Genomic DNA, 56,696 nt, shown 5'->3' with positions numbered 1-56,696 from the left:
CATCGCATTCGATTTAAGGCAGATGCAAAACTGCATGCTGCTGATATTTTCTGCAATCTAACCATCCGGTACTTACTGAGATTTTCAGTTACACAGTGATGCTCTTGGCCGCCGCTTTGGACCGCGCCAGTTTCGCAGGAAAACCACGCTCTCCTTCACCTGCCTATGAACGGGCTAGGGTCGTTCCGTATCCGAAGAGGGCGGGTGACCTTCGGTCCTACTGGCTCCTATCTTCGCGCGGCGATGGGTTGCGGTCTTCGTATGGCGCGAGCGATCCAACTCGTCCGCTACCATCTTGCCGGGGCGTGGGATCACGACCGCGTCATGGACCATCTCCAGCTTACGGAGACCCTCGATCAGTTTCGGGTGCTCTTCTGTGCGGAAGGAATCGTCCCAAACGAACGGGATCAGCACGCGCCACTTCGGATCCACGCGGTAGAGCGCCGCGTCCGCCGCGATCTCCTCGACCACCTTGGCGAACGAAACGCCGGGACGGACGAACTTCACCTCTATGACGAGGCCGAGGCTCGGCACCGTCAGGTCCATCCGGGGGTTCTTGTGCCCGACCGGGGGCGTGTACTCCTCCGCGTTGAGGTCGGGGAAGAGCGGAGCCAGGATCGCCCAGAGCATGTTCTGAACGTGGTACTCGTTCTCGATCTCCCAACGGACAAGCCGGGACTTAGTCGTGCGGGGCCGCTCCTCCCAGGTCCAGAGCCTCAACGTCCGCTCGACGCCCTGCAGCACCCGCAGGACGTCCTCCGGTTCGAGGCGCCCGAGGCGGGCCGGCATGTTGGTCTCGCACAGGGCGTCGAACGCACGTAGGACGAGCGCCGCGTGCGCATGGCCGCCCATAGCGGGCTCGTAGCGCAACGCGTTGCTCCACGCGGGCCGGCGGCAATCCGGGTCAACCGGGACGACGCCGAGGTCGGCGAGCGCGACCCTTGCCTCCGGCAGCATCGCCGCGAGGTCTCGCCGGGCCGGCGCTTCGAGGATGTGCGCCGTCGCGGTCATCAGGGAACGGTTGAAGTCCGAGAGCCCCGCGGCCGAGGCGCCTCGCACGACCAGCACGCCGAGCCACTCGGCATCCCGGAGGTCGAGCAGGCGGCGCACGCCCAGCGCGAGGCCGAGGGCGGACAGGCCGTCGGCCTCAAGGGTCGGCGGCATATGCGGCCTGAACCAGCTCCGACTGCCGAGCCACGCGACGCCTTCGCGGAACGTATCGGAATACACCTCGCCAAGGCGTGGATCGGCCGCGGCGTAGCCGAGAATCGCCACGTGGCCGGCGGATCGCGCGCCGGGCGACCCCAAAGCCTTCGCGGCGCCCTCGGCGAGTTCCAACATCGGATCCGCGATCCCCAGGACCCAGGCCCGGAAGGCCTGGGCGAGGGGGGATGCGTCGGCTCCGCGGGCGGCGGAGGCGAGGCCGGCTCGGATGTCGGCGATACCAGGTCCGTCGCTCAGAGGAACCACGGCTTCCTCATGACGCGGCCACCTTCGGCAGCATCCGTGTCCCAGCCTGGTGTCCGCTCCAGGCCCGACAGCTGCTTGGCGATCTCGTCGGCGTAGACGAGCGGGATGGGCAGGCCGGACGGCCCGAACGTGCGCCAGGAATGGAACGCGAAATCCGATGCCTGGCGCACGAGGACCGGCATGTCCCGATAGGTCGAGCTGTCGTGGAGGCGGAGGAGCACCGGGCCGGGCAGGCCGTGGGAGGCCGACTTCACCTCCCTGCGTCCCGTCAGCGTGAGGAGCCACTCCGCCTCGCTCAACCGCAGCGCCTGCCCCCGCTCTGGGGCGAACGCTCCCTTGCCGTCGGGCCACGCGCGGTCGAACATCGTGAACGGATGATCCTCGACGACGTGCAGGAATGCGAAGCTCACGTTCGTCGTGCCGATCCCGGCGACAGCCCTCTCGACGGCCTGGACCGTCTCCCGGCTGAGCTGCGTGAACGCGTGGAAGACGAGCCTGACCGCATCGCCGGGACGCCACGCCTCCTCCCGGCCGATGCGCTTGATGGCGTCGACGATGCTGTCGCTTAACGCGGCCGGGTAGGCCTCAAACGGCACGGCCGCGGTCCGGGCGTCAAGGAAGTAGTGGCCTTGGCTGGAGAAGACTGTCGCGATGCCGACGAACCGCTCGCCGGCCCCGCGACGACCCTCCCTGACCGTGTGCGACCCGAGCCCAACGACGAGTTCGTGATCGGTCGGCGACCGCGCGACCAGCAGCCAGGGGGCTCCGCCGAGCTTCGCGTAGGTCGCCAGGCTCATGTTGGCCAGCGCGTTTGCGTAGCCGAACGCATCGAGGCCCAGCATCTCGGTCGAGAGCGCCTGGACCGGCACGTCCCGCTTGAGGAACGTCGCCTTGCTCATCCAGTACGGGCTATCGGCGTGCGGCCGGTCTTGCCAGGCCCGCTCCACCTGCACCATGGCGAGGTCCCAAGGCTCGTCGCGCGACGCCGCGTCCCTGAGGGCGGACCGCGCGGCATCGGCATAGGCCGGGCCGCCACGGCCGGCGGCCTCGAAGTAACGGATCTCGGGCTCGTCAAGCTTGAACCGGCCGAGCAGCCCGCTGCCGTGGGGAACGAGGCCCGCGTCGCTCGCGATGTCGGGCCTGCCGTGCAGGAAATCCCGCATGGCCGCGGCGACCTCTTCGCGACGGCCGGCCTCGTGAACGACCGCGATGCGCGGCCGCTTCGTCTCGAACGTCTGCCGGTCGAACGGTCCGGTACGGTCCAGGCTCTGCTGTTTCCAGCTGTTCAAAGTCTCTGGCGAATGGACCGGGTCGAACGAAAGCTTCGGCCTCCAAACGGCCTCGGCGGCCGGGAACGCGTCCGCGTCGGCGGCCTGGTCGATCAGCCCTCCCAGGCGGAGCGGGACGCCATCGGCCAAGTCCATCGACCGGTTTCCGAGTTGGTTGAGCACCCCGTGAACGATCTCGATGGTCCGCCGGCCGCCATGCCATTCCGCCTCGGCCTTCTGGACCGCCTTGAAAGCCCGCTCGGAGTTCCCCTGCGTGATCACCTCGACCACCTTGTTGAAGTTGGCCCGCGTGGGTTCGAGGAAAACGTCCCCGCTCGACACCACGGAGGGGCCCGCCCCGTGATCGTCCAGCGTCAGCGTGTCCTGCCCGACCTCGACGACTCGGCCGGCGTAGGCGAGCCGCCGCGATACCTTCGGGTCGGGATCCTCGCGCCAGGACGAGACCGCGGCGCCGGTCAGCGGCACGCCGAGTTCGAGGAGCGTCCTGCACGATGCGTCGATGATCGTGCGCAGCCGCTTTGAGCACGTCAGGACGACGTAGGCGTCGCCCCGGGGCGGCCGCAGGATGCGCGTGTCGAACTCCAGGACCAACCGCTTCTTCAGCCAGTCGGGCAGGCCGATGTCCTCCGCGAGGACATTCTCTCGCTTGCCGGCGACGGTCGGCGGCCTCCTGCGGATCAGGAGGTCGGCCTCCGGGGAGGCCGCGAGCAGCCGGAAGACCGCCTCGCGGGTCAGCGCCGACACGAGCCGCAGGTGCTCAGCCGCGGGTAGTCCCATCCTGTCCGTCGGGAGGTTCGCCCCGGGGGTGAGGGGCACCACGGCCATGTCCATCTCGCCGTGCCGCGTCGCGAACACGTCGTTCTCCGGCCGGTCGAGATAGGCGTGGAGCAGCGAGCGGTCGAATTGGACCACCGAAGCCGGGATCGTTCCCGGAGGCGTGAGGACGCGGATCGCGTTCAGGGCGAGCTGCGGACGGACCCTTTCGCCGGGACGGAAAACCATGTCGCACTATACGCGGTAGCCGCGTCGAGACGAGCCGCATCCGTACTGCCACGCGGCCGTCCACACCCTATGCCGTCGAAATCGCTGAGCGAACAAGGTCGAAGGATCTTTTACGTCGACCTTTGGCTCGTTGAGCGGGCGTCGGAAGAACTCGCAATTCTGCCCTGGCGGGTCCCGGTCAAGCCCGACTTATTGCTTGAAAAGGCGACCGAGTCGTCGGTTGGCCGGGACGTGCCGAACCGTTGGCCCCGCCCAGTCCCGTCCCAACCGTGGCCGCGCCGATGGGGCGGAAGGGCTGCGGTACCGCTCCCGGTCGTCACCCATCTGAGGGCGTCGAAAGACGGCGGACCAGGCGACGGCACCGGCATCGCCGCGACGATCCGTCCGGCGCGTTTCGGGGCGCCTCGGTCAGCTCATCCGCCGTTTCCGGCGAGGACGAGCGCGTCGTGAGGCTGGACCTTCCAGACATGTTCCCCGTCGCCGACAACGCCGCGCAGGGTCTCGTCGAGGACATCGACCTCAGGGATGCGGTTGACCAACACGATGGTCGACGACCGACCCGGGGCACCGTCCTGGCCGACGACGCGCGCCATCGCCTCCCGCACGGATTGTCGCCGATGCCACCGGGCCGACTGGTCCCTGGGCGGACGCAGGTCGATCGGCGCGTGCATGTAAAGGCACGACAGATCGTCGAACAGGCGGAAGACCGACGGCCTGCTCAGCCCGGGAAGGTCGAAGTACGGGTAGAGCCGGGCGTCGACCACAAGCGCGTGCCGGCTCATGGTAACCGCGCGCGTGAACGTCACGCCGTGGACGTCGGCCATGGGCAGGCACGAGATCCGGCGAACGGGACGATGGTCGAAGAGCGAGAGCTGCCGCACCGGCGCGGACGGCCCGGGAAAACCCTCGGTTTCCCAGGACGTTGTCTCGACGAGGCGGAGGAGTGTTTTGCTCACGCTTGCAGCGCTCCCAGGCCCGATTCGAGATCCAGATAATGTACCCGCAGCGCTTCTGAGTGACCACCCCAAACCGGCTCGCCGACCCGGTAATCCCCGGTCAGCTTGTCCTTGTAGTCGCGGTCCTTCAGGAACGCGCGGGCATACATCCTCGGTGCGACCCCGACGAACGGGTGGAACAGGACCTTGGCGTTGGCTGCGGGGGCCGGGACACCGGGCCGCGCTGGGCCGACAGCTCCCGAACCCTGTACGCCCGAGGGCGGTTCCCAGCCGTCCACACCCGTCGTAATGGCGTCGCAATGAAGGCTGATCGCCCGGCTCTTCGGGTAGGGCTCGATGTACTGGACCTCGTCGATACCGGCGGCGACGATATGCCGGGCGCAGTAATGGCAGGGGAACGTGCTGACATAGAGCCGGCACCCCCTCGGCGAGGTGCCGGTCCGGGCGGCGGTCAGGATCGCGTCCATCTCCGCGTGGACCGCCCGGCTGAACTCGATCAGGCCGCCGATCTTGGTGCGCCGAAGCTCGGCCAACGCCTGGCTCTTCTCCCGACCCTCGGCCAGGGCGGGGTACTTGTCGATGAGTTCGCCGATGATCTCGTTCTGCTCGCGGTTGCTGCTGCAGAACTTGTCGGGCCGGAACGCGCAGCGATGGTCGGAGGCCTCCCCGTCGAGGTCGGTCCCGTAAAGCCCTCCGCCCGCCCTGGGCACGTCGTTGGTGCCGGTCGCGACGATGTTGCCCTTGGCGTCCACGAGCGCCGCGCCGACCTGCCGCGACAGGCACGCGCTCCTCAGCTGGGCCGAATGGGCCTGATGCATCGCCGTCTCGGCGACGTTCGGTCGGATGACGTCCGACGCCGTGACGATCCGCACCAGCCGGCGCAACGGCTCGTTCATTCCCGTGTTCTTCGGGTCGTCGCCGGCGTCCTTCGAATTGTCGACGAAGAAATCCGCCTCGTGGAAGGTGTCGACGACATGCTGGCCGTGGCTTTCAGGCGCATCGCCGTCGCGATCCATGAAGGCCGTGACGGCGCGGCGCGTCTCCTGCCGGCCCCTGTCGTTGAAGTCGAACAGCTCACGGGTCAGCCGGCCGTGGCGGGCATCGTCGTCGCAAACGACGCCAACGAGCGTGAAGGCGTCCTGGTAGATCCTGCGGAGAAGGTGCGCTTCCGCCGGGTGCCGCAAGGAGTCGATGATATAGGCACGGGGCTTGCCGTCGATCTCGCCCTCCGGCCTGCCGCTCGCCTCGGCGCGGAGGGCACGGATGCGCGCGACGACGGCGCGTGCGACCGCGGCGTTGTCGCCGAATGCGAACCGCATCGCGTCGCCCAGGTCCTGCATGTGAACCACGCCGGCGAGCGTCTTGCGACCGCCGGCCGGACCGAGGTCGCGGCCGTTGTTCCTGGCCCAAGCCTTGATCTCAGCGCTCGCCTTAACGATGCGGACCTCGTATCCGCCGTCTCCGACCGACTGCGTTTCGAGGAATTCCTTGATGATCTGGGCGGCCCGGCCTGCCCCGGAACCTCCCGGTCCGACGACCGCGATGAAGAGTTCGTTCGCGCGGAAGCTCCGGAGAAGGCTCTGGCTCGTCTCGCCCGGGCGCGGGCCGGCCGCGGTTGGCAAACGTTCGGTCGTCGCTGCATCGGCCATCGGGGATCGACCCTTGAAATGCCGTGATCACGGTCACGCCGCGGGGATGACACGGCGGCCTCGGCCTGTGAAGTGTCCATCTCAGGTTGTCTCTCGCGACAGGGCGGCACGTGCCACCGGAACCCCGGTGGGGTATCGACGACGAGATGGCGGCATGGACCGACACCCGGCATAATCCGCCGCATCGTTTAGGACGGATCGAACGCGTGAACCGAGACCTGGTCGCCAACCTCATCCGGCACTGGCGGGAGGATCCCGGGGCCTCCTACCGGACATGGTTCCTCTGGGAGGAGCGCATCAAGAACTTCCGTTCGATCCGGCGCGGCCTGCAAGCCGTCGTCGACGAGATCAGGGCCGACACGTTCGGAAATGCCTACCGAGGCTCTTCCCTTGAGACCGTCGTTCACTCGGTCGCGGAGCAGAGGCAGGTGTTCAAGGGAGCTGACCATGCCTTCCTCTGGAAACCCAAGCTTCGCATCCCCGACATCTACGAGGACCGGGCCAACCAGGTCGCGTTCGGGCGCTTCCTCGACGCCTGCCTGTGCTGCAATGCCGAGGCGCAGGTGCTCGCCGCGGTCCATGCGCTCGACCAAGCGCGGATCAAAGGTCTGGGACCGGCCGCTGCGAACCTCCTTTACTTCCTGCACCCGACCTGGGTGCCGCCGTTCAACACCGCCATCGTCAAGGGGTACAACGCGCTCACGGGCGCGAAGGTGAAGCTCGGGCGTTGGGACGAGTACCTCGCGATGCGGCGCGGCATCGTGGAGCTTAACGAGACGCATCGGGCGCTGCTGTCCAACGATTTCGGAGCCGTCGCGGGATTCCTGTTCGACGTCGGATCGGGTCGCTATCCGTTGCCGGACCGGGATGAGGACGGAGCCTTGGCGCGCTGGCGGGAGGATCTCGACCGCGTCCGCGCGGAAGCGGCGGAGACGGCGTCGCGGTCGGTCCAGGCGGGGCGCGACGCCGACCACACGCACACCGAGGTCCAGGGCTGGCTGCGCGACCTCGGGCTCGCGCTGGGATACGACGTCTGGATCGCCTCGAACGACGGCAACCGGGCCTACGCGTCAGGGCGGTTGTCCGACGGCTGCCTGGACCGCCTGCCGTCGAGCCTCGCCGCGAAGGGGTCAACGGAGACGGTGCGCCTGATTGACGTGCTCTGGATCGGCAAGGGGACCGCGGATGTGGCGGCCGCGTTCGAGGTGGAGCACACGACCAGCATCTACTCGGGCATCGTGCGCATGCTCGACCTGGCGCTCGGCGTCGAGGGCGCGACGGCCCGCAACTTCTTCCTAGTCGCGCCGGACGACCGGGAGGGCGACGTCCGCGCCCAGTTCGCGCGGCCGGCGTTCTCCCGCGTCGCGGAGCTGGACCTGCGCTATCTTCCCTACAGCGAGCTTCGTGGCCATCGCGAGGCCATCGCCCGCTTCGGCAGCGGCCTGAAGGGCGTCCTTGCCATCGCCAAGCCGATCTCGCGGGCGACGTGAGGGATCGAGACCGGCCGGCGGCACACGTGCCATCGGTCGCGGCGTAGGGCGAATCCTCCCGAGCGCAGATGCCGGCTCGACGCAAGTCACGGCACCGTCACGTCCGTCCGCCCGCGACACGAAGGAAGGGATGCGGTGCGCGCAGATGGGGCCAACCTCGGGACGCAACAGGCCGGGCGGGGATGAGCCACGTCGCGCCGACGCGGCGCTCCACGCGGCCGAAGGCAGTGTTGCCCCGCGATCACATCGAGCGCGGAACGCTCCGGCGGCGCGACAGCCGGCTTGATCCTCCCACGTGGGAAGGCGGCAGCCTCACGGCAACCTGACATGTCGCCCGGCCCCGCGCCGTGGCCCATCTGAGAGACCGCAGGTGGCGTCGATTCCGAAGAACAATCCCTCTCCGACCCGTCGGAGGTTCGTCTCCGGCCTTGGCGCCTGCGCCGCCGTGGGCCTCGCGGCGCACGACCGCTCCGCCTTCGCCCTGGCGAGCCCGGGCGAGCCCACGGTGCCGCGGGCGGCCACGTACGACCTCACCCTGGCCCGCGGCACGGTCGACAAGACCGGCACGCCGACCTGGGCAAACACCATCAACGGCGGCGTTCCCGGACCGGTGCTGCGCTGGCGCGAAGGCGACGTCGTCACCATCAACGTCCGCAACGAACTGCCCGAGATGACGGGCATGCACTGGCACGGCATCATCCTGCCCAATGACATGGACGGCGTACCCGGTCTGGAATTCCCGGGCATACAGCCGGGCGAGACCTTTACCTACCGCTTTCCGGTGCTTCAGAGCGGCACCTACTGGTACCACAGCCACATGGGCTACCAGGAGCAGAAGGGGGTCTACGGTGCTCTGATCATCGAGCCGCGCGGCCGTGACCTGGTCCAGGCAGACCGAGATTACGTCGTGCTCCTCAGCGACTGGACCGACGAGGATCCCGAGCGCATCCAGAACAAGCTCAAGTACCAGGCCGACTACTACAACTTCGGCAAGCGCACAGTGCGGACGTTCTTCGCAGACGCCGAGCGCAGCGGGCTCGCCGACACGATCAAGGAACGCTGGCACGAGTCCGAGTCGCGCATGGACCCCTCCGGCCTGGAGGCGCCGTCCGGCGAGACCTACACCTACCTGATGAACGGGCAGCCGCCCGGGGCCAACTGGACGGCGCTGTTCCGGCCCGGGGAGCGGGTCCGGCTGCGCATCATCAACGCCTCTGCGGCGACCTACTACGACGTGCGCATCCCCGGCCTGACCATGAGCGTGGTCAACGTCCACGGCAACGACGTCGTCCCGGTGCCGGTCGACCAGTTCCGCATCGGCGTGGCCGAGACGTACGACGTGATCGTGCGTCCGCGCGAGGCGCGAGCCTACACCATCATCGCGCAGGACCTCGGCCGCTCGGGATACGCCCGCGGCACGCTCGCGCCTCGGCCGGGGATGGAGGCGGAGATCCCGCCCTTCGACCCTCGGCCGCTGCGGACCATGACCGACATGGGCATGCAGGGCATGATGGGCCGCGACCAGATCGGCGCGTCCCACCCCGACGGCTCACGCATCGGCGGCATACTCGGCGAGCACGCCCGCGAAATCGTCCCAGACGAGCGTCGCCTCGCGGGCCACCAACCCATGGCGAAGCTGCCGCCTGGCGTCGAACTCGACGAGACCGGCGTCGAGGTCCAGATGAAGCCGAAGATGCTTTCCGACCGCACTCGCATCCCGGGCGACGGCCTGAACCAGCTGAACCGCCGCGTCCTGACCTACGCCGACCTGCGCTCGATCAACCCCGCCGTGGACGACCGCCCGCCGACGCGCGAGATCGTGCTCCGGCTCAGCGGCAACATGCAGCGGATGATCTGGGGATTCGACGGCAAGAAGTTCACCGAGGTCGGCCCCATCGATGTGACCGTAGGCGAGAGGTTCCGGCTCGTGATGGTCAACGAGACGATGATGAGCCACCCGATCCACCTGCACGGCATGTGGATGGAGTTGGAGAACGGTCACGGCCGGCACCGACCCTACCTCCATACCGTCAGCGTCGCCCCTGCCGAGAAGCTGTCGATGCTGGTAACGCCGGTCGCAACCGGGCAATGGCCGCTGCACTGCCACATCCTGTACCATTTCGAGGCCGGCATGTTCCGCACCCTCCGCGTCCTGCCGAGGGGGGCCTGATGCGCGCGCCGGCAACCCTCGTCCTCGCCCTGTCAGTCCTCACCCTCGCGCCCTCGGCCGCGCTCGCCCAGAGTGTCACGGGCCTCCTCAACGGCGGCACCCGCCTCGGACCCGACACGCTCCAGGGGGCGGCGCCCTACGGCAACCCGATCCTCGACGACCGGGTCTACGCCCACGCCTTCCTCGACCAGTTCGAGGGCCGCCTCGGAAGCGAGAGCTACTTCCGCTACGACGGTCAGGCCTGGATCGGCGACGACTACAACAAGCTGTGGCTGAAGTCGGAAGGTCGCTACAACGCCGACAACCGCGGCCGCTTCTCCGACGGCGATCATGAGGCCCTCTACGCCCGGCCGATCTCGACCTACTTCGACATGCAGGTGGGCGTGCGCTCGGACATCGACAGCCTGCGAAACCGGACCTGGGCGGCCTTCGGCATCCAGGGCCTCGCCATCGGTTTCTGGAACCTCGAACTGACCGGCTACGCCAGCGACAACGGGCGCTTCGCCTTCCGGGGCAACGCCTCGTACGACCTCTACCTGACGCAGCGCCTCATCCTGCAGCCGCAGATCGAGATGAACGCCTACTCGAAGGCCGACCGCGGCCGGGAGCTCGGTTCGGGTGTCTCGGACATCGATATGGGGCTGCGCCTGCGCTACGAATTCACCCGCGAAATCGCGCCGTACGTGGGCCTTTCCTACCAGCAGTTCCTGGGCGGTACGGCGGACTACCGACGCCGGTCCGGCGAGGGCAGCGGGGACCTGCGGGCGCTGGCTGGACTCCGCCTCTGGTACTGAACCGCATCCCGACAGCCAGACGCACCGTACGCCGTCGCAATGCGGTGTGCTGGGTGGCCGTCCGATGCCGCGATGCCTTCCCTCGCCGAACCGTGGAAATCGACCGTGCCGCACGCCTCCCGCCCGATCCTTGCCGCGCTGTCGCTCCTGGCCGGCCTTTGTCCCGCACAAGCGCAGGTCGTCACGGAGCCGGGGATGAAGGGCTTCGGGATCAGGGCCGTGGAAGGGAGGACGCTTCCCGAGATGCTTGGCCGCTGCGCCGACGCCGACAGAGGCGAGGCCTCCCTCGCGCCGGGCGAGACCCCGGCCCTGCTGGCCGCACGATGCGATCAACTCCGGCGTTCGCTTCGCACCCAGCCGGGTAACACGGCGCAGCGGCGCTGACCCGCGGTCTTCCGACACGGTCGTTCGTTGGGTGAGTGAGGCCGGCGTGCCGCGGTCCCGGATCGACCTATTGCCCGGACCGAGCCCGTCATTTCGTCGGGCTGGCCCCGATGCGCGTCGACGGGGCTGGAGCAGACCCGCTGCCCGGCCGCCTAGGCTCGCGGGCGAGGGCATCGATCAGCGGGCATTCCGGCCCGTCGTCGCCGGGGCAGGTCTCTGCGAGATCCCGCAAGGAGGCCGCGGCGCCCGCGAGCGCGGCGGCGCGTCGTTCCATGTCGGTCGCGCGCCGGATGGCCAGGTCCTTCACCCCGGCGCTGGCACGCGCCTCGTCGTGCCACAGGCGCAGCAGCATGGCGGTGTCTGCGACCGAGAAGCCGAGGAGGCGGGCCCGGTGCACGAACCGCAGCGTCCGCACCTCGTCCTCGGTGTAGACCCGATGGCCGGACAACGACCGGGTCGGCGCCGGGATCAGGCCGGCGCGCTCGTAGTAGCGGATCATCTTGGGCGAGATCCCGCAGGCGCGTGCCGCCTCCCCGATCCTCATCGCCCGGCCTCCCGTTCCGTCGAAGCGCCCAGAAGCGCCCGGACGAGCCCGGACGCCGCGACCGACCGGGCCCCGCGAACGCCCCGCTCCGGCGAACGCCGGGAAAACCCGAGGCGCGGTCGCATCGCGGGCGGCCGCAGGTCCCATGGCGTCGCCGCGGCCGGATGAACCGATGGTGGACTCCCCGGCGCCATACACCCGTCCGTCATCGCGCGCGGATGCGGCCGCACCGGAACCTCGTCCGGCGCGCGGCCCGGGAGGGTGGAACGGGCGTGTCCGCGATGGGGGAAACGCATGGCATTAGCGCGCATCGGCTAGGCCGCCTCCCGCGTCGACACCGACCTCGCGATGGCCGGCCGAACGCTGGCCGGAAGCTCGACGGCGCGCATGACCTCCGCGAAGCGCGCCGCGGCGTCCGACCAATCCTGGGCGAAATCGAACAGCTCCCGGAGGGCGGGCGCGATCTCCTTGTAGGCCGCGAGCGCCGCCACGAGGGCGCCGAGGGAGAGGCGGCCTTGCACGACGAGATACCCGCCGATCAGGAAGAAGAAGAACGGCGTGAGGTTGGAAGTGTAGTTGTACAGGCTCTTGATGCCGCCCTTCATGTCGTTGATGGCGATCCGGATCCGCTCAAGCTCCTCGACGTGGGCCATCCGCCGCCGCAGCGACGAGGCTGGCGCATCGCGCCCCGCCACGGACGGGGCGAAGCCCGGCGGCTCGGCGGCCTCGGGCGTGGTGACGAACGCGCCGAGCGCGCGCGTGGCGAGGACCCGTTGCCGCACCTTCGCGTTCAGGCGCCCCTGGAGGCGCGGCAAGACCGTGAGTTGCACCGGCAGCATGATCAGCGCGGCGAAGCCCAGGGCTACGTCCTGCATCAGGAGGAAGGCGACGCTCGTGACCAGCACACCCCCCTGCACGATAGGGACCGCGACGAGGCTGCCGCCGAAGTAGCCGATGGGCTCGACCTCCTGGACGGCCACGGCGGCGAGCGTCGTGCGGCGTTCAGCCGAGCGCTCCGTGCGTACGCGCCGCAGGACGGCTAGGCGCAGGCGGCGCACGACGCGCTCGTTGACGCGTCCGCGGACCCGGTTCGCCGCGTACTTCAGGAGCCCGTTCCCGGTGAGGACGGCGAGGTAGCCGGCGCACAGGGCGAACAGGAGTTCCGTGCGGCCGAGCGGGAGGCCCAGGAGCGTCATTCCTGGATGCCCGTCGCCCCGCGCATCGGCGAGGGCATGGTTGACGATGTGCTTGGGTATCTCAAGGGTTAGCCAGGCCGCGGGCAGCGTCGCGAGAGACAGGAAGACCAAACGGACCTGGATGCCGAAAGTGGCACCCAGGACGTACGTCTCCAGGCGCCGGCCCAAACGGAGCCCGAAGCCGCGACGTCGACGGCCGCGGGACGCACCGGCCCGCAGGGCATCGGCGGGTCCGGAGGCAACCGCCGATTGCCGTTGACGGCGCAGCATGGCGCGGCCGACGAGCCACACGGTCCAAGCCGGCGCAACGACGAAGACGAGCAAGGCATCGGCGACGATCCACCAGTGGCCGTGCGGGTAGTCGAGGCCGGTGAGCCTGTGGGCGAGGTTGTGCAGGGCTTCGATTGCCGTCACGGGGCAGCTCGTTCCGTATTTCCGGTAGGAGAGGGCGCGCGTCGTTGGCCTCCGCTCGCGATGGTCTCAGCCGTCATCCGGCGACCCCGCCTTTCGTGCGCCCCCGTTCGAGGGGATGCCGTCCCCGGCGCCGGCGCCATCGTCCCTCGGCGTGGCGCCCCCTCCGCGACGCACGGGCCCCGCGTTCGGATCGAATCGGACGGTGCGGAAGGTACCGAAGGCGAACTGGCGTCTGGTCCGGATCGAAAAGGGTGTGAAGCCCGCCCGTCGAACCGCCTTGAGGGAGGCCGCGTTGTCGGCGTCGACGAAGGCCACCAAGCGTCGCTTGCCCAAAGCCTGGGCGCGTTCGGCGATCAGGTGCACGGCGGCCGCCATGACGCCCAGGCCGCGGAAGGATGCCGGCGTGAAGGCGTTCTCCAGCATGGCCTCATTGGCGGCCAGGACCGGCAGGGCGCCGGTCCGCCGGATTGCGTCGCCGTAACCCGGGCCGGTGAGCCACTGTATGTGGCAGGGTCGGCCGGACACCTCATCGACGAGCACGAAGCAGCGGCTCGGCAGGACGCCGTACGCGGCGGCGCGCAATCGCCACCTGACGTCGTCGCGTTCGCGCTCGGCCGTCTTGTCGCCCCCGACGGGGAAGAGGGCCGGCAAATCCTCCGGCCGGAAATTGCGCAGATGGACCGGGATCCTGGCGGCCGGCGGTTCGACGACGGCCGAGAGGTCCAGCGTCAGGCCTATCGAGACCCGCTCGGAGAAAAGGCCCAGGGCCATGCGTCGGGCCACCCTGGCGCGCAGCATCGACCATCCATCGCCGAGGGAGCCGTCGCCGCGCGCGTTCGGGTAGGGCTTGAATGTCATGCCGGGCCTGCCTCGCCTCGCAGGAGGCGCGCCGGGGCGACCGTGCGAAGACGCGCACGGGTCACCGGCCATTCTCGGCGCACCTGGGTCGATGGCAGCAGCGCCGCCCGTGCGGGTCGCATCAGCCGCCCCCCATGATCCGGGCGGTCCGTATCTCGACGGCCCGGACGCGCGCCACGTGGGCGGCCCAGAACCGGTTCGCCAGGAGCGTGACGGCCGTCGGCGCCGCGCCGGGTTTCGTTGCGTATGTCCGAGGGATGCCAGAACCGGCCGTCGTCGCGACCGCCGCGAGCGGCGAGCCCGTGGCGGCCAGCCGGTCGCGTGCGTGCCGGCAATAATCGACGGAACGCGGCGTCATGCGCTCCTCGCCGTGGCCGGCGCGGTATTTGGCGAGGGCGCGGCACACGTCGCCGCCCGCGAGGCGCCACGCCCGAGCGAGGTAGGCGACGCCGAAGCGGACGTTCGTAGCCGGGTCGAGGAGTTCCGCGGCCGGCCCGCGATGGCCGAGCATCGCAGCCGTGGCCGGTCGGACCTGCATCAGCCCGAGTTCGCCGACCGTTCCGACGGCCCCGGCGTCGTAGCCGCTCTCGACGAACGCGACCGCCTCGGCGAGCGCGGGCGGGACCCCACGTGCCGATGCCTCCCGCGCCAGGAGTTCGCCGTAGGCGGCTCGACCGCCGGCCGTGACGTTCCCGATGTCGACGCCCGTGGCGGCTGTTCCCGCGGTGCCCCCCGGCCCCTCCGCCGCCGTCGCCGCGCCGGCGGCCGCGGCAAGACTGAGGAGGACGCCGAGGGCGCGAGGCGCCGCGGCCGGAAACGGGCGCCGTCGGCCGGCCCCCATCACTTGGCCTTCTGAATGCGTGTGACGGCGATGGACCCGTTCACCCGGTCGGCCGAGAACCGCACCCGCTCGCCGGGCTTCAGGCCCTTGAGCATGGCCGGGTCCTGGACCTTGTAGGCCATGGTCATCGCGTCCATCCCGATGTTCGGGATGGTCTCGTGGTCGAGGGTCACCTTGCCCGCGGCGTCGTCGACCTTCTTCACGGTCCCGGCGACGAGGGGGGCGTTGGACGACACCGGCGGCGGAGCGGGCTGCGATTCCGCCTTTTCCGCGGGAGGGGATTCGGGTCGGGCCTGTGCCGGTGCCGCCTTCGCTTGCCGGTCGAGCGGTCCCTCGCCCGACGGCGTCTGGTTCGGCTGCGGCCGGTACCCGGCCTCGCGGCTGCGGACCAGCCACTGCTTGAGGGCGTCGATCCTCGCCTGCTGCTCGTCCTGGATCTTCTGGGCGGTCTCGCGCAGCTGCCGGTCCCCGCCATAGTCGAGTTGAGTCTTGGCCAGGAACAGCGTCTCCTCGTAACTGGCGATGAGCAGCTCGGCGAAGTCCCGGTCCGGGTCGCCGGTCAGCTTCGTGTCCCGGAATCGGTTCGCCATCGTCTCACGCGCCCGTTCCAGGGCGGCCGGCGCGCCCTTCGCGGGTTGCGCGCCGGCGGGTTCCGGGACCGGGCAGACGAGGGCCGCCGCGAGCGCGGCGGACAGGATCAGGCGTTGCATGGTCGCTCCATCTCAAAGTGTCGGCGCCCTCGCGCGGGACCGGGCGGAAGCCGCGCAAGGGCTCGCCTCTGGGGCGCTACTTCGCCTTCTGGATCTTCGTGACGGTGTAGCTCCCGCCCGTCTCGGCGACGTCGAAGTCGACCTTGTCGCCGGCCTTGAGATCCTTGAGCATCGCCGGATCCTCGACCGGGTAGGCCATCGTCATCGCATCCATGTCGAGCTTCGGGATCGCGGCGTGGTCGAGCGTCACCTTGCCGGCGGCCGGGTCGACCTTGGTCACGGTGCCCTTCACGGACTGCGCCCACGCCGGTGCCGCTACCGCCAGGAAGGCCGCCGAAAGGACGGCGAGCGTGATCTTGCGTCTCATGGCTTCTCTACTCCTTGAGTCCATCGAACCGCCGCGCCGGCGCCGTTGAGGGGATTCGGCGACCGACGCGGCGGACTTCGGAAGGGAGCGCTCCCATTCCGAATGGGTCTGCCCGCCGCGCGCGAAGCGCTCCCGGCGGGCCCTCGGGCGGCCCCTTGCCGCCCGCTCAGTGCTCGTGGCCGCCCGTGTTCGACGCGGTCCGGCGCGTGCGCGGGTCGACGACCCGCAGATCGGTCTGGCGGGCGCGCCGGCCCTTCGGCGTGTCCGGGGCGCGGGCCGGCTCGGGCATCGGTTCGCCGGTCCACTCGTAGGCGAGGGTGCCTTCCGGGTGCCGGTACCAACCCGGGTCGCGGTAATCGCCGGCCGCCAAGCCCGGGCGGACCTTCAGGACCGTGAACATCCCGCCCATCTCCACGGACCCGAACGGGCCCGTGCCGGTCATCATCGGCAGCGTGTTCTCGGGGAGCGGCATCTCCATCTCGGACATCATGCCGCCGCCGGTCGAGCCCATCGGCATGTAGCCCGGCGCGATCTTCTGGATCTGCTTGGCGGTGCTCTTCAGGTTCACGCCGATGTAAGTCCGGACCGAGTGGCCCATGGCGTTCATGGTGTGGTGCGACTTGTGGCAGTGGATCGCCCAGTCGCCGGGATTGTCGGCGTTGAACTCGATGGCCCGCATCTGCCCGACCGCAACGTCGGTCGAGACCTCCGACCATTGGCGGCTCTCGTCTATCCAGCCGCCGTCCGTGCCCGTGACCTTGAAGTCGACGCCGTGGACGTGGATCGGGTGGTTGGTCATGGTCAGGTTGCCGAAGCGCATCCGGACCTTGTCGCCCTGGCGCGCAACCATAGGGTCGATGCCCGGCCACACGCGGCTATTGAAGCACCACATGTTCATGTCGAGCATCGTGTTGACCTTGGGCACGTAGGACCCGGCCTCGATGTCGTAGGCGTTCAGCAGCCAGACGAAGTCGCGGTCGACCCGCCGCTCGGCCGGGTCGCGCGGATGCACGACGAAGAAGCCCATCATGCCCATCGCCATCTGGACCATCTCGTCCGAATGCGGGTGGTACATGAAGGTGCCGGAGCGCCGGAGGATGAACTCGTAGACGAAGGTCTTGCCCGGCGGGATGCCGGGCTGGGTCAGCCCGGCAACCCCGTCCATGCCGTTGGGCAGCGTCTGCCCGTGCCAGTGCACGGCGGTCGCCTCCGGCAGGCGGTTGGTGACGAAGATGCGGACCTTGTCGCCCTCGACCGCCTCGATGGTCGGTCCCGGCGACTGGCCGTTGTACCCCCAGAGCCGCGCGTTCATGCCGGGGGCCATCTCGCGCACGACCGGCTCGGCGATCAAATGGAACTCCTTCCAATCGCCGCGCATGCGCCAAGGCAGCGTCCAGCCGTTTAGCGTGACCACCGGCTGGTAGTCCGGCCCGCTGGTCGGGTAGAGCGGCGGCTGCATGGTCGCCTTGTCCATGATCGGGGCCTCCGGCAGGCCCGCGGCCTGGACCCGTCCACTGATCATCGACGTGCCGGCGAGCACGAGGCCGCCTGCTCCCAGGACCCCTCTGCGCGAGATGTCGGTCATGATCTCCCTCCGAATGTCATGGGCGGACTGGCGCGCATGCGTCAGCCGCCGGGCGTCGCGACGGCGAGGCTCGTGCCCGGGCTCCCTCCGGCGGCCTCGCCGCCGTAGTTGTCCGCCGAGAACCCGCCGCCGACGGTAGCCGCCTTGAGGTCGGTCGCCGCGATCCAGAAGTCGCGCTGGGCCTCGATCGCCTGGATGTTGCTTAGGATCCTGGCCCTGGCGTCGACGATCAGCGTGGTCACGTCGAGCAGCATGCCGCTGTACTGCAGCAGCGCCTGGTCCTGGATCGTCCTGCGCAAGGGTAGGACGCTGGTCTGGTAGTGCCGGGTGATGTCGTACTGCCCGCGATAGCGCTGGTACGCCTCGCGGACCTCCGAGCGGGCGTTGACCGCGCGCTCCGCGAGGCGGTTCGCGGTGGCGAGGTAGGACTCCTTCGCGCCGCGGACCGCCGTCGTCCCGAAATCGTAGACGGGGATGGTGAGATCGGCCGTGAACCCGTTCAGGCTGCTCTTGTCGACCTTCGGAGCGGAACCGCTCTCGAACGTTCTCGACCGCGTGTACTGGTTGGCGAAACCGACGTCGAAGACGCTGACGAAGCCGCTGGCTTGGTTTAGCCCGAACTGCCCGACGAGCGACTGCAGCTCGAACCGGGCGGCCTGCACGTCGGCCCGCTTGCTCACCGCCTCGGCCTCGATGGCGCGGCCGTCCACGAGGCGCTTCGGAAGCGCAGGCAGGCCGTTCGGCAGCCGGAAGTCGATCTCGCGCCCCCAGAGGCCGAGCAGGCGGGTCAGGCGCTCGCGCTCCGCGCGCTGCTGGACCCGCGCCTTTCCCAGCTGCGCGCCCAGCTCGCTGTAGAAGGCGTGCTCCCGCGCCTGTTCCAGCTTGTTCAGCGCGCCCGTCTCGCCGAGCTGCGTGGCGAGCGTCGAGGCGGAACCGGCAGCCGCCAAGGCCTGCTCCAGGAAGGCGGTCGCCTGGTTGGCCGCCACCGTCCGATAGAATTGCCGCCGCGCCTCGCCCCCGAGCCGCAGGACCTGGTCCGCCGCGTTGTACTGGTCGGCCTTGAACCGCTGCCGCGCGATCTCGGCGCGCACCGGCAGCGTCGCCAGTTCCAAAACGCTCGCGGCCACGGAGCGCTCGATGTCCGTGTTGAACCCCAGCCCCCACTGCGTGATGGAGAAGCGCGGGGAGGGCGGCAGCGTGGCCTGCACGTATTGCGCCTCGGATACGCCGAGGTCGTTGAAGGCGGCCTGCAGGCCCCTGTTTTTGAGCAGGGCGACCTGCACGGCGCCGTCCGCCGTCAGGGGATGCCGCAGCAGCTCGTCCACCCGCGCTTCCGCGGTCGGCGCGATCCCCTGGTCGCCCCCCTTCAGGATGTCCTTGCGCAATTCGAGCGAGGCGTAGTCGCCCGCGACCGAGAGGCCCGCGTCCGGCGAGAAGCTCGCGCAGCCTCCCAGGAGCGAGGCCAGGACGGCCAAGCTCGCGGCCACGCGCGCGGGATGCCGCCGGACGGTCCCGCCCGGCGCGCGCGCGGTCCCGCCGGCTCGTCCCGGCACGGTCGTGATGCGTCCCATGTCGGGTAGTCCGGGATGCGAGCCGGTTCGGTTACAGCGGCGGACCATCATCGGCCTCCGGAATCGCGCTTGCCGCCCATCCCGGGCATCCCGTCCATGCCCGGCATGCCCTTCATCCCGCCTGACCCCGCCTTGGGTGCGACCTGCCGGTTGAGCTCCCGCCAGTCCTTCGGCTCGACGACGCGGAAATCCTGCACGCCCGCGGTCACCTTCGCGTAGCGGGGTGGCGGGACCGGCACGTTCGGTTCCGAGGGCAGGACGAGCCCGACCGGCACCGTGGCGGGCATGCAGCCGGCGAGCGGCAGGACCGCCGCGAGCGCGGCCGGTCTCGGCAACTTGAACATCGTGGGTTTCCCGGACAGAGGCGGACGGCCGAGGGCGAAGCCCGGCGCGGCGCCGGTCGCACGGCCGGGGCCGGCGACGGCGTCGCGCCCGACCGAGGCGTCGGGTCGTCGAACGGAATGGTTGCTCGTCCCGCCGAAGCGGCCGTGGGCGGTCGCTAGAACGCCCCGTGCGTCAGGCGCCCAGCCTCGGCGGCCGCTCGATCCGGAGCGGATGCGCATCGACGGCCCCGTCCTCCTGGACGATCAGGACCCGGTCCGAAGGACGGTAGTCCGTAGGCGTACCCAGCCAGACCGCCACCGGGAGCGCCGCTTGGCAGCCGAGGGTGCAACACGGCGACGGGCAGGCCGGGCGCTTCGAACGGTGCCGGTGTCCCGGGCAGCCGTCATCGCCGGCGGTCGCAGCCGGCACGTCCTGGGAACTCGCCTGAAGCCCGGCCGGCCCGGTGGCATCCGGACCGTCGTACCCCTGACGCGTGTGTGCGTGACGTGCCTGCGGCATCGCGCCCGCGACGTCGGCGAGCACGCGGTCGGCCATCGCGGCATGCCGGCCCATCGTGCACGGCGCGGCCGGCGCGATGGCCAAGGCCACGGCGACCACGGCAAGCAGCAATGTGCGCACGATGTTCAACGATCAGGACCCCTGCCTAATCTTGGCGTACATTCGCACGGCCCGGCGGAAGCGGCAATCCACGGCGGCGGGCGCACGCCGTCGAAGAACAGTCTGTTGGATTTGCGCCACAAGCCAGTTTCGCGAAGGCTATCGCGAACGCGCCGACATGCACGACACGGTTGGTTGGTCGCAAACCGGACCCGCGGCGGCGCGCTGGTCAGTGCCTGTGGTCGTGGTCGTGCGGAGCGGCGGCATCCGGAGCCTGGGGCGTCCCGGCCTTGCCCGCGGCGGCATCGGGCGTATTCGGCCCCTGCAGGGCGGTCGCGGGGGCCTGATCCTGAGCTAGGCCGTGGTCATGGTCGTGGTCGTGCCCATGGCCATGGTCGTGCGGAGCGGCGGCATCCGGAACCTGAGCCGTCCCAGCGTTGAGCGCGGCGGCATCGGGCGGGGCCGGACCGTCCGCAGGAACGTGGTCATGGTCGTGGGCATGAACGTGGGAATGGCCGCTGCTCCCGGGATGGACGTGGTCGCCCGATTTCGGGAGCGCCATGACGCCCAGGCCGTAGCGGTAGACGTTCTCGCCGCCGAGCCAGCCCGTTACCGCGAGCGCCCCGCTCCCCCCGGCGAGGAGCGCGAGCAGCGCGATGCCGGCGCCGACGCCCTTGTGGCGCTCCAGCCAGGCTACGCCCCCGGCGACGAGAAAGACCAACGCGGTGGCGAGGGCCCAGCGGAGGTGAACGGACATGTTCTCGTGCGAGGCCGCGTCGTGCGCGACCGTGTTGTACGCCGACCAGCCGGTCGCGAGGGTCGCGCCCGTGACCGCAATGCCGATCGCGAGGTTCCAACGGGCGGCCGTCGTGAGCGCGGCCCCGGACGGCGCTTTCCTGAAGAGGGTCCCTGCGGCGAACAGCGCGGTGGCCGTGATCAGGAGGGCGACCGTGAAATGGACCGCGACCGGATGCCAGTTCGGGATCACCTCGATCATGACCTTAACTCCAAGGAAAGCGTCGATTGCGTGACGGCCGGCGTTCGCCCGGACCGGTTCGGATGGCGGAAAGTGCGTCGAGCGGGACGTCGTGCCGTGTCGAACCCGCCGTCGTCGCCGGATCGGAGGAGAGGCACGTTCTCGGATGCGGTCTCGGACGACCAATCTTGGTGGACGGGGTCACGCCCGCAGGGAGTCCCGGGCGCCCCGTGACCACCTCCTCTCCCCCGTAACCGGCTCGGGTGTAAGAACGGCGCTCAGGCTTGGCAATAATTCGCCGCACATGCCTGCGGGTGGGGGCATACCCAGAGCGCTGTAACCTTTCGGGCTCCGTTTGCGGACTGCCCTTCGAGCGGTGGCGGTTCCCTGTCGCGTTCGGGCAACCGGCCGCGTGACACGGATCGTCGGACGACGTGCGCGCCCCACGCGGCACGGCGCGGCGGTCGCGAGGGGCATAGCGGGGTGGTGGATGACGCGACGGACTTCGAGCTTAGGCCCGGCATCCACGAACCGGCTCGTCTAGCCCTGGTGCCCCGGGCGGAGGAGGAACTGCGGGGGCTGCTCATCGCCAGCCTCGGGGGCAGCGCGGCCGACTACCGGCGTTTCCTCGGGCGCCTCGGCTCGCATCTGCGCGCGTACTACAAGGGCAAGCTGGTCCGCTCCGGACGGAGCGACACCGAGGCGGAGGATCTCGTCCAGGAGACCCTGATGGTGATCCATGCGCGCCGGCACACCTATGACGTCACGCAGCCGGTGACGCCGTGGATCCACGCCATTGCCCGGTACAAGCTCATCGACCATCTCCGGCGCACGCGCGCGTCCACGACGGACGTCCCGGTCGAGGATGCGGGCGTGCTGGTCGCCCACGACGACCACGTCGCGGCGGAGAGTTCGCTCGACGTCGAGCGCCTCCTCGCGCACCTGCCGGCCAAGATGAGGAATGCGATCCGGTCGACGAAGGTCGAGGGACTGAGCACCGCCGAGGCGGCTGAACGCTCCGGCATGACCGAGACCGCGGTCAAGGTGAGCGTCCATCGCGGCCTGAAGACGCTGGCGAACCTGGTGGGAGGCAAGATGCGATGAAGACCGACGAACTCATCGGCCTTCTGGGCAGCAGCTTCGAGCGCGAGCCGGTCCGGACCCCGTGGATGACGCGCCGGCTCGGGCTGGCGGTGGCCGTCGGCGCCGCGGCCGCGCTTTGCCTGGCACTCATGGTTCTGGGCGTGCGCCCCGGCCTGATGCAGGCTCGCCCGCTGGTGTTCCTCGCGTTCAAGTTCGCGTTCGCGGCCGCGGTCGGAGGCCTCGCGCTCCGGTATCTCGTCAGGGCCGCGAGGCCCGGCGGCGAGAGCCGCGTCCATCTCGGGGTCGCCGCCCTGCCGTTCGTCGCGGTCGCGGTGCTCGCGGCGGCGAGCCTTTCGATGAGCCCGCGCGAGCACTGGCACGGCATGATCTCGGGCCACACCTGGCTCGAATGCCTCGTCTCGATCCCCCTGATCGCCGTCGTGCCGTTCGCCGTCGTGACGTGGGCGGTCCGGCGGTTCGGGGCGCCGACGGACCTCGTGCGGGCTGGGGCCCTGGTCGGCCTCGCCTCGGGCGCGGTCAGCGCGCTCGGCTACTCCCTGCACTGCATGGACGACACCGTGCCGTTTGTCGCCGTCTGGTACGGGGGAACCATCGCGCTGTGCACGCTGGCGGGTGCGCTGCTGGGACCGCGCCTGCTCCGATGGTAGCGAACACGCCGGGAGCGTGCCCAGCCGGTTGGCGACGATGACGGGGTATGGGGGCGTCGGGCGCAGCATGGAAAAAAATTTGCGCGGCGCCGTAACGATGAGCGCGGGACGTGCGGACTGAAGGAAAGGAGCAGCGAGCTTCCGAGTATCAATCGAGTTCCGTCATGAGAATCAAGGTCATTCCCGTCTTCGTCGGCATCGCAATGCTTGCCGCACTGCCAGGCTACGCGCTTGCGGGATGGATGGACAACGTCCCGTCCCGCTTCGTACCCCAGACGCACCGGACGCCGCCCCGTCCTGTCGAAACGGTTGAGGTCGGCGCGACGACCGGGTCAATCACTGGGGTGCCCCGGCGTCCTTCCGCCGACCGGCCGTCGCGTCCCACCCGGGATTTCTGAGGCCTTCGGGCGTCCCAAACCGGCGACGAGGTCTATCCATCGCTCGCGGGGCGCAATACGCCCGAAGCCGGTCGGCCGGCGGGCGACATCCGCACCGTCCCGTTCATGCCGCGACCATGCCGCATGGTGGACGGGCGGCGTTGACCTTCCGCCCTGACCGAAAAACTGGCATCGTAGATTCGTGACGTTCTGGCTCGCCTTTCGGCGGCTGATCCCGCTGCTTGCGGTTCTCAGCCTCGCCCTGACGCCGGTGGCGGTCCCCGCGGCCGTCGCGGGCATGCGCGCGTCCGTCACGGTGCAGTCAGGCGTCGGGCACGAGGCGCTGCCGGTCGCGGACCGCGCGGATATGGCGGACGTCGACATGGCCGAGATGCCATGCTGTCCGCCCGTGAAGGCGATGAAGCCCGACTGCGCCAAGGCGGGTTGCCCGCTACTGGCGCTCTGCCTCGCCGGCATCGCTTCCCTCCCGCCATCCGCGGTGTCCGTACCGGCACCGGTCGCGACGCGGACGAGCCGGGCGTGGCCCGATGCTGCGGCCTTCGCCAGCATGCACGGGCCTCCGTTACCCGAGCCCCCCCGAGCCTGAGCTTGATGCGGCCGGCGTGAGCGCCGGCACGATGCCGCGCGACCGCGCGCTGGCGACCATCGCGTTCAGGAGACCACACCCGTGATCAAAAATTTCTTCGCGCGCGCCCTTACGGCCGCGCTGCTCGGCGCCGCCCTGTCGGCCCAGGCCCTGCCGGCGCTCGCCGGCATTAAGGACTACCAGTTCCAGCTGGTCCAGTCCGAGGCGAAGGTCGGTGACGCCGTCCTCGCCGTCCGGCTCGTCGACAAGCGCAGCGGCAAGCCGGTGACCGACGCCGTGATCTTCGCCAAGCGCCTCGACATGGCGCCCGACGCCATGGAGGAGATGGCCACCAAGGTCGAGCAGGTCCCCTCGACCGAACCCGGAATCTACCGCTTCAAGGCCTATCTCGGGATGCAGGGCCGCTGGCGCCTGTCGCTGGCCGCCAAGGTGCAGGGCGAGACCGGAACGGTCGAGGACGACCTGATCGTCCAGGCCGCCAAATGAGCCGGCCCGGATGGCTCGCCGGGGCTCTCGCCGCGCTCGCGGCCGTGGGTGTCGGGTATTGGGCGGGGCACGACGGCCCCGCCGTGTCCGAGCTCGCCGGACGCGCGGTCTCGGGGCTGCCGACCTCGCTCGCGGACCGGGCTCGCGACGGGCTAGCGCATCTCCTGCCCCCCGCGGCGGGCGTCGTGAGGGGTACCCCGTCCGGCCCGGTCGTCTACTACCAAGACCCGGACGGGAAGCCGGTCTACTCGCTCGCGCCGATGGCCACGACGGACGGGCGCGAGTTCCGGGCCGTCCACGCCAGCGAGGACGTCCGCTTCGACGGAGAAGCCATGGCGGCCATGCCCGCCGACATGGCCGCCCACGGCATGGCGGACGGCGGCCAGCCGGCCGGGTCATCCAAGCCCGGCTCCGGTGACCGACGCGTCCTGTACTACCGCAATCCGATGGGCTTGGCCGACACTTCGCCGGTGCCGAAGAAGGACTCGATGGGGATGGACTACATCCCCGTCTACGCGGGCGAGGACGAGGGCGGCAACGTCGTGACCGTCTCCCCCGGCAAGGTCCAGCGCACCGGCGTCCGGACCGAGACCGTGGAGCGCCGGGTCGTCGCCCAGCCGGTGCGCGTGCCCGGCACCGTCGCCCTCGACGAGCGGCGCGTGACGGTCATCGCGACCCGCTCGGACGCTTACGTCGACCACGTCGAGAACGTCACGACCGGCGACCGGGTCCGCAAGGGCCAGCCCCTGGTCCAGATCTACTCGCCCGACATCAACGCCGCCGCCGCCCAGCTCATCGCCAATCCAGGCTTCGACGGCGCCCGGCGGCGCCTGCAGAACCTCAACGTCTCGGAAGCTGTCATCGACGAGATGGAGCGCACCCGGAAGGTGCCGATGGCCATCACCTGGTCGTCGGCCCGGGACGGCATCGTGCTGCAGCGCTCGGCCATCGAGGGGATGAAGGCTGCGGCCGGCGACACGCTGTTCCGCATCGGCGACATCTCGGTGATGTGGGTGCTGGCCGACGTGCCCGAGCGCGACCTCGCCGGGGTGCGCGTCGGACAGCCGGTGACCCTCCGGGTCCGCTCGGCCCCGGGGCGCACGTTCTCGGGCAAAGTCGGCGTGATCTACCCGCAGGTTAACCCGGACACCCGCACCACACGGGTCCGCATCGAGCTGCCGAACCCGGACGGCGCGCTCCTGCCCGACATGTACGCCGAGGTCGACATCGCCACCGGGACCGGCAGGCCCGTCGTGGCGGTCCCCGACGACGCGGTCATCGATACGGGCGCGCGACAGGTCGTGCTGCTCGCCCGTGGCGAGGGCCGGTTCGAGCCGCGCGAGGTCAAGATCGGGGCACGTGGCGCGGGCTACACCGAGATCAGCGAGGGCGTCGCGGCCGGCGACCGGGTGGTCACGGCGGCGAACTTCTTGATCGACGCCGAGAGCAACCTGAAGGCGGCGTTGCAATCCATGGCGGCCCCGAAGGCGGACGACCGGCAAGCCGTGAACATGGAGACCAAGCCATGATCGCGCGCCTCATCGGTTGGTCGGCCCGCAACCTCGTCTTGGTGCTGGTCGGGACCGTGTTCGCCGTGGCGGCGGGGGTCGTCGCCCTGCGCACCCTGCCGCTCGACGCCATCCCCGACCTCTCGGACGTGCAGGCCATCGTCTACACCGAGTATCCGGGGCAGGCCCCTCAGGTGGTCGAGGATCAGGTCACCTATCCTCTGACCACCGCCATGCTGACCGTGCCGAAGGCGAAGGTCGTGCGGGGCTTCTCGTTCTTCGGCGTCTCCTTCGTCTACGTCATCTTCGAGGACGGCACCGACCCGTACTGGGGCCGCTCGCGCGTGCTGGAATACCTCAACGGCGCGGCGAGCCGCCTGCCGCCCGGCGTGACGCCGACGCTGGGGCCCGACGCGACGGGCGTCGGCTGGGTCTACCAGTACGTGGTGGTGGCCCGGGAGCGGACGCTCGCCGAGCTGCGCTCCTTGCAGGACTGGGTGGTTCGCTTCGGCGCGTCACGGGCCGAGGGCGTGGCTGAGGTCGCCGGCGTCGGCGGCTTCGTGAAGCAGTACAACGTCGTCGTCGACCCGAACAGGCTGCGCGCCCAGGGCATCTCGCTCAACAAGCTCCGGGACGCCATCCGGACGAGCAATGCCGACGTCGGCGGCCGCACGGTCGAGCTGTCCGAGTTCGAGTTCATGGTGCGCGGCCGCGGCTACCTCAAGAGCGTCGCCGACATCGAGAACATCGTGCTGAAGACCTCGGGCGGCACGCCGCTGCGGGTCCGGGACGTCGCCCGGGTCGAGCTCGGGCCGGACGAGCGCCGCGGCATCACCGAGCTGAACGGCGAGGGCGAGGTCGCCGGCGGCATCGTCCTGCAGCGCTTCGGCGCCAACGCGCTCAACGTGATCGAGGGCGTGAAGGCGAAGCTCGCGGAGGTCGCGAAGAGCCTGCCGGTCGGCACCGAGATCCTTCCCGTCTATGACCGCTCGCAGCTCATCGACGCGGCCATCGACACCCTGCGGCACACCCTGGTCGAGGAGAGCGTCGTCGTCTCCCTGGTCTGCATCGTGTTCCTATTGCACGTCCGCAGCGCGCTGGTGGCCATCCTGATGCTGCCGGTGGGCATCCTGATGGCATTCGCCGGCATGAAGGCCCTGGGGTTGGGCGCCAACATCATGAGCCTGGGGGGCATCGCCATCGCGGTCGGCGCCATGATCGACGCCGCCATCGTCATGATCGAGAACGCCCACAAGCACCTGGAGCGGGCGCCCCCGGGCAAGCCGCGCGTTGAGATCCTGGTCGCGGCCGCCGCCGAGGTCGGCCCGTCCCTGTTCTTCTCGCTGCTCATCATCACGGTGAGCTTCCTGCCGATCTTCACCCTGGAGGGCGAGGAGGGCAGGTTGTTCGGGCCGCTCGCCCTGACCAAGACCTTCGCCATGGCGGCGGCAGCCCTGCTGTCGGTGACCCTGGTCCCGGCCCTCATGACGCTGTTCGTGCGCGGGCGGATAGTCCCGGAGCACCGCAACCCGGTGAACCGGCTCCTGATCTGGCTCTACCGGCCCCTCATCGCCGGCGTGCTCCAGGCCCGGGTCCTGACCATCGTGCTGGCCCTCGGCGTACTGGCGGCCACCGTGTGGCCGGCGCGTCAGCTCGGCTCCGAGTTCATGCCGGAGCTGAACGAGGGGACGTTGATGTACATGCCGACCACGCTGCCCGGCATCTCGGTGACGAAGGCGGCCGAATTGCTGGCGACCCAGGACCGCATCATCAAGAGCTTCCCGGAGGTGGCCTCGGTCTACGGCAAGGCGGGCCGCTCCAACACGGCGACGGATCCGGCGCCGATGGAGATGGCCGAGACCATCATCAGCCTCAAGCCGAAGGCCGAGTGGCGCCCGGGCGTGACGCTCGCGAGCCTGAGGACAGAGATGGACCAGGCTCTGCAATTCCCGGGCGTGTCGAATGCCTGGACGCAGCCGATCCGTGCCCGCATCGACATGCTCTCGACCGGCATCCGGACGCCGGTCGGCATCAAGGTGCTCGGGACAGACCTGACGGTCATGGAGAAGGTGGCTCGCGAGGTCGAGGCGGTGGTGCGTAACGTGCCTGGAACGTCGAGCGCCTACGCCGAGCGGGTGATCGGCGGGTACTTCCTCGACATCGCACCGGACCGCGAGGCGCTCGGGCGCTACGGCCTGAGCGTCGGCGACGTGCAGGACGTCGTCGCCTCGGCGCTCGGCGGCCAGAGCGTCACGACCACGGTGGAGGGCCGCGAGCGCTACACCGTGAACGTGCGCTACCCGCGGGCCTTCCGCTCTGACCCGCGGGCGATCGCCGACGAGGTGCAGGTGCCGCTGCCCGCCGGCGGGACGGTGCCGCTTAGGGAGGTCGCCAAGGTCGAGCTCACGCGGGGGCCGACCTCGATCCGCACCGAGAACGGGCAGCTCGCGGTCTACATCTTCGTCGACCTCGCGGGCCGGGACCTCGGCGGCTACGTCGCCGACGCGCGGGCTGCGGTCGAAAGCGAAGTCAAGCTACCCCCGGGCACGACGCTGCAGTGGAGCGGACAGTACGAGTACCTGGAGCGGGCCGAGGCGCGCCTCAGGATCGTGGTGCCGTTGACGCTGCTGGTCGTGTTCCTGCTGCTCTACCTGAACTTCCGGCGGCTGACCGAAACGCTCATCGTCATGCTGTCGCTGCCCTTCGCGCTGGTCGGGGGCGTTTGGCTGATGTGGTGGATGGGCTTCAACATGTCGGTCGCGGTGGCGGTCGGCTTCATCGCCCTCGCCGGAGTTGCCGCCGAGACCGGCGTCATCATGCTGGTCTACCTCGACCACGCCTGGGACGAGGTGCGGGCCGCGTGCGGGCGGAAGGGCCAGCCTCCGACGCGAGAGGATCTGCGCCGCGCCATCATGGTCGGCGCGGTCGAGCGGGTGCGCCCGAAGATGATGACCGTCGTCGCCATCATGGCGGGCCTCCTGCCCATCCTCTGGAGCACCGGCTCGGGCTCCGAGGTCATGCAGCGCATCGCCGTGCCGATGATCGGCGGGATGGTCTCCTCGACCGTGCTGACGCTGGTCGTGATCCCGGCCGTATACGCGCTGGTGAAGGGCCGCGGATGCCGCCCGCGACGGCGGCGGCGGAGAGCGGCACGCGGACGACCATGGCCGCGGAATGAGAGACGGAGAGAAGTGAATGATGAAGGCTGACAGGGTGCCATCGCGCCGGACCATGCTCATCGGTCTGGCAGTCGGGCTGGCCATGGGGCGGCAGGCGCTCGCCGCCGGCCTGCCCGAGGTGGCGGTGACCAAGGACCCGAGCTGCGGCTGCTGCGAGAAGTGGGTGGCCCACCTGCGCGAGGCGGGCTTCAAGGTGACGGTGACCGAGGGTCCCGTGAACCCGGTCAAGGCGCGCCTCGGGGTGCCGCGGGACCTCGCCTCCTGCCACACGGCCCAGGTCGGCGGCTACGTCGTCGAGGGTCACGTCCCCGCCGGGGCGATCAAGCGGTTGCTCACGGAGAAGCCCCAGGGAACGGGCTTGGCAGTTCCGGGCATGCCGGTCGGCTCGCCCGGCATGGAGGTCGAGGGCATGGAGCCGGACACCTACGACGTGGTCCTGTTTAGGCCCGATGGCCGGAGCACCTTTGCCCGGTACCGGGGCGGGATGCCGGCCTGAGGCTGCAGCGGGTTCCGCGTTTGGGTATCGCCGCAGGCGGTGCCGCCTCCGCGCCCGACTTGGATGTGGGTTTCGGACGCTCGTCCCGCATGACGTAGCCGGTCGGCGCCCGCTCGCTGTTCTCGCGGTTGAGAGCGATCTGGAGGGCAGTGTCCGACGACCCGCACCGGATTCGAGACACTCACGACCCTTGACCTTCCCATTATGGGAAGCCCCACCTGGGAGTGACGCCGTCAAAGGGAGAGCGTCATGCATCGTTTCCAGGTCGAAAAGATGGGCTGCGGGGGCTGTGCCAAGTCCGTGACACGGGCCATCATCGGCATCGAGCCGGACGCCCAGGTCGCGGTGGATCTCGGGGCGAAGCTCGTGACCGTATCGGGCGCCGCCGGTCCGAGCGACCGCATCGCCCGGGCCGTCGCCGCCGCAGGCTATCCGGCCGAGCCGCTCGACGCGACGACGTGAAACGGCCGGGCGGCAACCAAACCCAGCTGCGCGCATTCACGTGCCAGGGGCGACGCCGTCCCGACATACTGGATCGAGACTAGCGACCGGCATGGATTTCGACCGGCACATCGTGCGTTGGATGGCGGCGATGATCCTCGCGATCTTCGCCTACGCCGCGCCTTCCGCGGTCGAGGCGCACGAGGGACACGTCCACTGCGCCGGCCACAAGCGCGTGGTATCGGTGGTTCCTAGAGGGTCCGTTTCCAAGGCGACCCTCGCTCCCGCCGCGTCGTCGAGCATCGCAGAGATGCCGGTGAAGCTCCTGGCAGCGCCCCGCCTCCAGGCGGCGGCCGGCAGGTCGACCGCCTCGCTTCGGGCAGCCGGTGCCGACCGAGGCTGCTGCTCCGACGCCTGTAGGCGCGGCTGCTGCTGGGCGATGGTTTGCGGCACGGTCGGCATCGTCGCCGGAGCCGCATCCCTGGCCGCCCCGGTATTCCGTGCGGCCGTGCTGATCCCGCACGACACACCCGGTCGCGCGGGCATCGGCCCCGAGGCGCTGCGCAAACCACCACGAACCTTCGCGTGAGATGAGGCGCGCCTGAGGCGCGCGACGCCCGAGGTGCGCCCGCAAACGCGGCCCGCGCCAGGACATCCCATCGCGAGGTTTCCTTCCATGTCCAGTCGTCTTGCTGCCGCCTTCGGCGTATCGGCGCCGTCAGGGCCGCCTATTGGGCCGCACTCGCAATGCGCGAGCGCGACGGCGCGTGCGCCCGGCACCGCGGGCATTGAGCGGCTCGGGATTTCCCGGAGCTTGAGGCCTCGCGACCCCCACGGCACTCCGGCCGTGCGGTTCGTGGCCAAGTCGACCCGGCGCAATAGCGTCGGTCGCCGGCCGTTTCCGCCCCCTGACGTACGCTCTCTTGATCGCAGTTGTTCAGAGCTGTTTTTTGAACACTTTGTGTATCAAAAAGTTATTTAACTGTCATGGCCGCCATAATGGCTTGTTCGGCAGCGGAATTATCAGTCATGACAACTTCGAAAAGTTTTGTAACAGGAGGTATCAGATGCATAGAATGTCGAGCGAGATGCAGTCCTGCATCGACGAGTGCCTGCGTTGCTATCAGACCTGCCTCGGCATGGCCTCGAACCACTGCCTTCCGGCCGGCGGCAAGCACGTCGCGCCGGAGCATTTCCGGCTGATGCTGGCCTGCGCCGAGATCTGCAGGACCTCGGCGCACTTCATGCTGCTCGGGACCTCGCACCACAAGCATACCTGCGCGGAGTGCGCCGACGTTTGCGAGGATTGCGCTCGCAGCTGCGAGCAGGTCGGCGACATGCAGCCCTGCGTCGAGCAGTGCCGTCGCTGCGCCGAGAGCTGCCGGAAGATGGCCGCCTGACCGACCCGGGGCGGCCGGTCGAGGCCGCCCCTCAACCCCAAGGAGAGGAGGCGATCATGCTCGTTCGTACCCTGATCCTCGCCGCGGCCCTGGCGCTCGCGGGCGCCGGAACGGCCCCGGCGGGCGACCACGATCACGGGTCCATGAAGTCCGCCGTGAAGCTGCCGGAGGCCTGCAAGGCGGCCGCCGCCGGCAAGGACGCCCAGCTGAAGGACGTGCAGGGGCACATGTCCCAGGCCATGCAGGGCATGGGTGGCGAGATGACCGAGACCCAGAAGGGCCTGCGGCAGGCCATGATGGCGATGAACGGCCCGATGATGCAAGGGATGATGGCGGGGGACCCCGACGTCGCCTGGGTGTGCGCCATGATCCCGCACCACCAGGGCGCCATCGACATGACCCGGGCCGCGCTGAAGGGCCTCGACAACGCCGAGGGCAGGCGCCTCGCCGAGAAGACCATCGAGGAGCAGGAGAAGAGCGTCAAGGAGCTCGTCGCCTGGCTCGACAATAACGCCAAGAAGGAACGCAACCGATAAGCCGCTGGGGTGCGCCAGCCGCCCGCGGCTCGGCGCGGCCCCTCGGCCCACGCGAAGGGATCGATCATGAGCGACGCCCCACAGGAACACCATCCGGCCCCGACAGGCCACGCCTGCTCCGCAGGCCACGACCACGTCGCGCACGGCCATGGTCCTGGGCATCGCCACGACCGCGAACCCCATGCCGGCGCCGCGGCGAACGACGCGGGTGCGTACCGCGTGAAGGACCCGGTCTGCGGGATGACGGTCGATCCGCACGCGACCAAGCACCGGGCCGAGCACGACGGGCACCCGTACTACTTCTGCTCGAACGGCTGCCGCACCAAGTTCGAGGCCGACCCGGTCCGCTACGTCGATCCAGCCCAGGCTGCCGCGAAAGCCGAGCCGGTGCCCGAGGGCACGATCTACACCTGCCCGATGCACCCGGAAGTCCGGCAGGTCGGACCCGGCGCATGCCCCATCTGCGGAATGGCCTTGGAGCCGGCGATGGTCGGCGCCGACGACGGCCCGAGCGGGGAACTCATCGACATGACGCGCCGGTTCTGGGTCGGGCTGGTCCTGACCGTGCCGGTGTTCGTTCTGGAGATGGGCGGGCACCTGTTCGGCCTGACGGAGCGTCTCGGCCAACAGACCTCCAACTGGATCCAGTTCGCGCTCGCCACCCCGGTCGTGCTCTGGTCCGGCTGGCCCTTCTTCGTCCGGGCCTGGCACTCGGTCCTGTCCCGGAACCTGAACATGTTCACCCTGGTCGCCCTCGGGACGGGCACGGCCTACCTCTACAGCGTGGTCGCGACGCTCGCCCCCGGGCTGTTCCCGGTGGCGCTGCGCGGGCACGGCGGGGCGGTGCCGGCCTACTTCGAGGCGGCGGCGGTCATCACCGTGCTCGTCCTCCTCGGGCAGGTCTTGGAGCTGCGCGCCCGCGAGAGCACAGGCGGCGCGCTGCGGGCGCTCCTCGACCTAACGCCGAAGACCGCCCGCCGCCTGCGTCCCGACGGCGAGGACGAGGAGGTGCAACTCGATGCCATCGCCATCGGCGACCGGCTGCGCGTGCGCCCCGGCGAGAAGGTCCCTGTCGACGGTGCGGTGGTGGAGGGCCGCAGCTCCGTGGACGAGAGCCTCGTGACGGGGGAATCGATGCCGGTCACCAAGGAGGCCGGCGCCCCCGTCATCGGCGGCAGCCTGAACCAGTCCGGCTCGCTCGTCGTCGAGGCGACGAGGGTCGGACGCGACACCATGCTGGCGCGCATCGTCCAGATGGTCGCCGAGGCCCAGCGTTCGCGTGCTCCGATCCAGCGCCTCGCCGACCAGGTCGCGGGCTGGTTCGTGCCGGCGGTCATCGGCGTGGCCGTCCTCGCCTTCGCCGCCTGGATGGCGTTCGGGCCGGAGCCCCGATTCACCTTCGCCGTGTTGGCCGCGGTGGCGGTGCTGATCATCGCCTGCCCCTGCGCGCTCGGCCTGGCGACGCCGATGTCGATCATGGTCGGTGTCGGCCGCGGCGCCGGGGCCGGGGTCCTCGTCAAGAACGCCGAGGCCCTGGAGCGCATGGAGAAGGTCACCACGTTGGTGGTCGACAAGACCGGCACGCTGACGGAGGGCAAGCCGGCGGTGACGCGGGTGGTGACGGCGGCCGGCTTCGACGAGGCCACCGTGCTGCGCCTCTCGGCGAGCGTCGAGCGCGCGAGCGAGCATCCGCTGGCCATGGCCATCGTGAAGGCGGCCGGCGAACGCGGCATCGCGACCGCGTCCGTCGAGAACTTCGACAGCCCGACCGGCAAGGGGGCGCTCGGCACCGTCGAGGGCCGCCGCGTGGCGCTTGGCAACGCGGCCTTCCTGCGCGAGCAGGGCGTGGATGTGTCCGCCCAGGCGGCCGAGGCCGACACGCTGCGGCGCGACGGCGCCACCGCGATCTTCGCCGCGGTCGATGGACGCGTGGCCGGCGTCATCGCCATCGCCGACCCGGTCAAGGCGACGACGGCCGAGGCGCTCGCGGCGCTCCGGGCGGAGGGCATCCGGGTGGTGATGCTGACCGGCGACAACCGCACCACCGCCGAGGCGGTGGCGCGTCGGCTCGGCATCGACGAGATCGAGGCGGAGGTGTTGCCCGACCAGAAGGCCGCCGTGGTCGAGCGCCACAAGGCCGCGGGGCAGGTGGTCGCGATGGCCGGGGACGGCGTGAACGATGCCCCGGCACTCGCTGCGGCCGACGTGGGCATCGCGATGGGCACCGGCACGGACGTGGCCATCGAGAGCGCGGGCCTGACGCTGCTCAAGGGCGACCTTCTCGGCATCGTGCGGGCGCGGCGCCTGTCGCGGTCGGTGATGGGCAACATCCGCCAGAACCTGTTCTTCGCCTTCATCTACAACGCGGCCGGCGTGCCGGTGGCGGCGGGCATCCTCTACCCGTTCCTCGGCATCCTGCTGTCCCCCGTCATCGCGGCGGCCGCCATGGCCCTGTCGTCGGTGAGCGTGATCGGCAACGCCTTGCGCCTGCGGGCCGTCCGGTTGTGAGACGGACCGCGTGACCGAGCTCGTGGACGCGATGGCCGTGATGCACCCGCTCGCCGCGGCGGCGGCGGGGCGGTACCTGACGGCGGTCGACGCGGCGCTGCCGGGCCTCGTCTCGGGCTTCCACGTGGTCGGTTCCGCGGCGCTGGACGACTTCGTGCCGGGACGGTGCGACCTCGACTTCGTCGCCGTCGTCGCCTGGCCCCCGGGGGCCGAGGCGCTGGATCGGCTCGCGGACCTGCACGAGGGTCTCGGCTCGATGGGCGGGCCCACCCTCGACGGGATCTACGTCGCCGCGGCGGACCGACATGGACCGGAGGCCGAGGGCCCGGCGGTCCGGGTCGGCCGCTTCGAGCCGCTGTCCGGGCACAGGCGCCGGCCGGTGGACAGGCTCGCCCTCGCCGAGCACGGGCTGACCCTCCGGGGTCCGCCGCCGGGCTGGCTGGACGTGCCCGGGGTCGACGGGTGGGCGGCCGAGGCGTTCGGCGCCCTGCGGGACTCGGCCGACACGGTCGCGGTCGACGAGGCCGTGCTCGGCGCCTGCCGGCTGCACTACCTGCTCGCGCTCCGGCGCATAGCCTCGAAGTCCGAGGCCGGTCTATACGGCCTGATCGCTCTCGACGAACGCTGGCGGCGGATCATCGACGAGGCGCTGCGCCTGCGCCGCACGCCCGACGTGCCGTCTTTGTACCTGGACGAGGGCGAACGCCGCACGGACGCGCTCGCCTTCGTCGAGGCGGCGGCGGAGGACGGGCTGTCCCTGCCCTGAATGCGCACCGCGGGGTTCCGGCGGCGCGCCCGAGCGCCTATCTTGGCAGTCGCAACACGGGCCCGAGATGAGCGAACCGGACGACAGGCACGGCGGCGTGGCCGTGGACCATACCCGCCAGATCGCCCGGCTGCGCCGCATCGAGGGGCAGGTCCGCGGCCTGCAGCAGATGATCGAGAATGGGCGCTACTGCGTCGACGTCGCCCACCAGGCCGACGCCGTCATCGCGGCCCTTCGGCGAGTGCAGTCCGATATGTTGCGCGACCACATGCAGGCGCTCGTGCACGCCGCGCTCACCGGGACCCTACCCGAGGAGGAGCGCCGCCGGCTCGCCGACGAGATGAGCAGACTGGTCGCAAAGGTGGTGTGACGGTCTGGAACCAGCCCTCGGGCGGCGCTCAGGCCAGGCCGTGCGCCTGCATGGCTGTGACGACCGGGCCCAGCATCAGGAAGGCGCACTCGTAAACGGTGCCGTCGGCCATGGTGATGGTCGTAGTAGGCAGGGGCCCGCCCTTCACCAGGGTGCCGCCAGCGATCTTCGCCACCTGCCGAAGGTCGACAGTCTGCGCGAAGCCGTCGGTCAACAGGACCGTGTGGTGGATCGGGTGCAAGGCTGGTCTCCCTTCACGGCGGTCAAGGCCGAGGCTCGGCCATGCCGCCCACATGGTTGGTCCCGCCCGGCCTGTCCATCCTTCCGGCACGTGACGGATCTGCCACGGTCGGTCGCAAACGTGGCGTATCCCGAGGTTCGGGGTCATTGCCCCCTATCCGCCGCGTCCCCGGGAAAATACCCATTGGGGGTATAAATCGAGGAGGGTGGCATGATCGGACGGCGAAGCTTCCTGGCTGGGGCGCTCGCGGCGGCGGCCGCTTCGCCCTTGGGCTGCACCGCCGCGCGAGCCCTGGGCGGCATCGAGCAGCGCAACGAGGTCAGCTTCCTGAGGGGACCCTACAACCTCGCCTTCTACTACCGGCTCAACAAGGCCTACCGCATCGGCGCCGGGATGCACTTCTTTCACTCGAAGCAGCACGACCTGCTGCAGCTCACCCGGTTCGAAGACCACGCCGCGGTCGACGCCCGCTTCGACCGGGAGGCCCAGGAGTGGCTGCGGGACCCGCCGGCGATCGAGCCGGAGATGCCGTACTACTCGAACTACGTCGACCGGGCGATGCACACGCTGTTCCGGACCATCGACTGGACGCACATGCATCACGAGCAGACCTACGACGTGATGGCGTTCCGCGAGATCCCGTGGGCCGAGAAGAAGGCGTGGACCGACCGCGCGGTCAAATACTACCTCACGATGCAGACGCCGGGCGTGCCCCGCAGCGTCGCCCCGCTGGAGCTGACCATGCGGCGGGCCGGCATCATGATGAAGCCCTACTTCAACTACTTCCGGAACTTCTATCCGCTCGACCAGGGACTGTTCTACGTCGCCCACTGGTGGCACCCGGCCGCCTACGAGACGCAGATGATCTCGGGCAACCGCGACCAGGAGGTCGCCATGGCCCAGACCATCGACCTGATGTACCGCGAGGTCATGCCGGACCGGCCCGGCCGCATGCTGCTCTCGCGCGAGATCATGCCGCGCTACGCCCGGATGAGCCCGGAGAGCGCGAACATCTTCGACAACCTGCACATGCTGCACGGCATCGCCTACTCGATCCTCGCCTACAAGGGCTGGTCGGTCGAGGAAAAGCGGGCCGAGATGTACCGGGTCATCGAGGCCATGGGCTACCAGCCCGGCGACGAGGCCTACACCCGCAAGTTCCGCGAGCCGCATCCGGATTTCGACCCGAGGACCTATCCCGCCTGGGTGCGCTCGCCCCAGGGCGCCATGGGCATGATCATGATGGACATGCTCATGGAGATGCTGCCGATGATGTACCCGGGCGGCCTGTCCAAGGCGCTGCGGGCCGCCGTCATGCGGCAGATGATGATGAATGGGCGTCTCGGCATCGAGCCCGGCGAGGTGCCTGGATCGCTCCACGACGCCCTGATGCAGGTCGCGCCCGGCATGATGGCGATGCCCGGGTCGACCGAGCCGGGCGAAGTCCCGGCCATGATGGTCGAGCGCATGGTCCAAGCCTGGAAGGCCAAGGCTGCCCACATGCCCGACGTCGCCCCCATCGACATGACCGTCGAGCCGAGCCTCGGCCCGGCCCGCGTCGCCGCCCGCTGAGGAGACGCCCGATGTCGACGAGCACGCGCGCCGCCCTCGCGGCCTTCCTCGCCCTCACGGCCGGCCCGGCGCTCGCCGCCGACCACACCAACCTGGAGGAGGGGCTGCCCATCACCATCGAGGACGCCTACCCGATCAAGGAGAACGGCCTCGAAGTTCAGTCCTACTTCCAGTACAACCGCATCCGGAACGACCCGCGCGGCGCCAGCAGCCTGATGGCGGTGCCGCGCCTGGAATGGGGCGCGTTCAAGAACTTCCAGCTCTCGGTCGAGGCCCCGTACCGGCTCGGCAACGCGAGCGACACCGACCAGGGCGAGTTCCGGGCGCAGGGGTTCTACAACTTCAACCAGGAGGGGCTGGTCCTGCCCGCCATGGCGGTCGCGCTCGGGGTGAACACGCTCTACGGCCGGATGGCCGGCGGCACGGAGACCGAACTCAAGTTCCTGGCGACCAAGTCGCTCGGCACCCCCGATCCGGAGGGATTGTCGCCGTATTCCTACGTCCCGCGACAGGTGCACTTCAACGCGTCGTGGTTCCACAACTACGACCCGACCACCGGCCGCGAGGCCGAGCGGCGCGACCGCTACCGGGTCGGCGTCGCCTACAGCCAGCCGGTCTCGAACTCCGTCGTGCTGGTCGCCGACGTCTACCGCGAGACCGACCGGGAACGCGGCCGGGCGGTCAACCTGGCCGAGATCGGCGCGCGCTACATGGCGACGCCGCAGACGGTGCTGGTCGGGGCGGTCGGCGTCGGCTTCGGCGGCGACCGGAGCCAGGACTTCCGGGTCACGGCCGGCCTGCAGCACTCCCTGAGCTTCCCGTACTCCTGGGACCCGCCGCGCTGATCCGTCCCGGGCGGAATGGGAGGGTTGCGCCGCGCCCGGGAACTTTACCCCTAGGGGGTATGTTGCACCGGCATTCCCGAAAGGATGCCGCATGTTCCCGGAGTGGTTCCACGTCCTGTCCGTCTGCGCCCTGCTGCTGGGGGCGGCGTGCTCGGCTCTGCTGTCGGTGCAGGTGATCCGCCACCCGCAGCACATGACGGTGATGAACCTCGTGTGGCCGGTCAGCGCCCTGTTCGGAACGCTCGTCGTCGTCTGGGCGTACTACCGCTACGGCCGTCTCGCGACGATGGAGGCGCACCACCACGCCAAGGAGCGGGGCGAGAAGCCGCCGAACATGACCGGCACGCCGTTCCCGGTGATGGTCGGCAAGGGGGCGCTACACTGCGGCAGCGGCTGCATGCTGGGCGACGTCGCGGCCGAATGGCTCGCCTTCCTGGTGCCGGCGGTGGCGGTCTGGTTCGGCTGGCACTCCCTGTTCGACGAGAAGATGTACGCGGTCTGGGTGCTGGACTTCGTCTTCGCCTATGCGCTCGGGATCGCATTCCAGTATTACGCCATCGTGCCGATGCGCGGCCTGTCGCCCGGCCAGGGGCTTCTGGCGGCGGTGAAGGCGGACACCGCCTCGCTGGTCGCTTGGCAGGTCGGCATGTACGGCCTCATGGCGCTGGTTCAGTTCTGGTTGTACCCGCACCTCGCCGGGCAGGCGGCCCCAGTGAACTCGGTCGAGTTCTGGTTCGCCATGCAGGCCGCCATGGTTGCGGGATTCCTGACGAGCTACCCGGTGAACTGGTGGCTCGTCGGCTCCGGCATCAAGGAGCGGATGTAGGCCGGCATCGCCCGCGGCCGGCTCCACCGCGTGGCAATGCCGCCACGTCGCGGTCGTCAAAGGCCGCGGGTTTATGGGAAGGCGAGACAGTGGTGAAGGAACGCTGGGTCCGGAGAGGAGGAATGCCGGGCTCCGGCGCCGCGTCATGCCCGCCATCCGCGCGTAAGCCCGTTGGGCCTTCGAGGCCAACGTCGCAGTCGCGTGCTGCGGGCTGGCTGCCAAGAGGCTGTTCGAGAGCTGGTAGCTGAGGACGCCCTGCGTCGCGCGCACAACCCTCGCCCAAGTCCTTCACGCGGGTTCACCCAACGGCGACAGGGCCTCGATGATGCGGCAATCCGCGACCGACCCGCAGCCGCACTGGCCGATGACTTCGCGCAGTTCCGAGGCGAGCCGGGTCAGGTCGGCCAGCTTGCGCTCCACGTCTGCGAGATGGGCGCGGGCGATGGTGTCGACCTCGCCGCAGGAGCGATCCCGGTCGTCCGCCAGGGCGAGCAGGTCCCGGATCTGCTCCACGGTGAAGCCCAGGGCGCGGCCGCGGCGGATGAAGCTCAGCCGGCGCAGGTGCTCATGTCCATAGAGCCGGTAGTTCCCGCGCGAGCGCGCCGGCGGGCGCAGCAACCCGACCTTCTCGTACCACCGGACCGTCTCGACACGGGTCTGAGTGGCCTCCGCGAGGCTGCCGATGGTCATGGAAGAGGCGGTGCGCACGGCCTTGACCCTGTAGCCACTACAGGGTGCATGTAGGGTGCCTTCACAGTCCGGATCAGGATCCGGGCGAACGGAGCGCACCATGAACCAGGCCGCCGGCGCGGACCGCACATCCTTGCCAACGAACGGCACGGAGGCCCTACGCTACAGGGTCAAGGGCATGGACTGCCCGACCTGCGCCGGGAAGATCGAGACCGCCGTCTCCCGGTTGCCGGGCGTCGCTGACGTGCGCGTGAACTACGGCAGCCAGGTCCTCGACCTCGCGCTCGACGAGGCCGCGACGCCGAGGGCCGAGTTGGAGGGGCGCATCGAGCGCCTGGGCTACGGCGTCGCGCCGCTTCCCACGGCCGCGGACCTGGCCATGGCGCAAGCCTCGGGCGCCGCCCCGCCCGCCGAGCTCGCGGAGGAGTCCGAGCCGCCGCTCTGGCGGAGCCGGAAGGCGCTGCTGGGCATCCTGATCGGCGCCCTGTTCGCCGCCGGCTTCCTCGTCGAGCGGATCGCGCCGGGCCTGGCGGGCGAGTACGCCTACTGGCCGGGGGCGCTCGTCGGGCTCGCCTATTACGGCCGTCGCGCGGCCGTGGCGGCGTTCGCCGGAACCCCCTTCTCCATCGAGATGCTGATGTCGGTCGCGACCGCGGGGGCGCTCGCCATCCACGCCGCCGAGGAGGCCGCCATCGTCGTGCTGCTGTTCACGGTCGGCGAGATGCTGGAGGTCGTGGCGGCGGGCCGGGCGCGGGCCGGGATCAAGGCGCTCGCCGCCCTGGTTCCGAGGACCGCGCGTCTCGTCGACGAAGGCGATGGCACCATCCGCGAGGTGCCCGCGGCGTCGCTGGCGATCGGGCAGGTCGTCGTGGTCAGGCCGGGCGACCGCGTGCCCGCCGACGGCGTCATCACCGACGGCGCGTCGAGCCTCGACGAGGCCCCCATCACCGGCGAGTCGGTCCCGAAGCCCAAGGAGGCCGGCGACCCGGTCTACGCCGGCAGCGTCAACGCCGACGGCGCGCTCCAGGTTCGGGTCTCCAAGACGGCGGCCGACAACACGGTCGCCCGCATCCTGCACCTCGTCGAGGAGGCGCAGGCGTCCAAGTCGCCGACGGCACGCTTCATCGACCGGTTCAGCGCGGTCTACACGCCCGTCGCGTTCGCGTTCGCGGCCGCGGTCGCCGTCGTGCCGCCGCTGTTCGGCGCCGACTGGGGCACCTGGATCTACCGAGGCCTGGCGCTTCTCCTCATCGCCTGCCCCTGCGCGCTGGTGCTCTCGACACCGGCCGCCATCGCCTCGGGACTGGCCGCCGGTGCGCGGCGCGGGCTGCTCGTGAAGGGCGGCGCCGCGCTGGAGATCGTCGGGCGGGTGCGCACGGTCGCGTTCGACAAGACCGGGACGCTGACGGCGGGGCGTCCGCAGGTCTCGGACATCCTGGTCTTCGCCCCGGACGCGTCGGAGCGCTCGCTTCTCGGGTTGGCCGCCGCGGTCGAGAGCGGAAGCAGCCACCCCATCGCCCGGGCCATCCTCGACCGGGCGAGCGCGGACGGGGTGCCGCTGCGGCCGACGCGGGACGCCCGCGCCATCCCCGGCAAGGCGGTTCAGGCCACGGTCATGGGGCAGACGGTGCTCGTCGCCGCGCCACGCCACGCCGCCGAGCGCGCGCGGCTCGGTCCCGAGGCCGAGCGCGCGGTCGCGGAGCTAGAAACCGGTGGCAAGACGGTGGTCATCGTCGTCCGCGGCGCCGAGGCCCTAGGTGCCATCGCGGTCCGGGACGAGCCCCGCTCCGACGCGGCGGCCGGCATCTCGGCCCTGCGGAAGCTCGGCGTGCGCAGCGTGATGCTGACCGGCGACAATCGGCGCACGGGCGGGGCGGTCGCGTCCGAGCTCGGCCTCGACGTGAAGGCCGAGCTCCTGCCCCAGGACAAGCTCGCCGAGATCGCGGCCTTGAAGGAGATGGGCCCGGTCGCCATGGTCGGCGACGGCATCAACGACGCGCCGGCCCTCGCCGCCGCAAGCGTCGGCATCGCGATGGGCGGCGGCACCGACGCGGCCCTGGAGACGGCGGACGCGGCGGTGCTGAACGACCGCGTCGGCGACGTCGCCGCGCTGGTCTCGCTGTCGAGGGCGACCCTGGGCAACATCCGCCAGAACGTCGCCATCGCGCTCGGCCTGAAGGCGGTGTTCCTGGTGACGACCATCGCCGGCATCACCGGCCTCTGGCCGGCCATCCTGGCCGACACCGGCGCGACCGTCTTGGTGACGGCGAACGCGCTACGCCTCCTCAAGGTCTGATGGTCACGCCGGCGCCTGCGTGGCAAGCCAGGATACCGTTGCTACGCCCAACCTCCCGCCTCGACCGCATCGTCTGCGACCCTTGAACCCCGGCCGGTAGTCGACGCGGGGTGCGGCGCTGCGGCGAGACCGGGGACTGGCGCATCACAAACGCGTCCGAAGCTGGTTCGCGCACGTTGCCATCACCTCATTCCGTGCCGCATCCCTCCGCCAGAAAATCGACGAGACTGCGCATCGCCGGGTGAACCGCACGGCATATCAGGGTCGTGGCTTGACGCTCCTGGACGGCCAGCCCGGCTTGCATCAAGCGTTGCAGGTGATGCGACAGCGTCGACGCCGGGATGCCCACGCGTTGCTGGAGGACGCCGACCGACAGGCCGGAATGGTCCGAGCGGGCGAGTTCCCGATACACCTTCAGGCGCGTCGGGTTACCGAGAGCTTCGAGTTGCCGGGCTGCCGATTCAATGTCCATCGGCCCGCTATGGCCTAGGCAAGAGACCCTCGCAATCGGTATTTCCAGAACAATGGAATGAGCGGTGGACGGCGTCGTCGGTCACGGGGTTGTCCTTCGTCGAGGACGCATGCGGGCCCGCTGCTCCATCGCCAGGGGCGAAGCCACTCCACGTTGCGGCCGGTCGGTACGACCCCTTGTCCCAACGCTCCCAACGAGGGAGCGTCTACTCCGCTCGCCCCATAAGGACAGGGATCCAGTAACCAACTAATTCCTTATTTCTTGAATTATGGAAATACACGTGGCAGGATTCCATCGATGCAACGGCCTGCAGGAGGACGCCGTGATCGCGACCATCTATTCCAACGACCGCACCGGCCTGCTGGCCGCGGCACTCGTGGCCGGCGGCCTGGCGGCCACCGGTGCTCGCCCGACGGTGATCGCCGTCGCCGCCAACGGCACGCAGGCCTGTGGCTTGACTCGCTTCGCGGGGTCTTTCGACCTGCTCTGCCCCTCGCCGCATGACGCGGCGTCCGTCGTTTCCAGCGTAACCAGCCGGCCTGTCGGCGACGTCGTCGCGGTCCTTCCCGCTGATCTGCTCGGTCAGGGCGACCCGGACGGTCCGGGGCGCGTGCGGCTCGTGGCCACGGCCTGCCGGCTGACGGCGGCCCAGGCCCTGTCCGCGAACGCGTCGGGAGCGTGGCACCTGCGCTGCGACGACGAACCCGGATACCCGGCTTGGCGGAAGGCGCCGCGCGTGCTGCCGCTCCGGTTTCCGCGGCTCTCCCCGCTGGAACAGATGCGCGTGCTCGCGGGCGACCTAGACGACAAATCGCGGTACGTGGCGGTCGCGCTCGCGGCCACGCTACTGGCAGTGTCCGCCGACCCGCATGCCGAGCGCTTCGAGGCAGGTGATCTGGCCGCACTCATGGAGTCGGCGGCCACGGACGGGGACGGCGACCTGCGCGAACGCCTCATCGATTGTGCCGCGGTGCTGGGCGACCCGGCTTCCCCGGCCGCCCCGTTCGGGAACGCGTCGCCGTCTTCGGCGCGCGCCCCCAAAACCCGCTCGGCGCCGGCTTTCGCCAGGCCCCGCGCCACGCAACCCGCCCGCCTGCGCGCGTGATGGAAGGACCGGACCGATGAGCACCCACACCAAACGGAACTGCGCCGCGCCCGCCCGGCGGCCACGCTTCGCCAGCCCGGGGTCCGGCCGTCCCGGCCGCTCGGGAAGCGCCCGGCGCGCGCGCGCCGGGGTGACACGCCCGCGGACCGGGATCCCCCGCGTCCGGGCGCCCCAGGCCGTTCCGCGCCCCATGACGAACCCCTACGAGGCGTTCTACGCCCTGTCGGCCGACGGGGTCGGTCTGCTCGATCCCGGCTTCGACGATTGGGACGAGGATCCGTGCGCCCTCGTCGGCCTGTCGCCACGTCGCGGAGCCGGGGGCGACGACGCCTGACCGGCTCGGGGTCGACATCCGGCCCCGAGGCGAGGTCCATCGCGGCGTCGTGGCTCCGGACGCGATGCCTCCGCGCGGAGCGGTACGGCTCGGGGTGCCCAGAGCGGGGCGTCGTCGGCGAGTCCACCGAGGGCGCATAACCTGTGATGTTACGTGTGATGCACTACGGCGCGTCGCTCGCCGGACCCGATCCGGCCGACGGAAACGCCGGGAGACGGCATGCGGCGCGCGCCGGCCTGTACGTGCCTGTACTTAGGTATTTAACGCGGACCAATACATCGACGCACCAGTCATATTAACCATCAAGTGACGAACAGACTTGATTTCGAGCAGAATATGCTGTTCTTTTCCGCTCTTTTGCCTTAAGATTCGCAAATCAATCGCAACACGTCCGGCCATGCTCGCTCGGTGAACTTCTTCACCGGGCGTGCCCGCGGCCGGACTCGGTCATGGAGATCGCCCTTGATCGCAGCCTTTTTCGGCACCGCCGGCCGGACCTACGCCGCCTACGCCGCTCTCCTCCTCGCCGATGCCTACGGCATCCTCGGCCAGCCCGTCACCCTCCTGCGCGTCCGGCTTCCCGAGGAGGCCCCGTTGCCGCGGCGGGCGATCACGGAAGAGGGGCTCACCGTCAGCGAACGCGCGGCGCGCGACGCCGGCGAGGCGGGCGCCATCGCCGCCGAGGCTTTGGCCGCCGGGGAGGATACCATCCTCGACCTGCCTGCGGTTTGCATGGCCGACCTCGGGCTGAGGGCACGCATCGAGGCGCCGGTGCTGCCGGTCGGCCCGACCCCCTTCGACGAGCATGCCGCGGCCATGGCGCTCGCCGGCATGGAGCCGTCGGAGGATTTCGGGCTCGATTTGGTCCGCACGCCCTGGCTCCTCGGCTGCAGTCGAAGCGGTGGGGCGTCCGCGGCGGACGCCTTCGGCCGTCGCATGCGCGGGCACGACGCGCTCCCGCCCGGTCGTGGCTTCGTCCGCACCCTGCCCATGGTCGTACCGGCCTTCGGTCGCGCCGAGGCCGAACGCATCGCCGAGGGCGACCGGACGAGCCGCAGCCTCGCGGCCTCGGTGATGCTGCTGGCCGCCCTGCGGGCCGCCGCGGCGGACCCCCGCGCCGACGCGGTCGATCCCGCCGCCTACGCCGCCTCCCTCGGCGTCGACGCCGAGCAGGCGCGCGCCCCGGACGAACGCGAGGCCGGCGACCGGTTGCGCGACCTCGCCGACGAGCTCCAGGGCATCCGCGACCAGGTCAAGCCCATGCCGGAGGACCTGCGCGGCGCCCCGCGGCTGGAGCGTTGGCGGTTCGCGAGCCGGTCGGTCAGGGTGCTCACCGGCGAAGTGTACGGGCATCCCAATTTTCCCGACGGCCGCCGCATCACCACCAGCGACCTCTACGCCTCGGATGGCCGCCGCTGGGCGCGGACACTGTCTAGGTATTTTAACCTAGGTCAGCCCGATGCCGCCGAGCGCCTCGACCGGCACTGAGCCTCCGAGATGCCGTTCGACGAACCCGCCCGCGCGCCTCGGCGCGCGGCGACGGGAACGTCTTGCCCGTCACGAGCCCGGGGGCCGCATGAGCGCCAGCGACGACACCCATCACCACGGACTGAGCATCGCCACGGACCGCGCGCCGATCCGGCGATGCCACCCGCTCGAACTTTGGCGCGTGACGCCTTTCCCGGACATCGGGGTCGAATCAATCCGCGAGGTCCGCCGTGCCCTCGCCACCGGTGTCTGCCTGCACCACAGGTCCTGGCCCGCGGCCAGGCGGGGCGAGGCCGCGGCGGCCATCGCCGTGACGCTCGACCTCACCCGGGGCGCTGCACCGGATCCCGCCGTCGCCGACATCGCGCTCTCGGCGGTGCTCGTCGCCGCTTGGACGGGGGACGCGGCGGCCCGGGTCGTCCTAGCCCACGTCCGCGCCGGCCTGGGTTGCGGCAGCCCTACGGGCGGTCGTCCCAGCCGAGTTGAAGGCCGGCCCTCGCCGCGACGGTGAGCGACGCGGCACCACGACCGTCGAGACCATGCCGGAACCCAAGGAGGCGATCACGTGCGGATCTGGATCTTCAGCGACTTGCACCGCGACCTTTCGCGGTCGCCCTGGACGCCGGGGCGCATTCCCGAGGCAGACGTGGCCGTCGTCGCAGGCGACGTCGGGCAGGGCATGGCAACGACCATACTCTGGCTGGCGCAGGCGATCCGACCGAGCATGCCGGTGCTGTTCGTGCCGGGGAACCACGAATTCTACGGCTCGGCGATGGACGAGGAGCGCATCCTCGGACGCCGTGCCGCGGAGCGACACGGCGTAACCCTGCTTGACGACGATACCGTCGAGATCGGAGGCCTCGCCTTCTCCGGGGGGACGCTCTGGACCGACTACGCGCTCGACGGGGTGGGCAACCGACGCCGGGCCATGGCGGCCGCGCAGGCGGGGCTCAACGACCACCGGTGCGTGGCGACCACCCGAAGCCCCGGATGGAAAACCTTCCGGCCGGGGGACGCCGCGGCCCTGCACGCCAAGACCCGCGCCTTCCTGGAACGAGCGCTCGTCGAGCGGGACCCGCCGGAAGCGCGGGCGCGACCGCACGTGGTGATCACGCACCACGCGCCGGCCCGCGCCTCGCTCGACCCGGCCTTCGCCGGCAGCGTCCTGAACCCGGCCTTCGGGAGCGACCTCGCCGACCTCATCGCCGCGGGCCGTCCGAGCCTCTGGCTTCACGGCCACGTCCACGCCAGCCGTGACCATCGGATCGGCCCCACCCGGATCCTGTGCAACCCCCACGGTTACGACGGCGAGAACTTCGCCTTCGATCCGGGCTGCGTCGTCGAGGTGTCGTCATAGGCCGCGCCCGGTCCGATGCGTCTCGCGAACCGACCCGCGCCGCCATCCGGCGCCGAACTTCGACCCAACCCTCCTGACCCAGGCGAGCATGGCCCACCTCACCTTCCTGCGCGACGACCTGAACGAGGCGGAGACCGGGGACGTCGCCGCCGACGAGCGACGTGCCGCGACCGAGACGCTGGCGGCCTTCGCCCTCGAATCTGCGCTTTCTCCCGCGCAGCGCCGCCGCATCGCCTCCGATCCGACCTTCGCCCTCGTGGTCGAGGTCCCGGCCGCGGACTGGGTCGAGCCGATCCGCGAGGCGTGCGCGCGCCTGGCCGAGTGGGGTCACGTCGTGGCGCGCAGCGGCTCCTCGAAGAGCGAGGACCGACCCGACCGTGGCAACGGCCAGGTAGCCGACAGGCTCGCGCGCGGGGACAGGGTGCTCGGGGTCTCGCAATCGCCCGGGCGGTACCTGCCCTCGGCCCTCGTCGCCGCGGCGGACCTGCACATCCGGCTCCCGGGCGCGACCGACGTCGTGATCGCGCGGGTCGTCCAGGCTGCCACGGGGCAGCGTCCGAAGCTGCCGCCCGGGATCGCGCGCGGACTGAGTTACTACGAGGTCGCCGCCGCCGTGCGCGGTCCGACCGCCCGGGCCTGCGTCGTGCGCCTCGCCGCGGCGGCGCGTTCGAAGGTCTCGGCCGACCCGGGCGTCGAGGCGGCGCCCGACTTCGGAACCCTGGCTGGCTTCGGCGAGGCCCGCGCCTGGGGCGACCGCCTCCTCGGCGATCTCGCGACCTGGCGCGCCACCGGGGCCCCCGCGTTCCAGCAAATCGACCGCCACGTCTGCCTGAGCTCGGCCCCCGGGCTCGGCAAGTCGACCTTCGTCCGCTCCCTCGCCAAGACCGCGGGGTTGCCGCTCGTGGCGACCTCGGTCGGGTCCTGGTTCAGCTCGTCCGACGGGTATCTTGGCGGCGTGCTGCGAGCCTGGGACGCCGCGTACTCCAGCGCCTGCGCCGCCGCTCCTAGCATTTTATTCCTAGATGAAGCGGATAGTATTCCCAACAGAACCCTAATGGACGACCGGGCGCGCGAATGGTGGACGCCTCTGTGCACCAGCATCCTGCTGGCGTTCGACGCACTGAATACACCGGGGGCGCCGGCGGTCTGCATCATCGCGGCGACGAACCACGGCGGCAAGCTCGATCCCGCCTTGATCCGACCGGGCAGGCTGGGGCGGGTGATCGAGATCAAGGCTCCCTCGGCCTCGGACCTGGCGACGATCCTCCGGCAGCACCTCGACGACGGCGAGCTGCCCGACGTCGATCTGAAGTCGCTCGGCGACCTCGCCCTGGGCGCCACCGGCGCACAGGTTGCAGGATGGGTATTGGAGGCGCGCGCGGCCGCCCGCGCCGCCGGCCGGCCCCTCCGAGCGGCCGATCTGTTCGAGCGCGTGGCGCCGCCGGACAAGGGCAGCCCCGCGGACCGACGTCGGAGCGCGTTCCATGAGGCGGGGCATGGCGTGGCGTTCGAGCGGACCGGCGCCGCACATGTCGCGCAGGTCGATCTCGTCCCGCGCCGGGACTCGGTCGGAGCGACGTCAGCGGAGATCCGCCTCGGGCCCTCTCCGACCCGCGCGGAGATCGAGCGCCTCGCGGTCGCGCTTTTGTCCGGGCGCGCAGCGGAGATCCTGTTTCTCGGGGAACCGAGCGCGGGCGCGGGCGGCGACAGCCGCTCCGATCTCGCGCGTGTCACGACCCTGCTCGCCGGCAACCACGGTTCGCTCGGGCTGGGCGAGGGCTTGGCATACCGCGGGGCCCCCCACGAAGTCGCTGTCGGGCTGACGCTCCAACCTGGGCTCCTCGAAGCGGTCGAGCGGGACCTCGCCCGGCTGAGCGGCGAGGCGCTGGCTCTCGTGGAGGCGAACCGCGCCACCGTCGAGGCGGTCGCCGAGCTGTTGGTCGCAACGCGCGTGGTGTCGGGCGACGCTCTGCGGACGCTGATCGCCGAGGCGGACCACAACCGTGCCGCGCAAGGAGGACATGCTTGACGCTCCACGTCCCCGATCCCCCCATCCGGGTCGAGGCGCCCACCCCGGGCGCACTGGTCGGTTCCGGTATCGGGCCCGGCGCTGTTTCCGCCCGGCCGGAACCGTCCGGGCCCGTCCCGATGCGGCTTTGGATCCTGTCGGATCTCCGGGTCGATCTCGGACCTTTCGACCTGCCCGAAGCGCCGCCCGACTTCGACGCCGTCATCGTCGCCGGCGGCATCGGTCCCGGCCTCTGCCGGTCGGTGCGCTGGCTGGCCCAGGCGCTCGACGGGCATCGGCGCGGCCGGCCGGTCGTTCTCATTCCGGGGCCGGCCGAGTTCCTCGACGGCGTTCCGGTCGCGGAGGCGCTCGCCGAGGCCGTGCCGCTCGCGCGGAGCCTGGGGATCGCGCTCCTTCACGATGCCTCCGTCCGTCTCGGGCACCCGACCTCCTGCGGCGTTCATGTCCTCGGTGCGACGCTGTGGCCGAGCTTTGCCGTCGACGGTGCGGCCAACGAGCGGCAAGCACGGGCTCACGCCCGACACCGCTGGTCGGTCAGGGCCCTGGCGACGAGCGCGCCCGGCGTTCCGTTCTATCCGCACGACGCGGCGGGCGGTCATCACCGGTCGCGCGCCTTCATCGAAGACGCGCTCTCTTCCGTGATCGCCGGCGGCTACGGCCACGTGCCCGATCCGGTCATCGCCGGGATCCGCGGCGGCGACCGCGCGGTGGTCGTCACCGCCTATCCGCCATCGCGGTCTTGCCTGCCGCCGACGCTCGCCCGGCCGATCCTCGATCCGTGGCGCGTCTGCTGGCACGTGTCCGACCTCGACGGCGTGATGGAGGCCTGGGGCGCACCGGTCGCATGGGTGCATGGTCAGGTGCCCGCTGCCTGTGACGTGCGGATCGGGCGCACCCGCGTGGTCAGCAACCCCTACGCCCGTGACCCGACGGCGGGATTCGACCCCTGCCGCACGATCGTCGTCTGAACCAGAGCACCCCGGAGATAGCCGATGAGGTCCGATGAAAGCGCGCCGCGGTCCCATGCTCGGCGCGGTCACCTTTCCCAGACGCCGCGCTCCGTCCCGGCGACGAGCGCCGGAGCGGTTGCCATGGGATCGGGGCGCAAGCCGGTCCCGCGCTGGACCGAGACCGCGCCGGAGCCGGAGGCGTTGCTCGTCGTCGACATCGAGACGACGCCCGACGAGACCTTGCTTCCCGAAGACTGGCCTGTCGACAAGTTCCCGAAGGTCGCTTGGCACAGGATCGTCGCCATCTCGTTTGTCGAGGCCGACATCCTGCGTGACGCCGCGAGCGGCCAGGAGGCGTACCGGTTCGTCGATTGCCGCAGCGGAGGCGAGGAAGGCTGGGACGAGGCTCGCCTCCTGCGCGCCTTCTGGAAGTTTTTCTCGTCGCGGGACTTCAGGTGCATCTCGTGGAACGGGCGGACGTTCGACCTCCCCGCGCTGCTCCACCGCTCCATGCTGCATGGCGTCGCCGCACCGAAATGGTTCGGTCAGGGTACGCGGTGGTCGGGCTACGGCACCCGGTACTCGGGGGAATGGCATGCGGACGTGATGGACGTGATGTCCACCTACGGAGCCTCGTCCCGCCTCACTCTGGAGGAGGCCTGCGCGTTGGTAGGCCTTCCCGGTAAGGCCGGCGAGCATGGTTCGCAGGTTTCCGACATGATCGCGCGGGGCGAGATCGGCCGGGTGCGGAATTATTGCGAGACTGACGTGCTGAACCTGTACGGCGTCTACCTTCGCCATCAGCACCTGAGCGGCCGCATGAACGCCTTCGCGCACGACGAGGCCGTGCGCGGCGTCATGGAATTCCTGCGGCGGGAGCGCCACGAACGGCCACACCTCGGTCGCTTCCTCGACGGGTGGCAAGGATCGTCGTCCATGCGCACCGCGTTCGTCGGCCGCCGCGGTGAATGATAGGGCCGGCGACGCGCCCAGGCACATGGGATGGCGTCTCTTTCGGAGCATAACCCCAGGTGCGGCAAGGCGAAATCGCCCTGACGATTGTGTCCGGTCGGATCTTCAGGACCAAGGTCCGCTTCGCCTATCCTTCGAGCGGCGCCCCGTAGGCACCAAGGATCGTCCATCCGATCCTTCAAGAATAGGATAAGTAATCCTTTGGTTAGGGAGAGCCGCTTCCACGCTCTAGGGACACGATGACCATCCAAAGGAATGGGCACGACTGCGCCATAACATGTATCGCTTGACGAGCGATCATGAAAACTGGATGATGGTCTTTCGTGGCCGTGTCGTTTGGACGACGCGCGTCGCGCCGAATGGGGACGCGCGGTCCTGCTAGACCGCGCGCCCGTTTCGGATCGTCCCGCCGCCAGCGCACAGGTTTTTCGACGGCCTGCGCTGGCGGCACCCAACCGAGCCTGGAGAACCACGCCCGAATCCGGTCCGAATCACCCTTATGCCAGCCTTTCGCAGGCATGGCAAGTTCTACCCTCGGATTTTGGCGTGGCTCCTCATGAGGAGCCAACATGAACCAGCGATCTAGCGACTGCGGCATCCGTCGCCCAGGCGAGGGCCCCGACCTCTGCCTCGTCGTCGGCACGGTGCACAAAACCGCTCTCGCGGGGGGAGAGGTTACCCTGCCCCTATGGATGGCGGTGGCGCTCGACGCCGACGACCATCCGGCCGCACTGGGCCTGTACCGGGGTTCGCCGACCGTCGGCGATCTCATGATGCTCCTCGGCGACGGCCCTGCCGACGCCGACGGGCTCGGGCCGCAGTGGACCTGCCGGGCAGCCGCCGCCGTCATCGTGGACCACGCCATCCTTTGGCAGGCCGACGCGATGCGCGGGTGGCTCGCCGAGCGGGGAACCGCCGTCTATGCCCAGTCGCCTGCCGGGCCCGACAGGCAGCGGGTGCAGCAGAGCTTCTCGGCCATCGCGCGGTCGATCGGCGCCGCCATCAAGCGCGGTGCCGCCGGTCGCGACGCCAACGGCGCCGCACTCGTCACTCCGGAGGACGCGGTCGCGGCCACGCGGGAGTGGCGTGCGGCCCGCGACGCGGCCGAGGCCGCAGGCCCCGCCGGCTGATCGACCCGCCGCCCGATCATGCTCTCACTCACCCCCTCGGGATGCGGCGGCAGGTCGGTCCGCGGCCGGGCGTGAAGCCTGAGGGCCTAGGCCCGGGCGTAAGACAAGCGCCGCAACGATCTGACGCGACCGCCCGTGCGCGGGCGGTCGGCCACCTCAATCCACGGCCGGCGCGCCACGGTCCTGCGCCGAAAGAGACCGCTGAATTCCAGGAGCCGCCATGGACGATCACATCGACACGATGCTGGAAGCGGACGTCCATGAGATCCGCCGCAGCGACGGCGGACCGATGCGCGACGTCCTGCGGCTCCATCCGACCATGGAGGTGCGGATGTACCCGTCCTGGAAGACGAGCCGGCCCATCTACACGACCGGCGGCCTTGAACTCGCTTGGCGCATCGTCTTCGAGGCGGACCCGCGCGTCGTCGACTACCGCTCGCAGCCCCTCACGCTACTGTTCCCTCTCGACGGCAAGATCGCATCGTACACGCCGGACTTCGAGGTCCTGCGGCGTGCGCCGGCTGAGATCGTCGAGGCGAAGCCGGCTCGCATGTTGCGGAGGAACGCGAAGCTGCGGCGCAAGCTCCTCCGCGTGAAGGAGATTTACGCCGCCCGGGGAATTCCGTTCAGGATCCTCGGCTACGAGCAACTGCCGGGTGAGGATTGGATGGCCGCCGCGGAAGACGTGGCGGACCTAGGCCGCACCTACATCGACCCGCTCGACGTTCGCGCGGTCACGAACCTCTTGGAGGCGGGCGGCCCGACGACCCTCGCGCGCGCGGCGGCCGCGGTCCAGCGTCATCCCGACCCGGTCCGTGCCGTGGTCTCCCTGGCCCTCCGGCCCCGATCCATCCTCATCGACATGACGGGTCCAGTGACGCCGGACACGGGCGTGCGGCTCCGTGGCCGATTCCGGCCCTGAGCGTGAACGATATGCCTTCCCGCTCGCCGAATGCCGCGCTGACCTTCCCGTTCCCCGCCACCCGCCGGGACCGGACGGAGATCCTGTTTCACGGGCGCGTGCACACCGTGCGCCGCGAGACCCGCGACGGCGAGGCCATCGTCCTGGAGGACGTGGAGAGCGGCCGGCCCGAGACGCTGACGTCCGCCGAGTTCTGGACCGCCTTCGAGGCGGAACAGATCGTCATCGACGACGAGGGTCTCGATAAGCTCCCGCAGCGTTTCGTGGCGTCCATCGAGCGCGCCATCGATCCGTCCGTGGCAAAGGATGGATGGGACAGCTATCGCCGTTTCAAATACTGCGTCGCCGCGGACGACACCCAACCTTCCAAGAGCGCGAAGGGCATGGCTCCGCTGATCAAGTCGGTCTCCGGAGCGATCCGCGACCCGGCGCCGCCGAGTTGGAAGACGATCAGGACGTGGCTCGCCGAGCGTGGAACGCCCAGCAAGCGCCTTGCCCGTTACATGCGCTCTCGCCATGAGCGCAAGGGCCGCACCGACTGGCTCGACGACGAGGTTGACCTCGTCGTCGAAGAAACGATCGACGAGTTCTTCAAGCTCAAACGCCAGCTCGGTCCGAAGGAGATCGCCGAGGCGGTCGGAGGCGAGATCGCGTCGCGCAACCGTGCGCATGCCGCAGCGCTCGGCATCGACGACGTCTCCTACAACGCGCTGGCCAAGGCCGAGCGAAGCAAGCTCGGCTTCCTGATCGCGCCTCACGCCACGACGGTCCTGCGGCGGCTCATGCGCCATGAGGGCTACGAAACCACACGCGCCCGCTCGGGACGGAAAGCGGCGGACTCGATCTTCAAGCCGGTCTTGAAGGCGCCGAAGGCGAAGAGGATCAACCAGGTCTGGTACATCGACCACACGCGCCTCGATGGACACCTCGTCATCAACGGACAGAGGAAGGCGGTGCTGGGACGGCCCTGGGTCACGTTGGTCGTCGATGCCTTCAGTCGCCTAATCGTAGGGGCATTCATCAGCTTCATCCCGCCGAGCATCCATTCCGTTTCGGCGGCCTTGAAGAACGCGATCCGACCCAAGCTGCAGGTTTCCGAGACGTATCCGGACCTGGAGCGCCCGTGGCGTGCCATGGGACTTCCGTCGAAGATCGTGTGCGACCGGGCATTGGAATTCACGGGCGGCTCTTTCGAGCGCGCGTGCGCCGAGCTCGGGATCGAAGTCGTCTGGTGTCCTCGCAAGAACCCTCAGTGGAAAGGGATCATGGAGAGGACCAACCGGACGTTCAACACCGACTTCGTCGACCTCATGCCGGGCGCAACCCGCGACGCCCGGAAGCGAAGGCAGTCCGAGGACCGAGACCCCGCGGACGAGGCCGAGCTGGAGTACGAGGATCTCGACCGGCATCTCCATCGCTGGCTCGTCTGCGTCTACCCGCGGAAGGTCCACACGGGCATCGGGCGCAAACCGGGCGATGTCTACGACGAGGGTCTGCTCGCTCGTAGGCCGGACGCGCCGCGGCGTGCCTCGGATCTCGACGTGCTCGGCTTCTCGTTCGTGCGCACCCTGTCGCGTCAAGGCGTGCTCTTCCTGGGCTTGCGCTATTCGCACACGAAGCACGTCTTCGACATGCTCGACAATGTCGGAAAAGGCACGGTCCGAGTCCGGATCTTCGTCGACCCGGCGGACCTATCCTCGGTCATCGTGCGCGACCCAACCACGGGCCAGCGCCGGCGGCTTGTCGCCCGCGACCCCGAACTCGCCGCCATGACCGTTTGGGAGCGACGCAACGTGCTCGCCTGGATGCGTGAGGAGAACTACGATCTCGCCGACCGGGAGAAGGCGCTCGTCGCCAAGAAGGCGATCCGCGACGCCTTCACGGAACGCGCGCGCGCCAAGGGCAAAGTGGCCGCTCGCAATCGAGCGGCCCGTGGCCTCGGGATCGGTGGCGAGGGAACCGGACCGCTTCCGTTCACCGTCCTGAACCGCATCCTCGACGTCGACGAGGATCCCTGGATCAATCACGACTTCGCCGAGCTGGAGGATGACCAGGATGTGGAGACGGGGCCCGACCCGGTCGCGTCGCCCATAGAGGCTGTAAGGGAGGCGCCTCGGCCGGCCCGCGCGGCCCGCAAGGCCGTGTCCGAGCGGAAGGCCAAGTCCGGGAAGCCCACCGTCCCCGTCAACGCGGTTCCCGCAAGCCCGCGGACCGCGCCGCCCAAGCCGGCACCGTCGGAATCGGTCCGCTCCGTCCCCGAGCCGTCGGACGCCACCGACGATGGCCTGACCGCGGCGGAACGGCTGCGGGCACGCTTGGCGGCTTCACGGGCCCCGTCGCTCACACGCGTCTGAAGGAGAAACGTAGTGCCGGCACACATCGATATCGACATCGAGGCGCTCCGTGCGCACAGGGCCCCGCGCACGGCGCGGATCCTCTCGATGGCGGAGCGCCACAAGCGCATTAAGGGGGTCGTGGTGCTCAACGACCGCATCGACGCGATCATGGATCAGCTCGACCATATCCTCGCGTCGTCGGGTGGATCGGCCGAACAGACGTTCCTGACGCTCTCCGCGCCCACGCGTGCCGGCAAGACCACGGCCATCAAGCTGTTCTGCGCGCTGAACCAACCCACCAAGACGGACGGGGCAGGGCGCTCATGCCCGGTCCTCTACGTGCCGGTGCCGGCCAAGACCGGCATCCTCGACATCGCCGCCGCCACGCTCACCGCCCTCGGGGATCCGGGACCGACGCAAGGGACCCTGGGCGAGCGCATGTCCCGCATCCGGCTCTACGTGGCGACGCAGGGCGTTCGCACCATCATCTTCGATGAGCTGCAGCATCTCGTCAGTCGCAGCAACGACGAGGTCAATGAAGTAGCCCCCAAAATGACCGGACAGGGGCTCACGCTTATGGAAGTGTGTGCCTATGACCGACCGTATGGTGAGTTCTAACGACCCGCCCCGCGCCGAACGCGTCGAGGTGATCACCTCCGTCCAGCGGCGTCGGCATTGGACCACGCAGGAGAAGGTGCGCCTCGTCGAGGAGACCTATCTGCCCGGTCAGTCCGTCTCGCTCGTCGCCCGCCGCCACGGGCTGAACGCCAACCAGCTGTTCACGTGGCGTCGGCTGATGGAGCGCGGCGCGTTCACGGCCGCCGGTGCCGGTGAAGAGGTGGTGCCAGCCTCCGAGCTGCGGGCTGCCCAGCAGCAGATCCGCGAACTGCAGCGGCTCCTGGGCAAGAAGACGCTCGAGACCGAGATCCTGCGCGAGGCGATGGAGCGGGTCGTCGCCCCCAAAAAGTTGCCCTCGCGCGTGACCTCGTGGCCGGAGGACGGCCGGTGAGCGCTGTGGCCGCAGCTTTGAGCGTGTCACGCCCGCACCTCGCCTCGTCCAGGCAGGCCTCCCCCGCCTGGAAGCCCAGGGGCCGACGCGGCCGTCCGCCTGCACCCGACGCCGCGTTGCTCGGCGCGATCCAGGCGCTCATCGCCGATCTGCCGACCTACGGCTATCGGCGCGTCCATGCCCTTCTGCGCCGGCAGGCCGAGCGGGACGGTCGGCCTGCACCGAACGCCAAGCGGGTCTACCGGGTCATGAAGGTGCACGGTCTCCTGCTGCAGCGACATGTGGGCGGAGCCGAGACGCGCCGTCACGAGGGCAAGGTGGCGGTGGCCACGCGCAACACGCGCTGGTGCTCGGACGGGCTGGAGATCGCAGCAGAGAACGGTGAGCGTGTGCGGGTCGCCTTCGCGCTCGATTGCTGCGATCGGGAAGCGATGAGCTACGTGGCGACCACGGCGGGCATCACGGGCGAGGACGTCCGCGACCTGATGG

The 56,696-nt window shown here is 70.1% G+C and carries 54 protein-coding genes; 36 read left to right on the top strand and 18 right to left on the bottom strand.

Going from position 1 to position 56,696, the window contains the following annotated elements; all coding sequences use genetic code 11:
• Positions 1-174 precede the first annotated feature (174 nt).
• From ACLBXO_RS05855 to ACLBXO_RS05840, 4 genes are all read right to left on the bottom strand, one after another.
• Positions 175-1,341: a PD-(D/E)XK nuclease domain-containing protein gene (locus ACLBXO_RS05855; RefSeq protein ID WP_447684774.1), complete on the bottom strand. Its 1,167-nt coding sequence runs from the start codon at positions 1,339-1,341 to the stop codon at positions 175-177.
• A gap of 116 nt (positions 1,342-1,457) precedes the next feature.
• Positions 1,458-3,671, bottom strand: coding sequence for a hypothetical protein (locus ACLBXO_RS05850; protein ID WP_447684773.1), 2,214 nt, complete (start codon positions 3,669-3,671; stop codon positions 1,458-1,460).
• Positions 3,672-4,174: 503 nt separating this feature from the next.
• Positions 4,175-4,717: a hypothetical protein gene (locus ACLBXO_RS05845; protein ID WP_447684772.1), complete on the bottom strand. Its 543-nt coding sequence runs from the start codon at positions 4,715-4,717 to the stop codon at positions 4,175-4,177.
• Complete coding sequence (locus ACLBXO_RS05840) at positions 4,714-6,366, bottom strand: anti-phage dCTP deaminase (protein WP_447684771.1); 1,653 nt, start codon at positions 6,364-6,366, stop codon at positions 4,714-4,716. Before ACLBXO_RS05840 ends, ACLBXO_RS05845 begins: the two co-directional genes overlap by 4 nt.
• 146 nt (positions 6,367-6,512) lie before the next feature.
• Here ACLBXO_RS05840 and ACLBXO_RS05835 point away from each other — a divergent pair, with 146 nt between their 5' ends.
• The 4 genes from ACLBXO_RS05835 to ACLBXO_RS05820 all read left to right on the top strand — a co-directional run bounded on the left by ACLBXO_RS05835 (position 6,513) and on the right by ACLBXO_RS05820 (position 11,204).
• Positions 6,513-7,856: a type II restriction endonuclease gene (locus ACLBXO_RS05835; RefSeq protein WP_447684770.1), complete on the top strand. Its 1,344-nt coding sequence runs from the start codon at positions 6,513-6,515 to the stop codon at positions 7,854-7,856.
• Positions 7,857-8,226: 370 nt separating this feature from the next.
• Entirely contained in the window at positions 8,227-10,026 is a 1,800-nt protein-coding gene (locus ACLBXO_RS05830; protein WP_447684769.1) for a copper resistance system multicopper oxidase, read from the top strand.
• A complete protein-coding gene (locus ACLBXO_RS05825; RefSeq protein WP_447684768.1) occupies positions 10,026-10,820 on the top strand; it encodes a copper resistance protein B in 795 nt (264 codons plus the stop codon). The genes ACLBXO_RS05830 and ACLBXO_RS05825 overlap by 1 nt, the downstream gene beginning before the upstream one ends.
• Positions 10,821-10,892: 72 nt before the next feature.
• Complete coding sequence (locus ACLBXO_RS05820; protein ID WP_447684767.1) at positions 10,893-11,204, top strand: hypothetical protein; 312 nt, start codon at positions 10,893-10,895, stop codon at positions 11,202-11,204.
• Between the two features lie 88 nt (positions 11,205-11,292).
• Here ACLBXO_RS05820 and ACLBXO_RS05815 read toward each other — a convergent pair whose 3' ends face one another.
• The 11 genes from ACLBXO_RS05815 to ACLBXO_RS05765 all read right to left on the bottom strand — a co-directional run bounded on the left by ACLBXO_RS05815 (position 11,293) and on the right by ACLBXO_RS05765 (position 21,229).
• Entirely contained in the window at positions 11,293-11,748 is a 456-nt protein-coding gene (locus tag ACLBXO_RS05815) for a MerR family DNA-binding transcriptional regulator (RefSeq protein WP_447684766.1), read from the bottom strand.
• A gap of 314 nt (positions 11,749-12,062) precedes the next feature.
• Positions 12,063-13,358, bottom strand: coding sequence for a multidrug ABC transporter ATPase (locus ACLBXO_RS05810; RefSeq protein ID WP_447684765.1), 1,296 nt, complete (start codon positions 13,356-13,358; stop codon positions 12,063-12,065).
• A 66-nt stretch (positions 13,359-13,424) separates the two neighbouring features.
• Positions 13,425-14,216, bottom strand: a complete 792-nt coding sequence (locus tag ACLBXO_RS05805; RefSeq protein ID WP_447684764.1) for a GNAT family N-acetyltransferase — start codon at positions 14,214-14,216, stop codon at positions 13,425-13,427.
• 121 nt (positions 14,217-14,337) lie between these two features.
• Entirely contained in the window at positions 14,338-15,057 is a 720-nt protein-coding gene (locus ACLBXO_RS05800; protein ID WP_447684763.1) for a lytic transglycosylase domain-containing protein, read from the bottom strand.
• Positions 15,057-15,767, bottom strand: coding sequence for a copper-binding protein (locus ACLBXO_RS05795; RefSeq protein ID WP_447684762.1), 711 nt, complete (start codon positions 15,765-15,767; stop codon positions 15,057-15,059). The genes ACLBXO_RS05800 and ACLBXO_RS05795 overlap by 1 nt, the downstream gene beginning before the upstream one ends.
• Positions 15,768-15,843: 76 nt before the next feature.
• Positions 15,844-16,134, bottom strand: a complete 291-nt coding sequence (locus ACLBXO_RS05790) for a copper-binding protein (RefSeq protein ID WP_447684761.1) — start codon at positions 16,132-16,134, stop codon at positions 15,844-15,846.
• Between the two features lie 166 nt (positions 16,135-16,300).
• Positions 16,301-17,719: a multicopper oxidase family protein gene (locus ACLBXO_RS05785; RefSeq protein WP_447684760.1), complete on the bottom strand. Its 1,419-nt coding sequence runs from the start codon at positions 17,717-17,719 to the stop codon at positions 16,301-16,303.
• Between the two features lie 41 nt (positions 17,720-17,760).
• Positions 17,761-19,290 carry a TolC family protein gene (locus ACLBXO_RS05780; RefSeq protein WP_447684759.1) on the bottom strand — a complete coding sequence of 510 codons (1,530 nt, stop codon included), beginning with the start codon at positions 19,288-19,290 and terminating at the stop codon, positions 17,761-17,763.
• 47 nt (positions 19,291-19,337) lie between these two features.
• Positions 19,338-19,634 carry a hypothetical protein gene (locus ACLBXO_RS05775; RefSeq protein ID WP_447684758.1) on the bottom strand — a complete coding sequence of 99 codons (297 nt, stop codon included), beginning with the start codon at positions 19,632-19,634 and terminating at the stop codon, positions 19,338-19,340.
• 172 nt (positions 19,635-19,806) lie between these two features.
• Positions 19,807-20,253 (bottom strand): hypothetical protein, encoded by a 447-nt coding sequence (locus tag ACLBXO_RS05770; RefSeq protein ID WP_447684872.1) that lies wholly within the window; start codon positions 20,251-20,253, stop codon positions 19,807-19,809.
• Positions 20,254-20,461: 208 nt separating this feature from the next.
• Positions 20,462-21,229 carry a DUF2231 domain-containing protein gene (locus tag ACLBXO_RS05765; protein ID WP_447684757.1) on the bottom strand — a complete coding sequence of 256 codons (768 nt, stop codon included), beginning with the start codon at positions 21,227-21,229 and terminating at the stop codon, positions 20,462-20,464.
• 528 nt (positions 21,230-21,757) lie between these two features.
• On the opposite strand from ACLBXO_RS05765, the gene ACLBXO_RS05760 reads away from it, so the two are divergent.
• The 14 genes from ACLBXO_RS05760 (at position 21,758) to ACLBXO_RS05695 (ending at position 35,633) form a co-directional block, all read left to right on the top strand.
• Entirely contained in the window at positions 21,758-22,312 is a 555-nt protein-coding gene (locus ACLBXO_RS05760; RefSeq protein WP_447684871.1) for a sigma-70 family RNA polymerase sigma factor, read from the top strand.
• A complete protein-coding gene (locus ACLBXO_RS05755) occupies positions 22,309-22,959 on the top strand; it encodes an NrsF family protein (protein ID WP_447684756.1) in 651 nt (216 codons plus the stop codon). The genes ACLBXO_RS05760 and ACLBXO_RS05755 overlap by 4 nt, the downstream gene beginning before the upstream one ends.
• A gap of 579 nt (positions 22,960-23,538) precedes the next feature.
• Complete coding sequence (locus ACLBXO_RS05750; protein ID WP_447684755.1) at positions 23,539-23,943, top strand: hypothetical protein; 405 nt, start codon at positions 23,539-23,541, stop codon at positions 23,941-23,943.
• Positions 23,944-24,024: 81 nt separating this feature from the next.
• A complete protein-coding gene (locus ACLBXO_RS05745; RefSeq protein ID WP_447684754.1) occupies positions 24,025-24,429 on the top strand; it encodes a FixH family protein in 405 nt (134 codons plus the stop codon).
• Positions 24,426-25,958, top strand: coding sequence for an efflux RND transporter periplasmic adaptor subunit (locus ACLBXO_RS05740; RefSeq protein WP_447684753.1), 1,533 nt, complete (start codon positions 24,426-24,428; stop codon positions 25,956-25,958). The genes ACLBXO_RS05745 and ACLBXO_RS05740 overlap by 4 nt, the downstream gene beginning before the upstream one ends.
• A complete protein-coding gene (locus tag ACLBXO_RS05735) occupies positions 25,955-29,146 on the top strand; it encodes an efflux RND transporter permease subunit (protein ID WP_447684752.1) in 3,192 nt (1,063 codons plus the stop codon). The genes ACLBXO_RS05740 and ACLBXO_RS05735 overlap by 4 nt, the downstream gene beginning before the upstream one ends.
• Entirely contained in the window at positions 29,136-29,612 is a 477-nt protein-coding gene (locus ACLBXO_RS05730) for a DUF411 domain-containing protein (protein ID WP_447684870.1), read from the top strand. The genes ACLBXO_RS05735 and ACLBXO_RS05730 overlap by 11 nt, the downstream gene beginning before the upstream one ends.
• 249 nt (positions 29,613-29,861) lie before the next feature.
• The gene (locus tag ACLBXO_RS05725; RefSeq protein WP_447684751.1) at positions 29,862-30,074 is read left to right on the top strand and encodes a heavy-metal-associated domain-containing protein; all 213 of its coding nucleotides are present in this window, start codon (positions 29,862-29,864) and stop codon (positions 30,072-30,074) included.
• A gap of 91 nt (positions 30,075-30,165) precedes the next feature.
• Complete coding sequence (locus ACLBXO_RS05720) at positions 30,166-30,642, top strand: hypothetical protein (RefSeq protein WP_447684750.1); 477 nt, start codon at positions 30,166-30,168, stop codon at positions 30,640-30,642.
• Positions 30,643-31,120: 478 nt separating this feature from the next.
• Positions 31,121-31,453: a four-helix bundle copper-binding protein gene (locus ACLBXO_RS05715; protein WP_447684749.1), complete on the top strand. Its 333-nt coding sequence runs from the start codon at positions 31,121-31,123 to the stop codon at positions 31,451-31,453.
• Positions 31,454-31,509: 56 nt separating this feature from the next.
• Complete coding sequence (locus tag ACLBXO_RS05710) at positions 31,510-31,989, top strand: DUF305 domain-containing protein (protein ID WP_447684748.1); 480 nt, start codon at positions 31,510-31,512, stop codon at positions 31,987-31,989.
• Positions 31,990-32,055: 66 nt separating this feature from the next.
• Complete coding sequence (locus ACLBXO_RS05705; protein WP_447684747.1) at positions 32,056-34,497, top strand: heavy metal translocating P-type ATPase; 2,442 nt, start codon at positions 32,056-32,058, stop codon at positions 34,495-34,497.
• Positions 34,498-34,507: 10 nt separating this feature from the next.
• Positions 34,508-35,263: an aminoglycoside adenylyltransferase domain-containing protein gene (locus tag ACLBXO_RS05700; RefSeq protein ID WP_447684746.1), complete on the top strand. Its 756-nt coding sequence runs from the start codon at positions 34,508-34,510 to the stop codon at positions 35,261-35,263.
• Between the two features lie 67 nt (positions 35,264-35,330).
• Positions 35,331-35,633: a metal-sensitive transcriptional regulator gene (locus tag ACLBXO_RS05695; protein ID WP_447684745.1), complete on the top strand. Its 303-nt coding sequence runs from the start codon at positions 35,331-35,333 to the stop codon at positions 35,631-35,633.
• A 28-nt stretch (positions 35,634-35,661) separates the two neighbouring features.
• Here ACLBXO_RS05695 and ACLBXO_RS05690 read toward each other — a convergent pair whose 3' ends face one another.
• Positions 35,662-35,808 (bottom strand): hypothetical protein, encoded by a 147-nt coding sequence (locus ACLBXO_RS05690; protein WP_447684744.1) that lies wholly within the window; start codon positions 35,806-35,808, stop codon positions 35,662-35,664.
• 276 nt (positions 35,809-36,084) lie between these two features.
• Here ACLBXO_RS05690 and ACLBXO_RS05685 point away from each other — a divergent pair, with 276 nt between their 5' ends.
• From ACLBXO_RS05685 to ACLBXO_RS05675, 3 genes are all read left to right on the top strand, one after another.
• Entirely contained in the window at positions 36,085-37,446 is a 1,362-nt protein-coding gene (locus tag ACLBXO_RS05685) for a hypothetical protein (RefSeq protein ID WP_447684743.1), read from the top strand.
• 11 nt (positions 37,447-37,457) lie between these two features.
• Positions 37,458-38,291, top strand: a complete 834-nt coding sequence (locus ACLBXO_RS05680) for a hypothetical protein (RefSeq protein ID WP_447684742.1) — start codon at positions 37,458-37,460, stop codon at positions 38,289-38,291.
• A gap of 91 nt (positions 38,292-38,382) precedes the next feature.
• On the top strand, positions 38,383-39,117 hold the full coding sequence (locus ACLBXO_RS05675) for a DUF4396 domain-containing protein (protein ID WP_447684741.1): 735 nt from the start codon (positions 38,383-38,385) through the stop codon (positions 39,115-39,117).
• A gap of 288 nt (positions 39,118-39,405) precedes the next feature.
• Here the strand turns inward: ACLBXO_RS05675 and ACLBXO_RS05670 are convergent, their stop codons facing one another.
• Positions 39,406-39,807 carry a MerR family transcriptional regulator gene (locus ACLBXO_RS05670; protein ID WP_447684869.1) on the bottom strand — a complete coding sequence of 134 codons (402 nt, stop codon included), beginning with the start codon at positions 39,805-39,807 and terminating at the stop codon, positions 39,406-39,408.
• A 100-nt stretch (positions 39,808-39,907) separates the two neighbouring features.
• Here ACLBXO_RS05670 and ACLBXO_RS05665 point away from each other — a divergent pair, with 100 nt between their 5' ends.
• The gene (locus ACLBXO_RS05665; protein WP_447684740.1) at positions 39,908-42,103 is read left to right on the top strand and encodes a heavy metal translocating P-type ATPase; all 2,196 of its coding nucleotides are present in this window, start codon (positions 39,908-39,910) and stop codon (positions 42,101-42,103) included.
• A 187-nt stretch (positions 42,104-42,290) separates the two neighbouring features.
• Here ACLBXO_RS05665 and ACLBXO_RS05660 read toward each other — a convergent pair whose 3' ends face one another.
• A complete protein-coding gene (locus ACLBXO_RS05660; RefSeq protein WP_447684739.1) occupies positions 42,291-42,575 on the bottom strand; it encodes an ArsR/SmtB family transcription factor in 285 nt (94 codons plus the stop codon).
• 322 nt (positions 42,576-42,897) lie between these two features.
• Here ACLBXO_RS05660 and ACLBXO_RS05655 point away from each other — a divergent pair, with 322 nt between their 5' ends.
• The 14 genes from ACLBXO_RS05655 to ACLBXO_RS05590 form a co-directional block, all read left to right on the top strand.
• The gene (locus tag ACLBXO_RS05655; protein ID WP_447684738.1) at positions 42,898-43,680 is read left to right on the top strand and encodes a hypothetical protein; all 783 of its coding nucleotides are present in this window, start codon (positions 42,898-42,900) and stop codon (positions 43,678-43,680) included.
• 190 nt (positions 43,681-43,870) lie between these two features.
• Entirely contained in the window at positions 43,871-44,014 is a 144-nt protein-coding gene (locus ACLBXO_RS05650; RefSeq protein ID WP_447684737.1) for a hypothetical protein, read from the top strand.
• Positions 44,015-44,476: 462 nt separating this feature from the next.
• A complete protein-coding gene (locus tag ACLBXO_RS05645) occupies positions 44,477-45,502 on the top strand; it encodes a hypothetical protein (RefSeq protein ID WP_447684736.1) in 1,026 nt (341 codons plus the stop codon).
• Positions 45,503-45,590: 88 nt separating this feature from the next.
• A complete protein-coding gene (locus ACLBXO_RS05640; RefSeq protein ID WP_447684735.1) occupies positions 45,591-46,013 on the top strand; it encodes a hypothetical protein in 423 nt (140 codons plus the stop codon).
• A gap of 54 nt (positions 46,014-46,067) precedes the next feature.
• Complete coding sequence (locus ACLBXO_RS05635) at positions 46,068-46,859, top strand: metallophosphoesterase (protein ID WP_447684734.1); 792 nt, start codon at positions 46,068-46,070, stop codon at positions 46,857-46,859.
• 88 nt (positions 46,860-46,947) lie between these two features.
• Positions 46,948-48,888, top strand: a complete 1,941-nt coding sequence (locus ACLBXO_RS05630; RefSeq protein WP_447684733.1) for an AAA family ATPase — start codon at positions 46,948-46,950, stop codon at positions 48,886-48,888.
• 242 nt (positions 48,889-49,130) lie between these two features.
• Positions 49,131-49,856: a hypothetical protein gene (locus ACLBXO_RS05625; RefSeq protein ID WP_447684732.1), complete on the top strand. Its 726-nt coding sequence runs from the start codon at positions 49,131-49,133 to the stop codon at positions 49,854-49,856.
• A 123-nt stretch (positions 49,857-49,979) separates the two neighbouring features.
• Positions 49,980-50,810: a 3'-5' exonuclease gene (locus tag ACLBXO_RS05620; protein WP_447684731.1), complete on the top strand. Its 831-nt coding sequence runs from the start codon at positions 49,980-49,982 to the stop codon at positions 50,808-50,810.
• Positions 50,811-51,379: 569 nt separating this feature from the next.
• Positions 51,380-51,940, top strand: a complete 561-nt coding sequence (locus tag ACLBXO_RS05615; protein ID WP_447684730.1) for a hypothetical protein — start codon at positions 51,380-51,382, stop codon at positions 51,938-51,940.
• A 220-nt stretch (positions 51,941-52,160) separates the two neighbouring features.
• Entirely contained in the window at positions 52,161-52,862 is a 702-nt protein-coding gene (locus tag ACLBXO_RS05610) for a TnsA endonuclease N-terminal domain-containing protein (protein WP_447684729.1), read from the top strand.
• An 11-nt stretch (positions 52,863-52,873) separates the two neighbouring features.
• The gene (locus ACLBXO_RS05605) at positions 52,874-55,216 is read left to right on the top strand and encodes a DDE-type integrase/transposase/recombinase (RefSeq protein ID WP_447684868.1); all 2,343 of its coding nucleotides are present in this window, start codon (positions 52,874-52,876) and stop codon (positions 55,214-55,216) included.
• 12 nt (positions 55,217-55,228) lie between these two features.
• On the top strand, positions 55,229-55,816 hold the full coding sequence (locus ACLBXO_RS05600) for a TniB family NTP-binding protein (protein WP_447684728.1): 588 nt from the start codon (positions 55,229-55,231) through the stop codon (positions 55,814-55,816).
• The gene (locus ACLBXO_RS05595) at positions 55,791-56,207 is read left to right on the top strand and encodes a transposase (RefSeq protein ID WP_083500570.1); all 417 of its coding nucleotides are present in this window, start codon (positions 55,791-55,793) and stop codon (positions 56,205-56,207) included. Before ACLBXO_RS05600 ends, ACLBXO_RS05595 begins: the two co-directional genes overlap by 26 nt.
• 116 nt (positions 56,208-56,323) lie before the next feature.
• Positions 56,324-56,696 (top strand): IS3 family transposase (locus ACLBXO_RS05590; protein WP_447684727.1); only part of this gene is annotated, 373 nt, incomplete at its 3' end.

The sequence above is a fragment of the Methylobacterium sp. C33D genome, from assembly GCF_053345825.1.
The sequence above is the reverse complement of the archived record's forward strand: the minus strand, read 5'-3'. Positions and strand labels throughout refer to the sequence as shown.

Excerpts from the sequence above, each read along its gene's own strand:
- ACLBXO_RS05715 (WP_447684749.1), top strand. The coding sequence starts at position 31,121 with ATGCATAGAATGTCGAGCGAGATGCAGTCCTGCATCGACGAGTGCCTG.
- ACLBXO_RS05825 (WP_447684768.1), top strand. The coding sequence starts at position 10,026 with ATGCGCGCGCCGGCAACCCTCGTCCTCGCCCTGTCAGTCCTCACCCTC.
- ACLBXO_RS05620 (WP_447684731.1), top strand. The coding sequence starts at position 49,980 with ATGGGATCGGGGCGCAAGCCGGTCCCGCGCTGGACCGAGACCGCGCCG.
- ACLBXO_RS05615 (WP_447684730.1), top strand. The coding sequence starts at position 51,380 with ATGAACCAGCGATCTAGCGACTGCGGCATCCGTCGCCCAGGCGAGGGC.
- ACLBXO_RS05680 (WP_447684742.1), top strand. The coding sequence starts at position 37,458 with ATGTCGACGAGCACGCGCGCCGCCCTCGCGGCCTTCCTCGCCCTCACG.
- ACLBXO_RS05775 (WP_447684758.1), bottom strand. The coding sequence starts at position 19,634 with ATGTTCAAGTTGCCGAGACCGGCCGCGCTCGCGGCGGTCCTGCCGCTC.
- ACLBXO_RS05835 (WP_447684770.1), top strand. The coding sequence starts at position 6,513 with ATGGCGGCATGGACCGACACCCGGCATAATCCGCCGCATCGTTTAGGA.
- ACLBXO_RS05720 (WP_447684750.1), top strand. The coding sequence starts at position 30,166 with ATGGATTTCGACCGGCACATCGTGCGTTGGATGGCGGCGATGATCCTC.
- ACLBXO_RS05740 (WP_447684753.1), top strand. The coding sequence starts at position 24,426 with ATGAGCCGGCCCGGATGGCTCGCCGGGGCTCTCGCCGCGCTCGCGGCC.
- ACLBXO_RS05630 (WP_447684733.1), top strand. The coding sequence starts at position 46,948 with ATGGCCCACCTCACCTTCCTGCGCGACGACCTGAACGAGGCGGAGACC.
- ACLBXO_RS05790 (WP_447684761.1), bottom strand. The coding sequence starts at position 16,134 with ATGAGACGCAAGATCACGCTCGCCGTCCTTTCGGCGGCCTTCCTGGCG.
- ACLBXO_RS05730 (WP_447684870.1), top strand. The coding sequence starts at position 29,136 with ATGAAGGCTGACAGGGTGCCATCGCGCCGGACCATGCTCATCGGTCTG.
- ACLBXO_RS05660 (WP_447684739.1), bottom strand. The coding sequence starts at position 42,575 with ATGGACATTGAATCGGCAGCCCGGCAACTCGAAGCTCTCGGTAACCCG.
- ACLBXO_RS05805 (WP_447684764.1), bottom strand. The coding sequence starts at position 14,216 with ATGACATTCAAGCCCTACCCGAACGCGCGCGGCGACGGCTCCCTCGGC.
- ACLBXO_RS05815 (WP_447684766.1), bottom strand. The coding sequence starts at position 11,748 with ATGAGGATCGGGGAGGCGGCACGCGCCTGCGGGATCTCGCCCAAGATG.
- ACLBXO_RS05820 (WP_447684767.1), top strand. The coding sequence starts at position 10,893 with ATGCCTTCCCTCGCCGAACCGTGGAAATCGACCGTGCCGCACGCCTCC.
- ACLBXO_RS05670 (WP_447684869.1), bottom strand. The coding sequence starts at position 39,807 with ATGACCATCGGCAGCCTCGCGGAGGCCACTCAGACCCGTGTCGAGACG.
- ACLBXO_RS05705 (WP_447684747.1), top strand. The coding sequence starts at position 32,056 with ATGAGCGACGCCCCACAGGAACACCATCCGGCCCCGACAGGCCACGCC.
- ACLBXO_RS05765 (WP_447684757.1), bottom strand. The coding sequence starts at position 21,229 with ATGATCGAGGTGATCCCGAACTGGCATCCGGTCGCGGTCCATTTCACG.
- ACLBXO_RS05780 (WP_447684759.1), bottom strand. The coding sequence starts at position 19,290 with ATGGGACGCATCACGACCGTGCCGGGACGAGCCGGCGGGACCGCGCGC.
- ACLBXO_RS05735 (WP_447684752.1), top strand. The coding sequence starts at position 25,955 with ATGATCGCGCGCCTCATCGGTTGGTCGGCCCGCAACCTCGTCTTGGTG.
- ACLBXO_RS05710 (WP_447684748.1), top strand. The coding sequence starts at position 31,510 with ATGCTCGTTCGTACCCTGATCCTCGCCGCGGCCCTGGCGCTCGCGGGC.
- ACLBXO_RS05695 (WP_447684745.1), top strand. The coding sequence starts at position 35,331 with ATGAGCGAACCGGACGACAGGCACGGCGGCGTGGCCGTGGACCATACC.
- ACLBXO_RS05640 (WP_447684735.1), top strand. The coding sequence starts at position 45,591 with ATGAGCGCCAGCGACGACACCCATCACCACGGACTGAGCATCGCCACG.
- ACLBXO_RS05840 (WP_447684771.1), bottom strand. The coding sequence starts at position 6,366 with ATGGCCGATGCAGCGACGACCGAACGTTTGCCAACCGCGGCCGGCCCG.
- ACLBXO_RS05725 (WP_447684751.1), top strand. The coding sequence starts at position 29,862 with ATGCATCGTTTCCAGGTCGAAAAGATGGGCTGCGGGGGCTGTGCCAAG.
- ACLBXO_RS05610 (WP_447684729.1), top strand. The coding sequence starts at position 52,161 with ATGGACGATCACATCGACACGATGCTGGAAGCGGACGTCCATGAGATC.
- ACLBXO_RS05685 (WP_447684743.1), top strand. The coding sequence starts at position 36,085 with ATGATCGGACGGCGAAGCTTCCTGGCTGGGGCGCTCGCGGCGGCGGCC.
- ACLBXO_RS05650 (WP_447684737.1), top strand. The coding sequence starts at position 43,871 with ATGACGAACCCCTACGAGGCGTTCTACGCCCTGTCGGCCGACGGGGTC.
- ACLBXO_RS05595 (WP_083500570.1), top strand. The coding sequence starts at position 55,791 with ATGACCGACCGTATGGTGAGTTCTAACGACCCGCCCCGCGCCGAACGC.
- ACLBXO_RS05800 (WP_447684763.1), bottom strand. The coding sequence starts at position 15,057 with ATGGGGGCCGGCCGACGGCGCCCGTTTCCGGCCGCGGCGCCTCGCGCC.
- ACLBXO_RS05665 (WP_447684740.1), top strand. The coding sequence starts at position 39,908 with ATGAACCAGGCCGCCGGCGCGGACCGCACATCCTTGCCAACGAACGGC.
- ACLBXO_RS05755 (WP_447684756.1), top strand. The coding sequence starts at position 22,309 with ATGAAGACCGACGAACTCATCGGCCTTCTGGGCAGCAGCTTCGAGCGC.
- ACLBXO_RS05795 (WP_447684762.1), bottom strand. The coding sequence starts at position 15,767 with ATGCAACGCCTGATCCTGTCCGCCGCGCTCGCGGCGGCCCTCGTCTGC.
- ACLBXO_RS05785 (WP_447684760.1), bottom strand. The coding sequence starts at position 17,719 with ATGACCGACATCTCGCGCAGAGGGGTCCTGGGAGCAGGCGGCCTCGTG.
- ACLBXO_RS05675 (WP_447684741.1), top strand. The coding sequence starts at position 38,383 with ATGTTCCCGGAGTGGTTCCACGTCCTGTCCGTCTGCGCCCTGCTGCTG.
- ACLBXO_RS05605 (WP_447684868.1), top strand. The coding sequence starts at position 52,874 with ATGCCTTCCCGCTCGCCGAATGCCGCGCTGACCTTCCCGTTCCCCGCC.
- ACLBXO_RS05855 (WP_447684774.1), bottom strand. The coding sequence starts at position 1,341 with ATGTTGGAACTCGCCGAGGGCGCCGCGAAGGCTTTGGGGTCGCCCGGC.